We start from the raw sequence: 57,336 nt of genomic DNA, 5'->3' as shown, positions 1-57,336 counted from the left end.
GGTCTCCTCGCCGGCTATCGCGGCGGTTTTGTCGATGCGCTGATCAGCCGGATCACGGATGCGATGTTGGCCTGCCCGTTCCTGATCCTGGCGATTGCGCTGGCCGCCTTCCTCGGTCCCAGCCTCGGCAATGCCATGATCGCGATCGGCATCTCGGCGACGCCGATCTTCATCCGTCTGACGCGCGGTCAGGTCTTGAGCGTCAAGGCCGAAGACTATGTCGAGGCGGCGCGCGCGCTCGGCAATCCGCCCTGGCGGATCGCCTTCTCGCATATCCTGCCGAACATCCTTCCCGCGCTATTGGTGCAGGCGACGCTGTCGATCGCCGCCGCCATCATCGCCGAAGCCGCGCTGTCCTTCCTCGGCCTCGGCCAGCAGCCGCCGGCACCGTCCTGGGGCAGCATGCTCAACGCGGCGCAACGCTTCCTGACCCAGGCGCCGTGGATGGCGATCTGGCCAGGCCTTGCGATCTTCCTAGTGGTGCTGTCGCTGAACCTGCTCGGCGACGGCCTGCGCGACGCGCTCGACCCGCGCCAGCGCTAGATCACCGTCTCGCGCAGCACCCGTCGGCAATCCATCTCGTACTCAAGGTCGACCACTGGCGGACGGGCGAAATGCCAGGTCAGGCCGGAGCGCAGCGCGCCGTGGCGGACCAGCTCGTCGACCAGCGCGTGGTGGAAATCGTGCACGGAATAGGCCTGCACGCCGGTGGTGTCCTTCCAGCCAAAGCCGAAGGCCGTCATCCGGTTCTCCATCTGCGACGTCGTGGTGAACCGCACCTTCTCGCGGAGGCCCTCCGGACTGAGGTCGCGGTAGCGCACCGTGCGCTCGACATAGGTCCCGCCGCCCTCGCGCGCCTCGGCGCCACCGGCGATCACGAAGGACGGCGCCTTCGATGTCGTCGGACGCGTGAAGGAGAAGGCATAGAACGACGGTTCGGATGGCGGATCGAACTCCGGACAGACATTGCTGCGCGCCACCGGATTGGTGGTGCCGTCGAAGATGCCCCATTCCGACAGCGTCTTCACATAATGCAAATTGAATGCGCGAAAGCCTTCCTCGCTGAAGGCCGCCGGTGAGCGCAACTCGCAGGCACAGAACGCCGTCAGCGGCCGGCCTGCTTCCCGGATATACTTCGCCGCGAGCGCAAATCCCTCGGCCAGCGGCACCAGGCGGTCGAAGCGGACGCGCTCGATCTCGTAGCCGTCGTCAGCGGCAGCACCCGCCGAATACTGGAACACGGACGGAATGAAACGATAGTTGCCGGCGGAGAAATCACCAATCATGTCGAACTCCTATTCCAGTTTCATGCGGACACCCTTGGCGCCGTTGAGCAGGCGCTTCAGGTGAAAGCCGGCGAGGGAATCGTCGGCATGCATCCCGACCAGCGCGGCAAAGGCCGGCATGGCCGCGACGTCGCCGGCTTCCATCTTGGCAAAAGCCTCGAAATATTGCGCCGTCCTTGGCGCTTCGAATTTTTCCTGCGGCAACGGTTCGAACGCACGCAGCGGTTCGCTGCGTCCGCGCAGCATCAGATCACCCACGGGACGGCCTTGAAAATGCTCGGCCGCCTTGGCGACGCTGGCACTGGCGCAGATGCGTGTTCCCAGATGCTTGTTGGCGGCCTCCAGTCGCGCCGCGATGTTGATGGTGTCTCCATAGGCGGTGTAGTCGAAGAAGCGGTTGCCTCCGAAATTGCCGACCAGTGCCGGCCCGGCGTGAATGCCGATGCGGGTGGTGCCGAAATTCACGCCCACGGCCCTCTGGCGCGCGCAGAAATCCTGCGCCCAGGCATCGAGGTCATGGGCGCAGGCGACCGCGCGCGTCGCATAATCCGGCTGATCGCCGGGTGCATTGAAGAGCACCTGGATCGCATCGCCGATGATTTTTGCGACCGTCCCCTCATGCGCGAAGATGGTCTCGGTCATCCCGCCAACATATTCGTTGAGGAGCGCGCCCAGCGTCTCGGGCGGCGCGCTCTCGACCAGGGAGGTGAACCCGGTGATATCGGTGAAGATGGTCGCGACATCGCGCCACTGCACCTCGATCCCCTCACCCTCGCCGCCAGCCACCAGACGCTTGGCGAGCTCGGGCGAGAAATGGCGCGACAGCGCGGCATGGGCCCGCTCCGCCTCGATCTGACGGCGCCGCACCTCCCGCAGCATCTCGATATGGCGAATGGTCTTCTCGATCGTGGCTTCCAGGTCGGCGAAGTCGATCGGTTTGGTGAGGAAGTCGAACGCGCCGCGGTTCATGGCGGTGCGGATGTTGCTCATGTCGCCATAGGCCGAGACGATGATGGTCGACTTCTTGTCCTCGGCCTCCTGGAGCTTCGCCAGCAGCGACAGCCCATCCATGCGCGGCATGTTGATGTCGGAGACCACCATGTCGACATGCGGGTTCTGCTCGAGGGATTCCAGCGCCTCGACGCCGTCGCGTGCAAACATGATGTCGACGAGCCCGTCGCGGATCTGCCTGCGAAACTTTTGCAGGATCAGCGCCTCGAGGTCTGGCTCGTCATCGACGAAGAGGATGGTCGAAGTCATGCGGCTTGCTCGAGCCTCGTGTCGATCTCCTGCCGCAGCAGCGCAAAATCGATCGGCTTGGTGAGGAGCCCGATGGCGCCACGCTCGATCGCCTTCCGGCGCGTCTCGGCGTCACCATAGGCCGTGATCATGATGACGGGAACGTCCGGATGCTCGGCGCGCACCTTGGGCAGCATGTCGAGCCCGCTCATGCCGGGCATGTTGATGTCGGACAGGATCAGGATCAACGAGGGGTCGCGCACCTCGGAGGCGAGCCTGAGCGCATCGGACGCGGACGGCGCGAATTCCATCTGGAAGCGTCCGGCGCGCAGGTCGCGCCGGAACTGCTGCCGGAACAGCGCCTCGACGTCGGGCTCGTCATCGACGACCAGGATGTAAACGTTCAACTCTTGCCTCCGGGAGTGCCGCCTGCCGCCATCATGCGCGGCAGCGTGATGATGAATTCGGTGAATACACCGGGCTCGGTGTTCACGTCGATCGTGCCGCCGTGCTGTTTCACGACGATGTCATGACTCATGGACAGGCCAAGCCCGGTGCCCTCGCCGGCCGGCTTGGTCGTGAAGAACGGATTGAACAGTTTCGCCTTCACCTCGGGCGGAATCCCTGTGCCGTTGTCGCGGATCCGGATCTCGACCTTGTCGCCGAGGTTTTTGGTGGCCGCGTTCAAGGTGGGCTCGAAGCCGTCCGTCGCGCTCTCCTTGCGCTTGGCCGCAGCATAGAAGCCGTTCGAGATCAGATTGAGCAAGACGCGCGCGATCTCCTGCGGATAGACATCGACCATCCCGGCCCCGGGATCGAACTCGCGCTCGAGCGTGACGTTGAAGGCGGGCCGTTCCGCGCGCGCGCCGTGATAGGCGAGATTGAGGCTCTCCTCGACGATGGCATTGATATCGCTGGGACGATGCTCGCCGGAACCCGCGCGCGAATGCAGCAGCATGTTCCTGACGATGGAATCGGCGCGCTTGCCGTGCTGCACCACCTTTTCCAGATTGCTCCTGAGCATGCCGGTCAGCTCGTCGACCTCCTCCTTCGTCTTGCCGTCGAGCGAAGCCGATTGCAGGGCCTGGTTGAGTTCATCGATCAGCTCGGTCGAGACCGAGGAGAAATTGTTGACGAAATTGAGCGGGTTCTTGATCTCGTGGGCGATCCCCGCCGTGAGCTGGCCGAGGGAGGCGAGCTTCTCGGTCTGGATCAGGCGATCCTGCGCGGTACGCAGATTGTCGAGCGACTGCGACAGCTCCGTGGTACGCTCACGAAGCTGCTTGAGCAGTCGAGCGTTCTCGATCGCAATCACAGCCTGTTTGGTGAAATTCTCAACCAGTGCGATCTGCTTGTCGGCGAACGGACGGACCTCCTTGCGATAGACCGCGATCGTGCCAATCAGCTCGTTCTCCTTCAGCATCGGCACGATGACGATCGTACGGGCGCCGGCGACGTCTGAGATCGCGCGAACGGCAGGCCCACCAGCAAGATAGGCAGGTGTGTTTCGCACATCGTGAACGTGGACGACCTCACGTGTCCTGACGACCTCGGCGAGCGCGCTGTTCGGACGAGGTCGGATTTCCACATCTTTTCGCGAAGCAGCGAACGCAGCCGGCACATTGTAATCCGCCGCAATCGTGAAGCTTTCACTGTCCCAGAGATTCATGACGCCGAAACTTGCGCCACAGACCCGCGTCGCATTTTCGAGCATTTTGTAGAACACGGGAGCGAGTTCGCCCGGAGAGGAACTGATGACCTCCAACACCTCAGAAGTCGCCGTCTGTTGCTCGAGCGTTTCGGACAATTCAGCCGTCCGCCGCTCGACCTTGTTTTCCAAATCCGCATAGGATTCCTGCAACCGCGCGCCCATGTCGTTGAACTGGTCGGCGAGTCCTTCAAGCTCGTCGCCGGTCTTGATCGAGATGCGCTGTGAGAAATCGCCGCCGCCGATCCGCTCGGCGCCGCTGCGCAGGGCCTGGATCGGTCCGACCATGCGGCGTGCGAGAAAAATCCCGGCGAGCACCGCGAAGATCGACGCTGCGAGCAGCACAATCGCCAGCCGCTGCAGCGAGGCATAGAGCGCCGCATAGGCCTCCTCGACCGGCAACTCGACGAGCATGGTCCAATGCAGCGGCTCGATCGGGGCCGATGTGGTCAGCACCTTCTGCCCCTGGATATTGCGCGCTTCGGGGAGCGCGTCGGACAGGGTGCCGCCTCCAGCCTGCGCGGCGCGCACCTGCGCGAGGCCCGACATGTCGGTGTTGCGCAGCACCAGGCTGATGTCGGGATGCGCGATCAGGCGTCCCTCCGGGCCGATCACATAGGCGTGCCCGTGTTCGCCGACCTTGATCTGGGACACGACGTCCCAGATCAGCTTGAGATTGACCTCCGCGATGCTGACGCCGGCATCCTTGCGCGCGCCGGCCAGCGCGAGCGTCATGTAGGGCTCGGACTCCCTGCGGAAATAGACCGGGCCGTAATAGACCTTGTGCGCGACCGCCTCGGTGAACTTCGGGTCGGCCGACAGGTCGATCCCGCTGTCGATCGCGTCCATGGCCAGCCGCGAGACCCGCAAGCGCTCCTTGCCGGTCGCATCCACCTGGGCGAGCTCTGTGACCGCGGGCACCTGGCGCAGCAGCCGTTGCGCGTCGAACCGGCGCTGCTCGATCGAGCCCGCCGACCAGGGCAGCTGCGTGGTCCAGCCGAGCTGGCTCTCGATCTCCTTGACGAACTGGCCAATCTTGGCCGCCGCCGCCTCCGCCTGCTCATGCTGGACCCGGATCAGCGCGGCCTTGTGCTCGCGATAATAGAAGAAGACCTCGAACAGCCCGTTGGCCAGCAGCGCAATGGCGACGACGGCCACGAACAGCGCGACATATTTGGTGAATAGCCGGGTCCTGATCCCGCGCCCCGCCGCCTCGCCGGGCACGACGCCAGCCGCGGCCGCGCTCGGCGCTGTCCTGGCTTGCGGGGTGTCGGGGTGGAGGGAGATGCTCATCCCGGCGAATCTAGCAAGAAGGCCGGAACTTGTCTCTCGCCAACGCGGAAAGGACTCCCCCGTAAGCCTGACGGCCTACGCAGGCTGCGGGACAAAGGAAAAGGGCGGCAACGGATGCCGCTGCCGCCCTCTGGTTCGCTGACCTGCGGCTCAGGTCGGTCGCAGCGCCTTGGAATTGAGGTCGAGATCGTTGACCTCCTTGTTCCGCTCGGAATCGGCCGCCGCGCGGTGGTCGGTTGCCAGCACGACGTAGACCGCGGGCAGCACGAACAGCGTGAACAGCGTGCCGATCGACATGCCGGCGACCACCACGAGACCGATCGAGAAGCGGCTGGCCGCGCCCGCGCCGGACGCAGTCAGGAGCGGGATCAGGCCGGTCACCATCGCGGCCGTGGTCATCAGGATCGGCCGCAGACGAATGCGGGCCGACATCTCGATGGCCGAGCGGCGGTCGAGCCGCTCGTTGACCTGGAGCTCGTTGGCGAACTCCACCATCAGGATGCCGTGCTTGGTGATCAGGCCGACCAGGGTCAGCAGACCGACCTGGGTGTAGATGTTCATGGTCGCCATGCCGAAGAACAGCGGGATCAGCGCACCCACGATCGCCATCGGCACCGAGATCATGATCACGAACGGGTCACGCAGGCTCTCGAACTGCGCCGCCAGCACCAGGAAGATGATGATCAACGCAAAACCGAAGGTGATCGCAAGCTGGTTGCCCTCCTGCACGTATTGCCTGGAGTCCGCGAGATAATCGTGGCTGAAGCCGGCCGGCAGCTTCTTGGCCTCGCCTTCGAGGAAGTCGACCGCCGATCCGACCGTCACGCCGGGCATCGGCACAGCCGAGAACGTCGCCGAATTGAGCTGATTGTAATGCGTCAGCGAATTCGGATCAGTCTTGGTCCTGACCGAGACCACGGTCGACAGCGGGAGCTGCTGGCCCGTGTTGGTCGTCACATAATAGCCGCCGAGCGATTCCGGCGAGAGCCGGCTGCTGCGCGGCACCTGTGGGATCACCTGGTAGGACCGGCCCTCCAGATTGAAGCGGTTGATGTAGTTGCCACCGAGCAGCACCGCGAGCGTAGAGCCGAGGTTCTGCATGTTAACGCCGAGATCCTGCGCCTTGGTGCGGTCGATCGTGACCTCCACGTTCGGCTGGTTGTAGGCGAGGTCGCTGTCGGAGACGATGAACATGCCGCTCTTGCGCGCGGCGTCCTTCAGCTTCTCCATCTGCTCATAGACCGTCTGGAAGCCCGCGGTGGAATTGATCACCATCTGAACCGGCAGACCGCCGGGGCCACCCGGCAACGGCGGCAGGTTGAACGCGAAAGCCTGCACGCCCTCGATCTTGGAAAGCTCGGCCTGCACCAGCGGCTTCAACTGGATCGACGAGCGCTTGCGCTCGTCCCACGACTTCAGCAGCATGCCGGCGATGCCGCCCTGCGGGCCGTTGATGCCGTTCAGCACGAAGCGCAGATCGGTTTCGGGGAACTTCTGGAATTTCTCGTCGAGCTTCTCGCCGTAGAAATCGACATAGTCGATGTTGGCGTATTTCGGCGCCTTGGTCACCGCGAACACGATGCCCTGGTCCTCCTCAGGCGCCAGCTCCTTCGAGGTGTGCATGTAGAGGAAGCCGACCAGCCCGAGGATCGTCACCGCGAACAGACCGGTGATCGCCTTGTAATCGAGCGAGCGGTCGAGCCTGCGCCCATACCAGCGCGTCAAAGCGCCGAACACCTTGTTGACCAGCTTGGCGAAGCGGCCCTCTTCGGTATTCTTGAGCAGAATAGAGCACATCATCGGCGACAGCGTCAGCGCGATCACACCTGACACGATCACCGAGCCCGCGAGCGTAAAGGCGAATTCGCGGAACAGCGAACCGGTCAGGCCGCCGAGGAAGCCGATCGGCGCGTACACCGCCGCGAGCGTGATGGTCATGGAGATGACCGGCCCAACGATTTCGCGCGCGCCTTCCAGCGCCGACTGAACCGGCGTCTTCCCCTCCTCCAGATGGCGATGGATGTTCTCCACCACGACAATGGCGTCGTCGACCACGAGGCCGATCGCGAGCACCATCGCGAGCAGGGTCAGAAGGTTGAAGCTGAAACCCAACGCCAGCATCAAGGTGCAGACGCCGATCATCGACAGCGGAATGGTGACGACGGGAATGATGACCGAACGGAGCGAGGCCAGGAACAGGAAGATGACCACGATCACGATGATCACGGCTTCACCCAGCGTCTTCTCCACCTCGTCGATCGAAGACTGGATGAACTTGGTCGAGTCGTAGGCGACCTTCATCTTCATCGACGGCGGAAGATTGCGCTCGAGTTCGGGGAACAGTGCGCGCACGCCCTTGACCAGCGTCAGCGGGTTGCCCTGCGGCGTCGCGTTCACGCCAATGAAGATCGCATGCTCGCCATTGAAGGCGACGCTGGCATCCGTGCTTTGGGCGGCGAGTTCGACTGTGGCGATGTCCTCCATCCGCACAAAGCCGCCGTCCTTGGCCTTTACGATCATCTTCCTGAACTGGTTGACGTCAGTCAGGCTGGTGTTCGTCGAGATGTTGGAAACGATCAGATAGCCCTTGGTCTGCCCCGCTGCTGACTGGAAGTTGTTGGCGGCGATCGCGGCGGCGACATCGGCCGGCGACACGTTGCGGCCGGCCATCTTCATGGGATCGAGCCACAGCCGCATCGCAAAGGTCTGGCCGCCCAGAATGTCGGCCGAGGCCACGCCGTCGACCGTCGACAGCACCGGCTGCACCACACGCGTCAGATAGTCTGATATCGCCGAGCCCGACAGCTCCTCGGAGGAGAAGCCGAGATACATCACGGCCGTGGTCTGGCCGGTGGTCTTGGTGACGATCGGGTCGTTGGATTCCTTTGGAATCAGGTACTTGACCGAGTTGGTCTTGGCGAGCACCTCGGTGAGCGCCTGGTTCGGATCGAAGTTCAGCTTGATGTAGACCTGGATCGTCGAGGTGCCGAGCACCGAGGACGAGGTCATGTAGTCGACGCCTTCGGCCGAGGCGACCGCCTGCTCGATCGGCGTCGTGATGAAGCCCTGGATCAGGTCTGCGGACGCGCCGGGATAGACGGTCGTGATGTTGATGACCGTGTTCGACAGCTTCGGATATTGCCGGATCGGCAGCACCATCGCCGCGCGCAGGCCGATCAGCAGGATCAGCAGACTGACGACGACCGACAGGACCGGTCGCTTGATGAAAATATCGGTAAAGCGCATCGCGGCGATCTCGATTTCTTTGTCTCAAGAAAAGTGACCCGGCGAGGCCGGATCACCTGGATGTATTGGATCAGTAGCGCGGCGGCTGCGCCGGGATCTGCGGCGCCGGATCGGTCGAGATCGCAACTGGGGCGCCCGATTGCAGCTTGAGCTGGCCGACAGCGACGACCTTGTCGCCCACCTTCACGCCCTTGATGATTTCGACGCGACCGTCGACCCGGCTGCCGGTCTGCACGAACGTGCGCACTGCGGAGAGGCTGGTCTTGCCGTCCTCTTCCTTCTTCTCGGTGATCACGAACACGGAGTCGCCGTACAGCGTGTAATCGACCGCCGTTTCCGGCACGGTGATCACGGCCGGCTTCGCCGGCAGCACCACCGTCGTGGTCACGAACATGCCCGGCTTCAGGATCTTCTCCGGATTGGCGACCGTCGCCTGCACGCGGATGTTGCGGGTGTCGGCCGCGACCTGCGGCTCGATCGTGGTGATCTTGGCATCGAAGGTGCGGCCGGGGTAGGCGTCGACCTTGAGCCGGACCGGCTGGCCGACCTTGAGGTTGCCCGAGTCCTTTTCGGTCACCGTGAAGTTGGCCCACAGCTCCGACAGATCGGTCAGCGAGACGATCGCCGTGCCGGCCGTCAGGTACTGGCCGACTTCGACCTTGCGGACGCCGAGATCGCCGGAGAACGGCGCACGCACCAGCTTCTGCGAGATCACCGCCTCGGTCTTGGCGATGCCGGCCAGCGCCTGATCGTAGGCGGCCTGCGCGTTATCGACGGTCGCCTGCGGGCCGAACTGGCGCGATGCCAGCTGCTTGGCGCGGTCGAGCGAGAGCTGTGCGACGGTTGCCTGCGCCTTGTAGTTGGCGAGGTCGCCCTGCTCCGGCATGTCGAAGAACTGCACCAGCGGCGTGCCGGAATCGACATGCGTACCTGGCTCGAACTTGATCTCGGTGACGCGGCCGTTGACGTCGGCGCTGACGTCGACCTGGTGCACGGCGGCAAGGCCGCCGACTGCGGTGAGCAGGTTCGGGACCACCTCGGACTTCGCCTCGGCCGCGCTGACCGCGGTCGGCGGCGGCTTGTTGTTGGCGAAGAACTGCTTGATCATCTGGCCGCGGAAGTAATTGAACCAGACGAGGCCGCCAACGAGCACGCCCAAGAGCGTGCCGACGATGATGAACCACAGCACCGGCCTAACCGGACGCTTGGGAGCCTTGGTGTCGATCGGTTCGCCCGAAATCTTGTGTTCGGTTACGATGTTCATGTCATGCGCTTTCTGCAATCGCCGTCTTGCCCGCATCCGCGGCCTGATCGCGGCCCAAATGCGAAGCAATTGCGGCGTCGTTAAGTCCGATACCCCTCAGGAGAAACTCACAGAGCTGCCGCTCCAGATCGTTCGCCTTGCCGTAGACGAGGCAGGGCGTGGCCGGCAGCCTGGTCAGCGCAGCCATCATCACCGAATGATGCGCGAACCAGAACAGGTTGAGCGGATCACCGCTGAACGGCCGCGCGTCACCGCTGGCAACCGCGCGCTCGAGCGAGGCGAGGAAGACCGCCCCGATCAGCTTCTCGATCTTGGCATATAGCAGACGGGCGAATTCGCCGTCATCCAGATGGCTGGTGGCCATCAGTCGCAGGCGCTGCGCCTCTTCCTGATCAGGCCCGTCGGCGATGTGGAGGAAATGCTGGACCATGCCGCGGATCAACTCGACCAGCGTGGCCGTCGAGGGCTCCCGCTCGAGCAGGTCCGTCAGTGCCGGATCGGCTTCGCACTCGTCGCTGAGGATCTCGGCGTAGAGCGCCGCCTTGGACGGAAAATGCTTGAACAGCAGCGCCTCGGAAATGGCAGCGGCGGCCGCCACGCTCTTGGTCGTGGTGCCGGTATAGCCGTGTCGGGCAAAGCAGCGTTTTGCGGCACCGAGGATCAATTGACGCCTCAGGTCGCTCGTCATTCGCAGTGAGCTCATGTTAGTGAGTAAGCACTCACCCACGCAAAAGTCAAGCAGAATGCTGCGACGCAACCTACGTGGGTGCAAACTTGTTGGAAAATGGCCACACTTCCCCGCCCGGAGGGCCCGGAACGTTGCTCAGGACGGAGCCAAGCAGGGCTAGATCGGCTGGAAGCCGAGATCGCCACGGATCCGGTTGACGATGTAAGTCCCGTCCCGGACTGGGAGAATCCGGTCCAGGCTGGCGCTATCGATCTTCACATTGGCAAATCGCGGCCCCGCCGAGACGTTGTGGACGGCTTTGGCGAAGGCCTCGACCTCGGCCATGGTCGAGATCGCGCGGGCGTCCCCGATGCCGCAGGCCCTGGCGACGCCGACGAGGTCGGCAGCCGCGGAGGTGTGGCTGGTCTGGCCACCGGTCTCGCCATAGGCCTCGTTGTCGAGCACCACGATCGAGAGGTTGGACGGCTTCTGCAGGCCGATGGTGGCAAGGCTCCCCATCCCCATCAGCATCTCGCCGTCGCCGGTGATGACCAGTACCGGCAGTTTTGGTTGCGCCAGCGCCAGGCCAAGCCCGATCATCGCCGCGCCGCCCATGCCGCCCCAGAGGTAGAAGTTGCGCGCGTGGTCGCCGGCGGCACACATGTCGTTGGTGGAGGCCCCGAGGCCGCCGATCGCAACGACGTCCTTGCGGTTCGCAAGCAGGGTGGACACCACCTGGCGGCGGTCGAGGAGATTGGCCTTGCTCATTTGGTGAAAACCTTGGCGCCGATCAGGCGCTGCGACAGCAGGACGGCGGTGGGCGTGAGCGCGTTGTAGGCCTGCGCTGCGGCCGCCTCCATCACCGCCGGCACCTCGGCCGCATTGGACGCGCGCAGCACCTGGACGCCCGAGAGTTCGAACACGCCCTGCGTGGTCGATCCCATCGGCACCTGCCATGGATTGAACTCGCCCCACTCGCCGCGCATGGTCACGAGCGTGAGGAACGGAAAGCGCAGGATCGGGATCAGCGACAGCATGTTGATGCAATTGCCGACCCCGCTCGACTGCATCAGCAGCACGCCACGTTGTCCGCCCGTCCAGGCCCCGGCCAGGAGCGCGACACCCTCCTCCTCCGTCGTCAGCGGAATGCCGCGCATCGAGGATGAGGCCAGCACGCGCTGGATCAGCTTCGAATGACCGGCATCGGGCACGTAAGGCACCTGCCGGACGTCGAAGCGTTGCAATGTCGCGAAAATATCGTCGGGCCAATTCGGGGCCGTGTCAGCAGCGTCAGCGCGGGCGTGCATTTTCCTGTCCGGTCGGCTTGCAAATCACGACACGACTGTAGACGGTGAGCCGAGCCGCTCGAAAGAGCGAAAACAGCATATCGGTCTCAACCGGCGAGTATGGCGGCGATGAACGCAAGTGCGAAAGAACTGGCGGCCAATTTCGATCTGGAGAAGCTGACACCCGAATTCTACGACGATCCCTACCCGACTTATCGTGCACTGCGGGAAAACGAGCCGGTCAAGCGCCTCCCCAACGGCACTGTGTTCCTGACCCGCTATGACGATCTCGTCACCACCTACAAGAACACAAAGTCGTTCAGTTCGGACAAGAAGCGCGAGTTCGCGCCGAAATACGGCGACACCCCGCTCTACGAGCACCACACCACGAGCCTCGTCTTCAACGACCCGCCTGCCCACACCCGCGTGCGCCGCCTGATCATGGGCGCGCTGTCGCCGCGCGCGATCGCGGGGATGGAGCCTGATATCGTCAAGCTGGTCGACGGCCTGCTCGATGCCATCGCCGCCAAGGGGGCTTGCGAGCTGATCGACGACTTCGCCGCGTCGATCCCCATCGAAGTGATCGGCAATCTGCTCGACGTTCCCCACGACGAACGCGAGCCGCTGCGCGACTGGTCGCTTGCGATCCTCGGTGCGCTCGAGCCGGTGGTGTCGCCCGAAGTGGCTGCGCGCGGCAACAAGGCGGTGAAGGACTTCCTCGCCTATCTCGAAACCCTGGTCGCGCGCAGGCGTCAAAAGCCGGGCAATCCCGAGCGTGACGTGCTGACGCGCCTGATCCAGGGAGAAGGCAACGGCGAGGAAAACGGCGAGCGGCTGACGGAGAAGGAGCTGCTGCACAACTGCATCTTCCTGCTCAACGCTGGGCACGAGACCACCACCAATCTGATCGGCAACGGCCTCGTCGCGCTGCACCAGAATCCGGACCAGAAGCGGCGGCTGATCGAAAACTCCGACATGATCAAGACTGCCGTCGAGGAGATGCTGCGCTACGAGAGCTCGAACCAGCTCGGCAACCGCATGACGACAGAGAAGATCGAGCTCGGCGGCGTCATGCTCGACGCCGGCACGTCGGTGACGCTGTGCATCGGGGCGGCCAACCGCGATCCCGCCCAGTTTCCGGAGCCCGAACGCTTTGACATCGCACGCACGCCGAACCGGCATCTCGCCTTCGCCACCGGCGCGCATCAATGCGCCGGCATGGCGCTGGCGCGGCTCGAAGGCGCGATCGCGATCTCGCGCTTCCTGGCGCGCTTCCCGAACTATGCCGTGAGCGGCCATCCGGTGCGGGGCGGACGGGTGCGGTTCCGCGGCTTCCTGAGCGTGCCCTGCTCCATAGGTTGAGGCCCGCGGGCATCGTTTCGAACGAGCCACGCATTATCTGTTAGAATGCGTGAGACACGTGAGCTGGAGTGACGAATGAGTAGTCCGCCAGTCGCTGATTTCATCTCGAGGGAGGCGCGCTTCGGCGCCCGCAATTACGAGCCGCTTGGCGTTGTCCTGTCGCGCGGCGAAGGCGTTTTCGTTTGGGACACCCAGGGCAACCGATATCTGGATTGCCTCTCCGCCTATTCGGCGGTCAACCAGGGCCATTGCCACCCGAAAATCCTGGCCGCCATGGTCGAGCAGGCCGGCCGATTGACCCTGACCTCGCGCGCATTCCACAACGACCAGCTCGCTCCCTTCTACGAGGAGATCGCGGAACTCACCGGCTCTCACAAGGTGCTGCCGATGAATAGCGGAGCCGAAGCCGTTGAGAGCGCGATCAAGTCCGTGCGCAAATGGGGCTATGAGGTGAAGGGGGTGCCCGACGGGCAAGCCGAGATCATCGTGTGCGCCAACAATTTCCATGGACGCACGCTCGGCATCGTCGGTTTCTCGACCGACGCGGCCACGCGTGAACATTTTGGCCCCTTCGCGCCGGGCTTCAAAATCATTCCCTTCGGCGATCTCGCCGCGCTTGAAGAGGCCATCACGCCGAACACCGTCGCCTTCCTGGTCGAACCCATCCAGGGCGAAGCCGGAGTCATCATTCCACCGGCAGGCTATTTCACCGGGGTGCGCGAGCTCTGCACGGCGCACGACGTGATGCTGATCCTCGACGAGATCCAGACTGGACTCGGCCGCACCGGCAAGCTGCTTGCGGAACAGCACGAGGGTATCGAGGCTGATGTGACGCTGCTCGGCAAAGCCTTGTCCGGCGGTTTCTATCCCGTCTCGGCCGTGCTTTCCAACAACGAGGTCCTCGGCACGCTGAAACCAGGTCAGCATGGCTCAACATTCGGTGGCAATCCGCTCGCCTGCGCGGTGGCGCGCGCGGCGCTCCGCGTTCTCGTCGAGGAAGGGATGATCGAGAACGCTGCGGTGCAAGGTGAGCGCTTCCTGAAAGGCCTCCGAAGCATCCGCGCCAACACGGTGCGCGACGTGCGCGGACGCGGGCTGATGCTGGCGGTCGAGCTCAACCCTGAAGCCGGCCGTGCGCGCCGCTACTGTGAAGCTCTGCAGACCGAAGGCATCCTCGCCAAGGATACCCACGAGCACACGATCCGCTTCGCCCCGCCGCTGGTGATTACCAGTGACCAGGTTGATTGGGCCTTGGAGAGAATCGCTGCCACCCTGACGCAGGATTTCGCCTGAGCTCTGCCTGCGTCGGAAGACCGCAAGGCCGCTGGCAGTCAACAACGAACGATTTCGCCACCTGCGCGTTGAACGGTTCCGGGCGACTGGGACGAGCGTGGAGTTGCGATCATGCTTCCGCGTGCCGTGTGCCTTTCGGCGTTTTTGGTCGGTGCCTCGATGCTCGCGGCGAGCGTCGGTGCGTCCGCCCAGGACCATCATGGTCGGGGTGGACCACCGGGAGCGGCTGCCCGACCGGCAGCGCCGCCCGCGATGGCCCGACCGGCGGCGCCACCTGCGATGGCGCGTCCTGCCGCGCCGGCATTTCATCCCCCGGCCATGCCGCAGCGGCCGGCCATGGCGCCGAATCCGGCGCCTCGCATGGCCTCCCCGCCGCCGCGCCCGGCCCCGCACTTCGCGGCACCGCCGCAGCGAGCTGCCCCGCACGTGGCGGCACCGCGACCTGAATTCCACCGCGCTCCGGCAGCACCGCAACGTCCGGCGATGGCACCGCCGCCGACGCCGCATATTGCCGCCCCCTCACACCCCGGCGCGCCGCCGACCGTGAGCGAGCGGCGGGAACAGCCGCGCGAGACGCTGTCGCGCCAAGCCTCGGAACGCCAGGGCCGCATCGACCACTTGCAGCAGCGTGTGCAAACATTGCAGTCGCAAAAGCCGGAAGGCGCAAGAGCGCAACGCGAGCAGCAGCGGTTGCTGCAGTCGCAGAACAGGCTGCTGGAGCGCGAGCAGCGCGTCCAACAGCGTGAGCAGCACGTCGAGCAGCGACAGCGCGAGGTGCTGTCGCGCCAGACCACGGAGCGCCAGCCCCGCATCGATCGCCTCCAGCAGCGTGTGCAGACCCTGCAGTCGCAAAAACCGGAAGGCGCACGCGCGCAACGCACACAAGAACGCGCACTGCAGGCGCAGAACCGTCTGCTGCAGCACGAGCAACGGGCGCAGCAAATCGATCTGGCGCGCCAGCAGAGGCTGGGACCGCAGGCCCCCGCTGCAACAGCCGCAGCGGCTGCCGCCGCGCGCGGGCGGTTTGCCGCGCACTTCCGCGAGCGGGCGACTGCGCAAACCCAGGCGGCCCTCGTCGCCCGCCACAGCGGCTGGGCTCCCCGGAAGGCCTGGCGACACCGCCATCCCGCGGTGTTCGTGGCATGGCTTGGGCCCGTGTTCTGGCCTTACGCCTATTCCGACATTTTTGACTACACGTTCTGGTCCTATGCCTACGAGCCCGGCTATTGGGCGTACGCGTATGACAACTTCGTCGACACCGTGTTCTGGGGCGATGACAGTCCCTATTCCGCCTATGCCAGCACCAACCCGAATGACTATCCGCAAGCCGGCGGCGGCACCCGCGCGCGCCAGCGCGCCAGCGTGAGCCCGCAAACGCTGCAGCAATTATGCGGCACACCGGACAAGGGCGTCACCGCTTGGCCGCTTGACGATATCACGCGGGCGGTGCGGCCGACGGCGGAGCAACGTGCGCTGCTCGAGGCGTTGAAGACCGCGGCCGCCAACGCCGCCGGTGTGTTCAAGGACTCCTGTGCGGAGACTTATGCACTGACGCCGCCTGGCCGCTTGCGGGCGATGATGAACCGCGTCAGCGCGACACTGGATGCGGTCAAGATCGTGCGACCGGCACTGGAGACTTTCTACAACTCGCTCAGTGACGAGCAGCAGGCCCGCTTCAACGCGCTCGGCCCCAACATCGGCGACCGCTCGCCTCGGCAGCAGGAAGCCAATGCCCAGGAAGCCAGTGCCGAAGGCTGCGGCGATCCGAAGTCCGGCCTGACCCAGTTGCCGATCCAGAGGATCGAGGCTGTGCTCCACCCCGCGGGCAAGCAGAAGGAAGCGCTCGACCGCCTCGGCGAAGCGACGGCGAAGGGCGTTGAGGGCCTACAGGCGGCCTGTCCGAACGATGTACCGCTGACGCCGGTCGGACGGCTGGGGGCGATGCAGCACCGGCTCGAGGCCATGCTTCAGGCCGCCAAGCTGGTCGAGCCCGCCCTGGACGAGTTCTATGCCACGCTGAGCAGCGAGCAGAAGGCGCGCTTCAACACGCTGCAACAGCTCGCAGGCCCGTGACGGCAGCGTCGCATTCTCTCGTTGCAATTCGAGCAGCGGCCGAGCGACGCGGGGTGCCATCATCGCCCTGCTCCACAGTTCGACCAGAACATGCGTGTCCGGGCCGCTTCTCTCTGCGAGAAGTGCGGTGGCACGGAATGCAAACAACCGCCTCGTCTTGACCTCACGCGACGGAAATCGTCTTCGGTCCAGCTTCATTCGCGGTTGGGATCGCTTGAGGCGGCTCTTTCTCATCCGAGCTGATGGCGTTGCATTGCTGGGAGTGAGCAGACAACTCAAGATCGGCCAGGTGGTCCCAGTATTCTGCTTCTGCGAGCAGCTTCCATTTGTTCATGCTGTTGTACGCGGCCTGTTGGCGGCACAGCGAACCCATCGCACGCAAGCGCTGCACTCTCTCCACTGCCTCCACTGCGAACCTCCCTTCGCGCCAGCTTGTTTACAAGCGCATTTATGTTGTCACAATTTCGCAGATTGAATTGACGAGTGATAGTCCGGTGTTTGACGGTCAATCGATGATAGCGCAATCGTCTGACTTTTCACCGACGTGAGCAGCTCCAACCCTGAGAGCTAGTCGAGCTCTCAGCGCCGCAGCCCCTTCGGCCAGCGCTGTACGCAGGCACGCACCAAGACTCGCCTCGGACGACGGGTTCCTAAGTCGCAGGTGCATTCCATTTCAGGACTGAAATCTTAATTGTCAGCGGCCTTCCCGCGATAGTGGTTAGCTGGCGATCAGACTGGGCCGGACAAGGTTTGATCCCGAAACTATTTTGGCCCGGCACATTGGACTGCAAGACCGCCTTCGGGCGGTCTCTCCTTATCGCCGTAATAGAATGGCCTGGGGCTGGAACACGCCGGGGCCTCCGGCAAAAGTCGCTAGCGTTGCCCCGCCGATCACAACAATGGCCCCGACGATTGCGCGTCGGGGCCATCCAAGATCATCAGGCGTGGGTACATCCGCCGTGCCTGCCGATCGTTGATGCCACTCATTACCGCATCCGATCTGGCGCAGACCGTGGCGAGGCTGCGGCATCGGGATGATATCATTCTGCCTGAAAGCTGACGGCTGTCCACCTCTCGTTGGTGGTACTCCAACCGGCTCGCTGAATTCGCTCGAGCCCACCGCTTCGGTGCCGTCAAGCGGAAGGCGTGCTTCAACACGCGGCAACAAGTCGCAAGCCCGTGAGAACAGCGCGCGCGTGGGAGCTAGACCACCGTCCTGTGCCGCGTAATGCACGTGCGCAGCACCTCGTCCATCGGCTTGCTCCACCAGTCGTTGGAGAAGATCTCGATCTCCGAATAGCCGGCAAAACCCTGCGCCTCGACCGCGGCGCGCGCCGATTGGATGTCGATGACGCCGTCGCCCATCATGCCGCGGTCGTTGAGGATGTCCCTGGTCGGCACCAGCCAGTCGCAGACATGGAACGCGAGCAGGCGATCCTTGCCGGCGCGGGCGATCTGGGCCATCAGCTCCGGATCCCACCAGATGTGGTAGACGTCGAGCGCGACGCCAAGCATGCCGCTGCGGCCGGGGTCGAGCCGATCGCAGATGTCGAGCGCCTGTTTCGTCGTGTTCACGCAAGCGCGGTCGGCTGCATAGGCCGGATGGAGCGGCTCGATCGCCAGCGGCAGTTTTGCCTGTTTGGCGTAGTCGAGCATGTCGGCAAGCGCTTCCTCGACCTGCCCGCGCGCTCCCGCGATATCCTTCGACGCCTCGCTGCCCGGCCGCGAATATTGCGGCAGGCCGCCAACGACGAGAACGATGCAGGGCGCGCCCAGCGCCTTGGCTTCGTCGACACAGCGGCGGTTGTCGTCGCGCACTTCGCCGCGACGCGATGCGTCCGAGGTGAACATGCCGCCACGGCAATAGCCCGACAGCTCGAGGCCGGCCTCGCGCACCGCGCGCGCGGCGCGATCGAGACCGACGGAAGCGACCTGGTCGCGCCAGGGATCGATGGCGCGGATGCCGTGCTTCGCACAGGCGTCGATGATCTCGACGAGGTCACCCTGCTTGCGGACCGTCGCCGTGTTGAGGGACAGCCAGCGATGGTCGGACGAGAAATCGCGCATCAGGAGTCCAGTCCGTGCGAGGCCAGCACGGTCTTCATCCGCTGTGTCGCCAGTTCCGGATTAGCGAGCAGGCCGGCCTGATCGGCAAGACGGAACAGCTCGGCCAGATGCAGCATCGAGCGCGCGCTCTCCTGGCCCCCGACCATGGTGAAATGATCCTGGTGGCCGTTGAGATACGCCATGAAGACGACGCCGGTCTTGTAGAAGCGCGTCGGCGCCTTGAAGATGTGGCGTGACAGCGGCACGGTCGGCCCCAGCACGTCGTGGAAGCCGGCCTCGTCGCCTGCCGCGAGGCGTGACAACGCATAAGAGGCAGCCGGCGCGATCGCGTCGAAGATGCCGAGCAGCGCGTGCGAAAAGCCCTGGTCGTCGCCGGCGATCAGCTCCGCGTAGTTGAAATCGTCGCCGGTGTACATCTTGATGCGCTTGTCCAGGCGCCTGCGCATGTCGATCTCACGCTGCTTGTCGAGCAGCGAGACCTTGACGCCATCAACCTTGGCAGCGTTGTTGTTGATGATGGCCACCGCAACGTCCATCGCCTTGTCGAGGTCCTTGGTGCCCCAATATCCGGTCAGAGCGGGATCGAACATATCGCCGAGCCAGTGGATGATCACGGGCTCGCGGACCTGCGACAGCACGCGGTTGTAGACCTTGGCGTAATCGTCGGCGCTGCGGCCGAGTTTTGCGAGAGCACGCGACGCCATCAGGATGATGCGGCCGCCGACCTTCTCGACGGCCGAGAGCTGCTCCTCATAGGCGCGAATGACGTCGTCGAGGCTCTTGGCATCCTCGACCGCAAGATGATCCGTACCCGCGCCGGAGAACACCAGCGCGTTGCGCCGCTTGGCGGCGCCGACCGAGCGGGTGATCAGCTCCAGCGAAGTCGGCCAGTCCAACCCCATGCCGCGCTGCGCGGTGTCCATGGCTTCGGCGACGCCGAGGCCGAGGTCCCAGACGTGCTCGCGGAAGGCGATGGTCTTGTCCCAGTCGACTGCGGCGGAGAGCCAGGGATCGTTGTCCGCAAAGGGATCGACAACCGTGTGCACGGCCGAGAACGCGATGCGGTTCAAAGGTCCTTCGAGCTTCGCGGGGAACGTTCGCGACGCCGCGAGCCGGTAGGTCTCGATCGAACGATCTGCCTTCGGCAACTTCAGCGACAATGACGACATCGGCTGGACGGGCTTGTTCATGTGTCCCTCCTCAGGCCTTGATCGGGGCGACGTCGATCCAGCGCCGCTCCTTCCAGCTCTTCAGCGCGCATTCGGCGAGCTGCACGCCCTTGACGCCTTCGAGCAGCGTGAACTTGTAGGGCGCGTCCTCGTAGACGTGCCGGATGAACATCTCCCACTGCTCCTTGAAGCCGTTGTCGTAGGTGACGTTGTCAGGCAGCTTCTGCCAGTCGCCGTAGAAGTCGTGCAGCCGCTTCTCGTCGGGATTCCACACCGGCCGGGGCGTTGCCTGCCGCGCCTGGATCATGCAATCTGATAGGCCCGCGACCGCCGAGCCGTGTGTGCCGTCGACCTGGAAGGTGACGAGATCGTCGCGATAGACGCGCGTCACCCAGGACATGTTGATGTGGGCGATGACGCCACCCTCGAGCTGGAAGGTCGCGTAGGCGGAATCATCCGCGGTCGCCTTGTACTTCTTGCCCTGCTCGTCAAAACGCTCGGGGATATCCGTGTTGCCGATGCAGACCACGCTCTGGACGTTGCCGAACAGGTTGTCGAGCACGTAGCGCCAGTGGCAGACCATGTCGAGGATGATGCCGCCGCCGTCCTCGTCGCGATAGTTCCAGGACGGCCGCTGCGCCTCCTGCCAGCCGCCTTCGAACACCCAATAGCCGAATTCGCCGCGCACCGAGAGGATGCGGCCGAAGAAGCCGGAATCGCGCAGGAAGGCGATCTTCTTCAGGCCGGGCAGGAACAGCTTGTCCTGCACCGTGCCGTGTTTGACGCCCTTGGCATTGGCGAGCTTGACGACCTCGAGCGCCTCCTCGAAATTCGTCGCGATCGGCTTCTCGCAATAGACGTGCTTGCCGGCGTTGATGGCCTGGGTCAGAAGACCGGGCCGCGCCTGCGTGGTCGCGGCGTCGAAGAACATGGTGTCGTTCTTGTCGGCGAGCGCAGCATCGAGATCGGTGGTCCAGCGCGTGATGTTGTAGCGCTTGGCGAGGGCTTCGACCTTGTCGGCGCTGCGGCCGACCAGGATCGGATCGGGCATCACGCGGTCGCCGTTCTTCAGCCGGACGCCGCCCTGCTCGCGAATCGCGACGATCGAGCGGATCAGATGCTGGTTGAGACCCATGCGGCCGGTAACGCCGTTCATGATGAGGCCGAGGCGTTGGGTGGTCATGCCAATTACTCCCAAGGTGATTTTGGCTGTTCGAGCGGGCGGAGCGCCGACCAGTCCGGATGGACCGACGTCGCAAAGCCCGTTGCATGAAGCGATCCCGTCAGGAGATCGCCGTTTTGAATGGAGAGGCGGATGCCCTGCCCGGCATCGGCGTAGAGATCGGGATGCGCGGCGGCGAAGGCCGCAGCTTCAGCGGCGGGCGTATCGCCGAAGCCGTCGACATAGTGATGGCCGTTACGTTCGGCATGGGTCACGCCGATGAAGGCACCGAGCGCGAGATCCTGCTGAACGGCAAGGCCCGCCTGGCAGGTCAGGTCCTCGCCGGTCACGAAGAACCGCGCACCGCCCGCGCTCCATTTCGCCGCGCGCGTCGCGTTGACGATGGACTTGTAGAGGCCCTTGCAGGACTTCGAGGAAATGCCGCAATAGCCGAGCGCACGCGCCGCCGGGAAGGCATCGTAGGAATCGTCAGCCTCGTCGATGATGAAGCCGTGCGCGGCGAGCGAGCCGAGCGGGCATTGCCGGGTGATGTCTCGCGGCATCGGCTGTTCGACATAGAGCAGCCGTGACGCGATCGACCGCAGCGCTGCATCGTGGTCGAGCCGGTCGGTCAGCGCATGCAGTGCGGTGAGATCGGCATACTGTTCGTTGGCGTCAAGCGTCACCTTGTAGTCACGCCCCAGCGTATCGAGCTCCTTGCCAATACGCGTCAACCGGGCTGCATCAGCCGCGAAATCCCCTGACAGCTTCAGCTTGAAGTAATTGGCACCGGCGTTCTCGCGTGCATCGGCAACACCGCCCTCACCTTCGACGGTATCGTCGAGGCCCACGGTGTGCCTGATGGCAACGCGCGGCAGCGGCTTTCGGCCCGCAAGAAACTGCGCGATATCCGTTTCCTTCAGGTCAGGAGAAAGTCGCGCATCGATGCCCGCGACGTTGCCGGCCATCCCGTCGAAGAAGCTGGTCTCCATGGCACGCAGCAGTGCGTCGAGGATCGCCTTGTCGATCTCTGCCGGGCCATAGGCCGCCGCAAGCGCCGGAATATTCTTTTTCGCACAAGTCGCGACCTGCGCACCGATGCACGAGGCATGCAGATCGAACGCCGTCAAGAATCCAGTCCGCGCAAGATAAAGGCCCCGCGCAATCTCCAGCGAGCGCCGCAGGCCGTCGACCGTCTGCGCCGGCGATAGCTCCGGCCGCTTGTCAAACCATTTTGGCACCAGCAGCTCGGCGCTGGCACCGACCGCATTTCCCCTGCCCTCGACCTCGATCTCGACCCGCACGAACAGCTGCGGCGTCGCGTTGATGGTGATCGCGCCAAAGCGGAACGGCCGCGCGAAATGCACGGGACGTTCAAAGAACGCGATATCTCGCAACTTCAGGCGCGGCGCCATGACTTTAATCCAGCGAACCTTGCGAGAAAAAATGCTTGCGGATGCGTTGCACGAGCTCGGTGAAGACAGGATCGGCCATTACATCGAGCGAGCGCGGGCGCGGCAGCGGCACGTCGTAGATCGCAGCGATCGCACCGGGCCGCTCGGTCATGACCAGCACGCGGTCGGCGAGGAACACGGCCTCCGGAATCGAATGCGTGATCAGGAGCACCGTCTTCTTCGTCTCGCGCTGGATCCGCATCAGCTCGACATTCATGCGCTCGCGCGTCAACGCGTCGAGTGCGCCGAACGGCTCGTCCATCAGCATGATCTTGGGATCGTGCACCAGCGCACGGCAGATCGAGGCGCGCTGCTGCATGCCGCCCGAGAGCTGCCAGGGCAGCTTCTTCTCGAAACCTTCGAGGCCGACCAACCTCAAGAGCGCCTTGGCGCGATCGAGATATTGTTGTCGCGGCAGCCGCTTCATGTCGATCGGCAGCATCACGTTCGCGAGGATGTTGCGCCAGGGCAGCAGCAGCGCGTTCTGGAAGACGATGCCGACATTGCCGTGCGGCTTCGTCACCTTCTCACCCTCGACCAGGACCTCGCCTGATGTCGGCGGCAGCAACCCCGAGATCAGCTTGAGCAGCGTGGACTTGCCGCAGCCGCTTGGGCCGACCACGACGAAGAACTCGCCGTCGTTGATGTGGAAATCGAGCGGACGCAGCGACGGCACGTCGCCGTCGCGCGTCCGGTAGGTCTTCGACACGCCGGACAGCTTGATGCCCGACGCATCGCCTGCAGCCCGGTCGCTCACCAGTCTCAGATGCGCGGCCTGCTGCACGGTTTCGCTCACGACTGCGGCTTGCTTCACGATCCGCTCTTCGGCAGATAATCGTTGGTGTAGAAGGCCTTCGGGTTCGCCTTGGCCTTGGCATCCAGTCCGCCATATTCGACCATCAGATTGACGGAGTCCGTCATGTTCTGGTCGGTGACCTGGAACGGCCGCTTGCTCTTGGTCTCAGCGGTCCGGTAGAGCGGAATGGTCAGCTCAAATCCCTGCGTCAGCGTGTCGATCTTGCCGCCCTTGGGGTTGGCATCGAGGATCGACTGCGCCGCAGCCTTCGGCTCTTTCTCGGCGGCCTCGACCGCCTTGGTCGTCGCCGACATGAAGCGGCGGACGAGATCGGCATTGACCTTCACATAGTCGGAGTTGGCGATGATGCCCGAGGAAACCATGTTGATGCCGTAGTCTGCGAACTTGATCGGATAGACATCCTTGCCGGTGGCGTCCTTGATCTTCATCGATTGATCCATGACGTAGCCGAGCAGGAGATCAGCCTGGCCGTTGATGACGGCATTGAGCTTGGTCTGGCCGTCGCCGGCGACCGTCTGGAAATCGCTCTCCTTCAGGCCGGTCTTCTTCAGGAACAGCGGCCAGATCTGGGTCATGGAGTCGGCCGGCGTGATCGCGACCGTCTTGCCCTTGATGTCTTCCGGTTTCTTGATGTTCTTGTCGGCGAAGCCCATGGCGGACATCGGGCTGGTCTGCAGCAGGACGCCAGTCGCAACCACGGGGGCGCCCTTGATCGCGGCGCGCATCATGGTGGGAACGTCGACGTAGCCGAAATCGGCGGTCTTGGCGGCGACGGCCTGCGTGGTCGCAGCCGAACCGCGGCCTTCCTGAATTTCGAGGTCAATGCCCTCGGCCGCATAGATGCCCTTGGCCTTGCCGTAATAGAACGGCGCGTGCTCGCCATAGACGTACCAGTTCAGCATCAGCACGACCTTGTCGGCTGCCTGTGCGGGCAGCGCCGCAAACACCATCAGCGCAGCCGAGACAGCTCCTATCCACCGCTTCATCGTTTCTCTCCCTTGCCCTTGTTGCGTCGGCCGTTGATGGCCGTTCGTTGCCATAGTTTTTGTTACGAGGCGAAAATCACGTCTTCGCGCTGGCTGACATGCCAGGGAATGACCAGCTTCTCGATCCGGTCCACGATCCAGAACAGGATCACCCCGAGCAGCGCCAGGATCACCAGCGCCGCGAACATCGTCGGCAGATCGAACGTGCCGATCGAGCGCTGCATCACGTAGCCGATGCCGGAATTGGAGCCGACGAACTCGCCGACTACGGCGCCGACTACGGCAAGCGTCACCGACACTTTGAGGCCGGAGAAGATCGCCGGCAGCGCATGCGGCAGATTCACCGCGAGGAAAACCCGGAACCGGCTGCCCTGCATGGCGCGCGCGAGATCGACCATGTCAGGGTCGACCGACTTGAAGCCCTGCACAGCCGAGACCACCACCGGGAAAAAGCCGAGCAGGAACGCCGAAATCACTTTTGGAATGATGCCGAAGCCAAACCACACCACGAACAGCGGCGCGATCGCGATCTTCGGCACGGATTGCGAGAACACCAGCAGCGGATAGACATAGCTCTCCACTGTCTTCGAGCCCGCGATCAGCATCGCGACGGGGATGCCGAACAGCGCCGACAGCAGGAAGCCGCAGACGGTGGCATAGGTGGTCGGCCAGGACTGGCGCAGCAGTTCCGGCCATTCGGTGCGCAGCACCGCGACGACGTCGGCCGGCGCCGGGATCTGATAGGCGGGAATTTTGAACAGCCGGATTGCGWGGTCCCAGGCCACGACGATGAAGACCAGGAACAAAAACGGCCGGACCCAGGCCGCATTCAGCATCTTGGATACCGCACTTTGCGGCTTCAACTCAGCCACGTCTCACTCCCGGCATTCTTCTTCGTTCGGGGGAGAAATTAACTCGTTGGATAAATACTGTCCAGAGCTTTCCCTGTGACGTTTTGTGCCGATTCCTGGCCTCCTGTCGTGTCCCGGACGCGCTGCTGCGCTACGTCCGGGGCACGAGACCGCCTCACCCTCGGTGTCATTCCCCGCGAAGGCGGGGAATCCAGTACGCCGCGGCTTCTCGGTTCAATCTCAACCGTCTCTGGAATACTGGATTGCCCGCCTTCGCGGGCAATGACGGCGGAGATTGAGGAAACGACGGACGATTGGTCCACCAACGCGCGGACTGGGCCGCTAAACCGTCTGCGCCACCGCGCTGCGCGACTTCGGCGCCTTGGCGATCTCGAACAGCGCGGTCGATCGCCCCGTCAGCGCGGCCAGCACGAGGCCGACCATGTGCGAAAGCCGCTCGTCCTTGGCGTCCTTGGCCAGCAGATCGCGGCCGAAGATCACGCTCAACGTGGCCGAATTGGAGAGATAGAAGAAGCAGAGCCCCGCGATCGAGATATAGAGCTGCACCGGATCGACTGCGACCTGGAAATCGCCGCTGTCGACGCCACGCAGCACCACGGTGCGGATCATCTCGACGAAGGGCGAGTGCATCGACTTGACCTTGGTCGAGCGCTTGAGGTGCTTTGCGCGCGCGAGGTTCTCGGTCTGGAGCAACGACAGGAATTCCGGGTTGCGCAGGAAGTAGCTCCAGGTGAACTCGATCAGGCGCCGGATCGCTTCGGGCGGATCGAGATGCTCGAGATCCAGCCCCCGCTCCTCGCTGCGGATCTTGTCATAAGCGCCTTCGAGCACCGCGAGATAGAGCTCGTCCTTGTTGCCGACGTGATAATAGAGCATGCGCTTGTTGGCGCCGGCCTTGGCCGCGATGCGGTCGACACGCGCGCCCGCGAGCCCGTGGGTGGAGAATTCCTGCTTGGCGGCTTCGAGAATGCGCAGCCGCATCCCCTCGGGGTCGCGCTGCCATTTCAGAGTTCGCTTTGCCGTTGCTTTCGCCAAACCGGGTGCCCGCTGGGTGATCGTCCAGATCGCATTTATCATGCGCGAGGCCCGCCGCATAGTTTCGTCATTGCGAGCGCAGCGAAGCAATCCAGACTGCCACCGCGGAGACAGCCTGGATTGCTTCGTCGCAAGAGCTCCTCGCAATGACGAACGGGGAGGCCGCCCCTTCAATCCGCCGGCTTCGGCGAGCGCTCCAGCAGCACCGTCTGGATCCCGCAGGTGCCGTTCCGCACCGTCATGATCCGCGTACCCGGCTTGCGGCCGTTGCGCACCTCGGTGACGTCGAGGCCGGCGGAGATCAGGCGGGCGCGGGTGGCGTCGATGTCGGCGACCCGCCAGCTCAGGCCCCAGAGACGGTCATGCAGGGAATCCCCACCCGCCACGGGGCGGCGCACCACTTCGACGATGAGGTCGCCGCAGCGGAAGAACATCAGCTGGCCCCAATCCTGGTGCGAGCGGTCCAGTGCGAGATCAAGGCCGAGCCGCGCGCCATAGAGCGCGGCGGCGCGATCGGAATCCTCGGTGGTGACCACGACGTGGTCGAGTCCATCGATCGGCGCGATGTCGGTCGCAGTCGACAGCGGCCGCTCCTCGGCGAGCTCGAGGAAGAACATGCGCACGCCGCGCGTCAATTCGGTTGCGGCACGCGTGCGTTTCCAGTGCAGGACCGCGCCGCTCGCGACGTCGCTGCTTTCGACCTCGGCGACCGGATCAGGCCTCAAAGCCACCCGCTCCAGCCGCCGGTGCATCTTGCTCATGTCTGCGACACGAAAGCACAGGCTGGCGAGCACGCCCTCGCGGTCGTCGAGCAGCGCGCGGATCCGGTCCGCCGCGACGTTAAAGCCGCTCGGCGCAATCAGCTCGATCGTCATGTTCGCAAGCGTGAACAGCACGCGGTCGGCGCCCTCGCCGGAATTCTGCCAGGCCGGCGCGCGCCCGAGCAGCGTCTGATACGCCGCCTTGGCCGCACCGATATCCCTCACCAGGGCAACGACGTGATCGAGGCCGGTGATCATCATTCCCCCCTTGATCGACCTGGAACCATGTTCCGAAGGACGGCGTTTGTCCGGGCTTGGCATGGACCGGTGATGGTCGTATTCCGGCCACATGCCGACCTCAAGCGCTCGGGCGGCAGATTTGCGAATAATTTCAGCGTCCCCAGAGCGGAACCGGTGTTAGAGTAAGCCCGCCGGCCGGGACCACCCAGCGCATCACGGACAACCAATGCAGGCTCTCTTTATCGGTCAGACCTATATCGACGTCGTCTTCATCACCGACCACATGCCGACCGGCGACGAAAAGCACGTGGCAACGGACTACGCGGTCTCCTTCGGCGGCAACGCGGTCACGGCGGCGTTCTGCTGCGCCAAGCTCGGCATCGTGCCCGACCTCATCGCCACGGCGGCCAACGACTGGCTGGGGCGGATGTTCCAGGACATGTGCGCGAAATACGCGATCTCGCTGCACGGGCGGAAAGTGAACCAGTCCTCGCTGTCCTTCATCATGCCCAAGGACGGTAAGCGCGCCATCGTCCGCTGCCGCGACGACGAGCACATCCATCCGTTCCCGATGCTCAATCTCGGCGGCTGCCGCGCCCTGCACATCGACGGCCATCAGCCCGATGCCGCGATCCACTATGCAAAGGTCTGCCGCGAGGCCGGAATCCTGACCTCGCTCGACGGCGGCGGCCTGCGCACCAACACGCATGAGCTGCTCGCATTCATCGACGTCGCCATCGTCGCCGAACGCCTGTGTGAGCAGATGGACCTGACGCCCGAGAAGATGCTCGACTACCTCAAGAGCCGCGGCTGCAAGATCGGCGGCGTCACCATGGGTGAGAAGGGCCTGCTCTGGTACAATGAGACGGGTGCGGTCGAGGTCATGCCGGCGATGCCGATCCCGCGCGAGCGCGTGATCGACACCAATGGCGCCGGCGACGTCTTCCACGGCGCCTATGTCTATTCCTACCTCGCCCACCCCGGCAAAAGCTGGCGCGAGCATTTTGATTTTGCCCGCGCCGCCTCGACCTTCAAGATCCAGCGCCTCGGCAACGAGGCCGGGCTGCCGACCCTTGTGGACATCGCCAAAGTCAGGCACGAGTTTGAAGTCAGGGTCTAGGGTTTTGTAAGGGCATATCATGGGGCGCGTCTTTATCGCCGGCAGCATCAACATGGATGTGGTGGCGACCGCCGATCGCCACCCAAAAGTCGGCGAGACCGTCGCCGGCCGGCAGGTGCTGTATTTTCCCGGCGGAAAGGGCGCGAACCAGGCCGTCGCGGCGTCACGGCTCGGTACGAAGACCACGCTGATCGGCCGGCTTGGCAAGGATTCATTTGGCGCTGAGTTGCGGACGTTCCTCGGTGCGCAGGGCATCGAGCTCGGCTCTGTTCGGGACGCCGACACGCATAGCGGCACCGCGATCATCACGGTGGCAGCCTCCGACAACACCATCGTCGTCATCCCCGGCAGCAATGCGCTGGTCGGCGCCGACGATGTCGCGGACGTTCCGCTGGCGAAGGGCGATGTGGCCGTCAGCCAGTTCGAGATTCCGCTGCCGACGATTGCCGCCTTCTTCCAGCGCGCCCGCAGCACCGGCGCCACGACGCTGCTCAACCCGGCACCGGCGCAAAAGATGTCCGCCGAGCTGCTGGCGCTCGTCGACATCCTCGTGCTGAACGAGACCGAGCTCGGCTTCCTCGCAGGCGTGGAGCTCTCCGATGGCGACGAGGCCGCAACAATCATCGACGTCGCGCGGCAACTTCAGGCGCGCGAGGACCAGACCATCTGCGTGACGCTCGGCAAGCGGGGCGTGCTCGCGCTCGCCGGCCGCGAGGAATTCGCGGTGTCCGGCCGCGCGGTGAAGGCGGTCGACACCACGGGCGCCGGCGATTGCTTCGTCGGCGCACTTGCAGCGCAGCTGGCGGAGGGCGTGTCCCTGCGTACAGCGCTCGCCTTCGCCAACGCGGCCGCCTCGATCAGCGTGCAGCGGATGGGCGCAGGTCCCTCGATGCCCACGGCCGCGGAAGTCGCCGCGGTCTTGTAGAGCGCGGCGCTTTCTTCACCTCGCCCCGAGAGCAGGCCGAGGGGGAAGATCAGGCCAGCGCGCTCTTCAGGTCGAAGCCTTCATCCGCGGCCTGCTCCGGCGTGATCGAGCGCTCCAGTCCGAACAGGCGTCGGCCGAACATGTGGTCGCCGGCACGGTTGACCGACTCGATGCCGAGCAGTCTGTCGCCCTTGTAGCAGAACGCCGAGAACGCTCTCTTCGCGGGATCGCCGCGCAGCACGACGCGGTCGTAGCCGGTGGTCAGCCCCGCCATCTGGAGCTTGTCGTCGCCCTGGTCGCTCCAGAACCAGGGATGGCTGTCGTAGGCCTTGCGGTCGCCGGTCAGCCGAGCCGCGAGGCAGCGGGCGTGATCGGTGGCGTTCTGCACCGATTCCAGCCGCTGCGATCCGCCGAAGCGCGGACTGGCGAACAGCGCGCAGTCGCCGATCGCGGAGATGTCAGGATCGGACGTCGAGAGATATTCGTCGACGATGATGCCGGCGGCGACGGCAAGCCCCGCCTCCGCCGCAAGCTCGATGTTCGGCAGCACGCCGACACCGACCACGACGAGGTCGGCCGGCAGATGCCTTCCGTCGCTCAAGGAAACGCCGGTGACCTTGCCGCCCTCAGCCTCGATCGAGGTTGCCTGCACACCGAGGTGAATGCGGATGCCGGCCTCGCGATGCCGCGCCTGAAAATACTCCGAGACCTCCGTCGTCACCGCGCGCGCCATCACGCGCGGGGCGAGTTCGAGCACGTCCACCTCGAGGCCCTTGATCCGCGCGGTGGCCGCGAATTCGAGGCCGATGAAGCCGGCGCCGATCACCACGACACGCGACTTCGACGGCATGATCTGTCGCAGCGCCTCGCTGTCGTCGAGGATGCGCAGATATTTCACGTCGGGCAAATTCGCATTCGGCAAATCAAGCAGCCGGTTGCGCGCGCCCGTGGCCAGCACGAGGTGGCCGTAAGGCAGCGTCTCGCCGGATGCGAGATGCACCTTGTGGCCGGCGCGATCGATCGACACTGCGCGGCCTGCGATCAGCTCGATCTTCTGATCCTGGTAGAATTTCTCCGGCCGGAACATCAGGCTCTCCGGCCCGGCCGAGCCCTTGATATAGGCCTTGGACAGCGGCGGCCGCTGATAGGGCAGATGCGCCTCGTCGTTGAGCAGGCAGACGCGATCGGAAAAGCCCGCCTGGCGCAGGGATGCCGCGACCTGGTAGCCGCCATGGCCGGCACCGACAATGATCACCGGACCACCCGTCATTGGAACAGCCCATTTCCGGAGACACGAGCGTCACCCATGTCGTCTCCTCTCTCGCTGATATTGGCTTGGCTTGCCCAGGAGGAGCCGGCGCTCGTGTCCGTTCCTAAACGAAGGCGGCCCATTTGAGCCCATCATTCCGTCCCGCGCAAGAGCGGCATGCGGGGATTGTCACCCCCGACCTTCTGCGATTTAGTTGCAGCAACGACCTCATGCCGGGGATATTCCAGATGCCAGCTCCCGTCTCCAAACCCGACGATCCCGCCTTGCTGCGGATCGACGGCCCGATCGCAACCATCACGCTCAACCGCCCCGCCGCGTTCAACTCGGTCAACCTTGCAATCGCACAGAAGCTCGAACAGCTCGCGGCCTATCTCGAAGGCGCCGACGACATCAGGGTCGTCGTGCTCGAAGGAGAAGGCCGCGCCTTCTCGGCCGGCGGCGATCTGCAGACGATCGGCGCTGCGGCCGAAACCGGCACGGTCACGCCGGTCGTCGGCGAGCTGCTGAAGCACTATCACGCCTTCATCGAGATGATCCGGCGCATGCCGAAGATTTCGCTGTCCAGCGTGCACGGCTCGGCGGCCGGCGCCGGCATGGGCCTCGCCTTCGTCACCGATCTCTGCATCGCCGCGGAGGATGCCAAGTTCACGCCGGCCTATGCCAAGATCGGGGTGTCGCCGGACGGCGGCTCGACGGTCGGGATCGTCGGTACGGTCGGATCGCGACTTGCGCTCCAGATCTTCCTGTCGGAGGACAATTTTACCGCGCAGCAGGCCTATGAATGGGGCCTGGTTGCGAAGGTCGTCCCCGCCGCAGAGTTGAAGGCGGCCACGCGAAAACTCGCCGAGCGCCTTGCGCAGAATCCGCCGGCGGCGATCGCCGGCACCAAGTCGCTGGTCTACCAGGCCGCGACCACGCCGGTGAAGCAGCAGCTCGATGCCGAGGAGCACAAGATCATCATGGCGATGAACACGGAGGATTTCCGCGTCGCCGTGAAAAAATTCACGAGCAAGGGCAAGTGAGCGTGCCGGCACCGGCGCGCTCGTTCTGCGGCCTGCGCCACGGCGCGACCGACTGGAATAGGCAGGGGCTATTTCAGGGACGAACCGACAACCCGCTGAACGCGGACGGCCTTGCGCAGGCGCACGAGGCCGCGGACATGTTGCGCGGTACCGGCATCAGCCGAATTGTCGCGAGCCCGCTGGCGCGCGCGGCCCGAACGGCCGAGATCATCGCAGACGCCATCTCGGTGCCGCTCTCGATCGATGACGGCGTCATCGAGTTCGATTTCGGAAGCTTTGAGGGCCTCCCTGTCCGCGACCTCATGATCAAGCACGGCGTCAATTCGGCGACGGGCCTCGTCTCGATCCTGCCCGCCGACGGCGAAAACTGGGACGCCATGACCGAACGGTCGCTGGCTTGCGTCTCCGCATGGCTCGACCGTCATCCTGACGACGACTTCCTGTTCGTCTGCCACGACGCGGTGATGCAGGGAATGGCGAAATCGCTCGCCGGCAGCTATTTCAAGAACAGCCACGGCACGCCGTTTCGCTACCTCCGTGAAGGCGAGCAATGGCGCGTCGAGCAGCTCGTCACTTAGGGCAGATGTAGCCTGTCCCCGCCGGCGACTTGAAGCAGCCGACCGATTCCGGCAGCACTTTCTGCGGCAGCCACAGCACCACGCTCGGGAAATAGATCGCGAACGCGATCGTGGCCAGGAACACCACATAGATCGGCAAGGCGGCGCGTAAGGCCTTGGCAAAACTGATGCCGACGAATTTCGAGGCCATCAGCAGCACCAGGCCGTATGGCGGCGTGATCAGGCCAAAGGCGAGCGTGGCGATCAGCACCACGCCCATGTGCACGGCGTTGATGTCGCCGGCCTCGGTCAGCGCGTTGACCAGCGGCATGAAGATGATGATGGTCGGCACCGGCTCGATGAAGTCACCGACCACGGTGAAGAGCAGCACCATCAGCAGCATGATCAGATGCGGATCGTTGCCAGCAATCGAGGTGATCATGTCGGCGATGTAACTCGCACCGCGTAAGTAAGCGAGCATCCAGCCGAAGGCATTGGCGGCGCCGATCGTGATCAGCGGCAGCGAGAAGATCAGGCCTGCAAGGCAGAAATCGTATGGGATCTTTTTGATATGCCCGCGGTTCAGCGCGGGGATCACGATGACGACAATCCAGACCACCGCAACGACGCCGGCTTCCGTCGGCGTGAACCAGCCGGTGAGGATGCCGCCGAGCAAAATGACAGGGATCATCAGCGGCAGGGCGGCGTCACCCGCGGCGAACACCACCTGCCGCAGCGGCGCGCGCGGCTTGCGCAGGCCGGAGGGGCCGAAGAAGTAGCAATAGATCATCAACCCGAAGCCGATCATCAGCCCGGGCACCACCCCCGCCATGAACAGGCCGGCGATCGAGACGTTGCCGACCGCGCCATAGACCACCGCCGTGATGCTCGGCGGCACCAGTGCGGCGATGGTCGAAGCGGACGCGATGATCGCCGCAATGAAGGCGGGCTCGTAGCCCTCGCGTTTCATCGGGCCGCCCAGCGCACGGCTCATCACGGCGACGTCGGCAGTGGTCGAGCCCGACATTTCCGAGAAGAACATGCTGAAGACAACGACGACCTGCGACAGCCCGCCCCTGATGTGTCCGACCAGCGATACTGACAGGTTGGCTATTCGTACCACCACGTTGGCCGAGCTCATGAGCTCGCCGACCAGCAGGAAGAACGGGATCGCCAGCAACGCTTCGGAATCGACGCCGTCGAAGATCTTCTGGATGATCGCGGCCAGCGAGACATCGGAGAGGAGCGCACCAATGAACACGCCGGCCATCAGCGAGAACGGCACGGGCACGCCGAGATAGCCGAACGACAGGAAGCAGATCGACATCAACGCCAGGACAACGGGTGCGCTCACAGCTGCGCCCTCATCTGCACGTCCGTGATGACGGGCGCTCCGTCCTCTTCGGGCGGCTCGTGATGGTCAAAGCCGTTGCGCAAGCCGTTGACGAGCTGCTCGATGGTGAACAGGCCGATCAGCACGCCGGACAGCGGGATGATCGCATAGAGCGAGGCGATCGGAGTGCCCGACGGCAAGCGAAAGCTGCCGAAGCCGCGAAGATAGTTCTGATAGCCGTACCAGATCAGGCAGAAGGCGACGCCGAGCACGACGAGACGAATGATCACTTCGACGATCAGCCGCGCCGTGCCGTGCATCGCTTCGGAGATCGCGGTGAGATAGAGGTGATCGTTGCGCCGGGTCGCGACCGCGGTCCCGACGAAGATCGCATAGATGAACAGCGTCGAGGTGACTTCCTGGAGCCACAGCCAGGGGTGGCCGATGGTGCGTGTGACGATGTCGGCGGTGACCGACAGCGAGAAGCCGAAGCAGAGCACGCCGCAGAGGACCATCAGCGCAAGCTCGAGCCAGTCGAGCCAGCGCCATTTCAGGTGGCGTTGCCGTTGCACCAGCAGTTTGTCGGCGATGGACATTGTTGCTCCCGGCTGCAGCTTTCCGTCATGGCCGGGCTTGTCCCGGTCATCCACGCACTTGGTGCGGGCTCGAAGGAAGAACGTGGATGCCCGGGACATTTGGCGCGAAGGCGCGCTTCGCGCTTCTGCCCGGGCATGACGACTTTGCTGTAACTAGTTCACCGACCGGATCAAATTCTTGATCTTCTCGGCATGCGGGCCGAGCTCCTTGGCGAGCTTGTCGAGATAGGGATCGGCGATCACCGTGAAGCTCTTCTTGTCGACGTTGTCGACGATCTTCACGCCCATCTTCTTCAGCTTGTCGGCCGCGGTGCGCTCGAGGTCGAACGCCTTCTGCGGCTCTTTCGTGCTGACCTCGTTGGCCGCCGCCTGCACCCACCCCTTCTGCTCCGCCGATAGGCTCTGCCAGAGCTTGTCGGAGACGAACACCAGCGCGTTGTTGGCCTCGTGCTCGGTGATGTTGAGGACCGGGGCGACTTCGTAGTGCTTGTTGACGAGGTAGACGTTGATGCTGTTCTCGGCGACGTCGACGACGCCGGTTTGCAAGCTGGTGTAGACGCTGCCGAATGGCATGTGCACAGTCTGGGCACCGTAGGCCGGGAACATCATGTCCTCGGTCGCGGTCGCCTGGACGCGGATCTTCAGCCCCTTGATGTCGCCGACATTGTGGATCTCCTTCTTGGAGTACATGTGGCGCACACCCTGCGAACCGGTCGCAATCACGTGCAGGCCCTGCGTGGTCTCGTCGATCATGGTCTTGAGCGCTTCGAACACGCGGGGATCGGCCAGCCCCTTGACCACGTGGTTCTCGTCGCGGAACAGGAAGTGCAGCGACATCACGCCGGCCTGCGGGGAGATCGTCGCGGTGTTGGCCGAGGAGATGATGGCGAATTCGATGTCGCCGGCCTTCACGAGCTGGAGCACCTGCGGCTCCTGCCCGAGTTGCGCGCCCGGATACTGGTCGATGATCATGGTGCCCTTGCTCAATTCCTTGAGCTTATCGGCAAAGAGGTCGCCCGCGATGGAATAGCCGGTGTTGCGCGGCTGATCGTAGGCAAAGCGATAATGCTTCACCTCCTGTGCCCCGGCCCCGGTGACGAAAAGTACGGCGGCCATGGCCACCAACCCACGCATGGATCGTGCAATCATCGTTTCCCCCTGTTTTATCGCCCGCCGCTTGTGCGGTCTGAGCGCTCGTTCGGGTGGTTCGTCACCCCTTCTCAGTCTGCTTCCCAGTCCTCTGCATGAAATCGAAGTCGCAGCCCTCGTCGGCCTGCATGATGGTCTCGTTGAACAGCCAGGCGTAGCCGCGCCGCGCCTCATCGGGTGCTGCGGCCGGCTTCAATGCGGCGCGCCGACGCTCCAGCTCGGCGGCATCGACCAGCAGCTCGATGCTGCGCTTGGCAACATCCAGCCGGATCATGTCGCCGTTCTTTACCAGCGCGAGCGGTCCGCCGACAGCGGATTCCGGCGTGATGTGAAGCACGATGGTGCCGAACGCGGTGCCGCTCATGCGCGCATCCGAAATGCGCACCATATCCTTGGTGCCGCCGCGCGCGAGCTTCTTCGGGATCGGCAGATAACCCGCCTCGGGCATGCCGGGCGCGCCCTTGGGGCCGGCGTTGCGCAACACCAGCACGTCGTCGGAGTTCACGTCGAGATCGGGATGGTCGACCCGCAAGGTCATGTCCTCGACGGATTCGAACACCACCGCACGCCCGGTGTGCTGCAACAGCTTGGGGCTCGCGGCCGACTGCTTGATGACGGCACCGCGCGGGGCGAGATTGCCGTGCAGGACGGCAAGGCCGCCTTCCTTCTTGATCGGATTGTCGCGCGGACGGATCGCATCCTGGCCCGGCACGTCCTCCGCATTCGCGACGACATCGCGCAGCGTCTGGCCGCTGATGGTTTTCGCGTCGAGATCGACGAGATCGCCGAGCTGCGCCAGCAATTTCGGCACGCCACCGGCGTGGTGGAAATGCTCCATGTAGTGTTCGCCCGACGGCTTGAGGTCGACCAGCACCGGCACTTCGCGGCCAATCTGGTCGAACACTTCGAGATCGAGGCGGTGGGGCGAGCGATGCGCCATTGCCGTCAAATGGATCAGGCCGTTGGTCGAGCCGCCGATCGCCTGGAGCACGACCTGCGCATTCTTGAAAGACGCCGGCGTCAGCAATTCGCTTGGCTTCGGCCCCTTGGTCTTGGCCATCTCGGCGGCAACCCTGCCGCTCGCTTCGGCCAGGCGAAAGCGTTCGGCGTGCGGCGCGGGAATCGTCGCGCTCATCGGCAACGACAGGCCCATGGCTTCAATCATGCAGGCCATGGTCGAGGCCGTGCCCATCACCATGCAGGTGCCGACCGATGGCGCGAGGCGCCCGTTCACCGCCTCGATCTCGGCGTCGTCGATTTCACCGGCGCGATACTTGCCCCACAACCGGCGGCAGTCGGTGCAGGCCCCTAACACCTCGCCCTTGTGATGGCCGACCACCATGGGACCGACGGGAATGACCACGGTCGGCAAATCGGCGCTGATCGCGGCCATGACCTGCGCGGGAAGGGTCTTGTCGCAGCCGCCGATCACGATCACCGAATCCATCGGCTGGGCCCGGATCATCTCCTCGGTGTCCATCGCCATCAGATTGCGCAGATACATCGAGGTCGGATGCGCAAAGCTCTCGGCGATCGAGATGGTCGGAAACACGAACGGCATCGCGCCCGACAGCATCACGCCGCGCTTGGTGGCCTCGATGATCTGCGGGACGTTGCCGTGGCAGGGATTGTAGTCGCTATAGGTGTTGGTGATGCCGACGATCGGGCGCTCCAGCGCGTCGTCGGAATAGCCCATGGCCTTGATGAACGCCTTGCGCAGGAACAGCGAGAAGCCGGCATCGCCATAGCTCGTCAGCCCTTTGCGCAAACCACTCGTCATCATACCGCTCCTTCTCGCTTCCCATTGTGCTACAGCCTGCCCCCTGATTGTCAATAAGATTGGGCCAGATCGTCGCGCTTTCTGCCCCAGACACCGCCTTCCGACACAAATTATTGACAATCTGGGTTCTCCCTGCTCCACAAGGCGGACCGGCATGAGCCGGAGGCTGAGGGCATGTCCGACATCCGCACCGCAGACACCATGCCGGTCCGGCGCGACGATCCGGACGATGTCGTCGCGCGGCTGGAAGAGGACATCATCTTCGGCCGCCTGCCGCCGGGCGCGCGCCTGACCGAAGACGCGCTGATGTCGCGCTACGGCACCTCCCGGCACTTCGTGCGCCAGGCGCTGGTCGATGCCGAACGCCGCGGCATCGTCCGCCGCGAGAAGAACGTCGGCGCCACCGTGCGGTTCTACTCGGCCGAGGAAGTCCGGCAGATCTACGAGGTCCGCGAGATGCTGACCCGGCAGGCCGCGCTGATGATCCCCCTGCCCGCACAGCAAGCCCTGATCGACGAGCTGACCGGGCTGCAACGGCAATATTGCGCGAAGGCAGATGTGCAGGATTTGCGCGGCATTCACGAGGCCAACGACGCCTTTCACCTCGCGCTGTTCTCGGCCTGCGGCAATCCCTATCTCGTCCGCTCGCTCCAGGACTACATGAGCCTGACGCTGCCGATGCGCGCCAAGAACCTCGCCGACCGCGAGGGACTTGCGCAATCGCGGCGCCAGCATGAGTTGATGATCGAGCTGTTGAAGGGCCGCGACAGCTGGGCGCTGGCGCAGCTGTGCGTGGATCACATGCAGTTCAGCAAGTCGGATTATCTGGCAAGGATTGCGGGGGAAGAGGCGCGGCGGTAGGGCTTCGCTTCGACGTCTCAGGAACTCGCGATCGGCCGGCGCGCGACGAGGACTGTGCCGATGCATTGCAGCACGATTTCACGCTTTTGATTGCGGAGATGAATCTGGTTGCGGACGACACCCCTGTCGGAATGCGACTTGGTTTCGCGCTTCTCTAGGATCGTCACCTCAAGACCAAGCTCGTCTCCCGGGCGCACCGGCGCGGGCAACCTGAGTTCATCAAAACCGAGCCCGGCCAGGACACGAAGCGAAAAGGGCTGTGTCTTGCTCAACAACGAAATGAGGATCGCGAAGGTGTGAGCACTTGATGCCGTCAGCCCCGCAAAGACCGAGCGCGCGGCAGCTTCCTCATCGACATGAAAGGGCTGCGGGTCGAACTTCCTGGCAAATTCGATGATTTCGTCCCTCGATACCTGATACGGGCCCGCTGTCCGCAATTTGCCGACCTCAGCCTCGTCGAAATACAGGATGACCATCAACGTTTCCCAAGTGCCGGCTGGATGTGATGAAACCTTAGCCGCCCTGCCGCTCAAAGTCAGCGGATCGACGCTGCCGCTCTGCTTTGGTCGGACGTGAGATGAACCCGTAGGATGGGCAGAACTCTTGCGAAACCCATCGCCTCAGTCTTTCTCTTTCGGGTTCAACTGCCGAGTAGCCCTCGAATGTTCAGTATCGCTTCAGCAGGCCGCGATCCACGCTGGCATCACCATAGTCGGCGCAAGCCCCTTTAGGATCCTTGATCAATTCCGCCAGGACGCGTTTGATCGTCTTGCTGGCCGCCTCGAACACCTCGGGACGAAACTTGCCGGGATCGTAGCTCTCGCCATCGTGGGCCTTTATCGCCGCGGAAAAGGCGTCGATCATGGCCATCGCCGCCTCAGGACTACCGAGCAGCCGGGCGCCGAGCTGAACGCCCCCGGCGCCATCGACCTCGTAACCGTCGCATCGCTGCTCCAGCACCACGGATGCGGTGACGAGCTGGTCGAGGAACGTCGCCTCGGCGTCGCTGAGCGCTCCGGCTCGCGCCGGCTCTGAGACGATCATCGCGAGCATCGCGACGGCTGATAGCGTGATTTTCAAGCGCGCCCCTGACGACCCATGACAAGGCCGTACAGGAAGAGGAGGATGATGGCTCCGACCACGCTGCCGATGAAGCCGGCGGCCTCTCCGAAATGATACCAGCCCACGGCTTGACCGAGCCAGGTCGCGACGAACGCGCCGACGATTCCCAAGACCGTCGTCAGGATGAACCCCGTGGGCTCGGACTTGTCGCCGGGCATGATGAATTTCGCGACCACGCCGACGATAAATCCAATGATGATCGTCCAAAGGATACCCATGTCCATCGCTCCATTCGGTCGGTTTGCACATCAACGTCTGAAGGAATGCGTGATCGCTTGATGGGCCAGACGATCCCGGGAACGACGTTGATCTAGATCAATGGGTGGAAGCGGCCGGGCCGAAAGCTGGCGCCTGCTCTCTCTTGCGCGGGAAGGCGCTCAATGCGCTCCGCAACGCGAAGCGGATCAATGCATGGCGATCATTGGCGAGATCACGCACACCACGACCTACCGCTATGCAAAGCCGGTGACGTTCGGCACGCACCGGGCGATGTTCCTGCCGCGGCGCGGCGCCGCGACCCGGCTGCTTCGCTGGTCCGCTGCTACCAGCCTGCCGTCAAAGGTGCATTGGGTCACCGACTCCCGCTCCAATGCCGTCACGGTGATGGACTTCAGCGAACCCGGCAGCGAGCTGACATTCACGTTTAGGGTTCGTGGAGTCTATTTCGGCATCAAGGGTCTGGCGACATTTCCGCTGGAGCCCCGGGCCGAGGAGGTCCCCGTGCAGTACACCCCGGACGAATGGACCGACCTTGCCGGTTACCTGCGCCCGCATGCCGACGATGCAGACGGCAGTCATGCGGCGTGGACCAAGAGCTTCGTTGCCGGCGATCAGGATCGGACCGCCGACGTGCTGCGCCGAATGCTCGGCAGGTTTCGGAGCGACTTCAGCTATCGCGGCAGAGATGCCGAAGGCACACAGTCACCCGGCGAAACGCTGCGCACGAAATCGGGCACCTGCCGGGACTTCGCCTGGCTGATGATCGAGACGTTGCGCCGGCTCGGCTTTGCCGCACGCTTCGTCAGCGGTTATCTCTATGATGCGGCGCTCGATGGCGGCGCCGTGGGCATGACCGGCTCCGGCGCGACCCACGCATGGGTGCAGGTATTCCTGCCCGGCGCCGGCTGGCTGGATTACGATCCAACCAACAGTTTGAGCGCCGGCTTCGACCTCATTCCGGTGGCCATTGCGCGGCATCCGGGCCAGGCCGTGCCGTTGGCTGGCTCGTGGTTCGGCGATCCCGGCGACTATTTGGGCATGTCGATCAATGTCGCCGTCAACAAGATCGGCGAAATGCTCGATCCTTCGGAAGCGTAGGCTACCGGGATAGGCGCGGCGGTCGCTGACCATGGCATTTTATCGCAACAGTACGAAGGGACATGGGCCGCTCGACGCCATCGCCGTCCCATTTGAGGCCCTGAAGGGCAGGATCCGGCAACTTTACGAAGGCGACACGTTCGGCTGCATAAAATTCCGATACGCCCTGCTCGCGCTGGACGTCGTCACTGTTCTGTTCATCATCGCGACCTCGTTCCTGCCTCGCAACAGGGCCGTCGAGTCGCTCGATGTGGTGTTCGGCGTGCTGATCCTTGCGGATTTCGCCGCACGGATGATCATCAGCCGTCAGCCGCTGCATGACCTGGCGCGGCTTTCGACCTGGACCGACATCGTCGTCATCATCTCGTTCCTTGCGCCGCTCGCCGGAGAGGCCGGCGGCTTCCTGCGCGCATTTCGAACACTGAGGCTGCTGCGCGACTACCAGATGGTGGCGCGCCTCCGGGTCGACAGCCCCTTCTTCCGGCGAAACGAGGAAGTCGTTTTTGCCGTCGTGAACCTCGGCGTGTTCATTTTCGTGATGACCGGGATCGTCTACGAGACGCAGAAGTCTCACAATCACCAGATCGCCAACTATGCCGACGCGCTCTACTTCACGGTCACCGCACTGACCACAACCGGCTTCGGCGACATCACCTTGCCCGGGACCGTCGGCCGCCTGATCACCGTCGTCATCATGATCTTTGGCGTGACCCTTTTCCTGAATCTCGCCAAGGCACTGCTCGCGCCCTCCAAGGTACGCTTCCCCTGTCCGGTTTGCGCCCTGCAGCGCCACGATGTCGACGCGGTGCATTGCAAAGCTTGTGGCACCGTATTGAACATTCCCGATGAAGGCATGGACTAGGCTGCATGCCGGCGCGAGTGCCGCGGAGAGGCCCCCTCACCTCATGACTGTAGAGAGGGGGCATGGCATTTCAGCGCTTACTCCAATCAATGATCCGGTTCGCATCGCCGTCGAACTCGTTGCTGCAGAACGCGCCGCCCTGGTAGTGGTCGCCGACCGGATCCGGCTTCAGCTTGGCCTGCTCGGCCATGGCGTGCTCGCGGAAATCCTCGGCGCGCCCCGTCGGGCGATAGCCGAATTCGTAGGCGCGGTGGTTGTCCCACCAGGCGCGCTCGTTGAGGGAGGCGCCGTAGAAGACCTCGAAATGGATGTCGGGATGTTCGAGCCCGATGCGGCAGAGCTGCACGAGGTCGTCGGGCTTCAGCCAGATCGAGAGCCGGCGCTGGTCGAGCGGCATGTCGCCGAAATTGCCGATGCGCAGGCAGGTCACCTTCAGGCCATGCTTGTCGGCGTAGAGCGCACCGACCGCCTCGCCGAACACCTTGCTGACGCCATAACGGCCGTCGGGGCGCGGGGTGACGTCGGTCCCGATCTTGTGGTGGCGGGGATAGAAGCCGACGGCGTGGTTGGACGAGGCGAACACCACGCGCTTGACGCCCTTGCGGTACGCGGCCTCGAACAGATTGTAGCCGCCGATGATATTGGCCTGGAGGATTTGGTCCCAGCTGCCTTCGACCGAATAGCCGCCGAAATGGATGATGCCGTCGACGCCCTCGCAGATCGCCTCGCACTGCGCAAGATCGGCGAGATCCGCCGCCTTGAATTTTTCGTTCGCGCCGAGATCGGCGGGCGGCTTGATGTCGGAGAGCAGGAGATCCGGATAGATCGGCGGCAGCAATTTTCGCAGGCTCGTGCCGATTCCGCCCGAAGCTCCCGTCATCAAAATACGCGGCATGTCTTCCCTCGCCTGTGGTGACCGATTTGCGGCCGTAGATAACTGATGCTAGCAGATTTGGACAGAGGGAACGCAACAACGAGAATTGCACATGAACGATGCATCGTCCCACGCTCAAGGCTGGCGGCCGGCGACCTATTACCCCGATCCGGCGATAAAAGCACTGGACCCCCGCTTCGAAAAATACTGGCTGAAGCTGTCGGCGGTGGAGCGGCTGGCGACCGGCCTGCGCTGGGCCGAGGGTCCCGTGTGGTTCGGCGACGGCCGCTATCTCCTGTGCAGCGACATCCCGAACCAGCGCATCATCAAATGGGAGGAGGAGACCGGAACCGTCTCGGTCTTCCGAAAGCCCTCGAATTTCGCCAACGGCAACACCAGGGATCGTCAGGGCCGGCTCGTCACCTGCGAGCATGGCGGCCGCCGCGTGGTGCGCACCGAATATGACGGAAGCATCACCGTGCTGATGGATTCGTTCGGCGGCAAGCCGCTGAACTCGCCGAACGACGTCGTGGTGAAGTCCGACGGCTCGATCTGGTTCACCGATCCGACCTTCGGCCTGCTCGGCAATTACGAGGGCTACAAGGCGGAGCCCGAGATCGAGCCGAACGTCTATCGGCTCGATCCCGCGACCGGCAAAGCGACCATCGTTGCCGAGGGCGTGCTCGGTCCGAACGGGCTGTGCTTCTCGCCCGACGAGAAGATCCTGTATGTCGTGGAATCGCGCGGCGTGCCGAACCGAAAGATCCTCGCCTATGACGTCTCGCTTGACGGCACCACGATCTCCAACAAGCGCGTCCACATCGATGCCGGCCCGGGCACACCGGACGGCATGCGCTGCGACATCGACGGCAATCTCTGGTGCGGCTGGGGCATGGGCGATCCCGAGCTCGACGGCGTCGTCGTATTCGCGCCCGACGGCGTCATGATCGGCCGCATCGCGCTGCCCGAGCGCTGCGCCAATCTCTGCTTCGGCGGCGTCAAGCGCAACCGCCTGTTCATGGCGGCAAGCCAGTCGATCTACGCGCTGTATGTGAACACGCAAGGCGCGGTCGGGGGATAGGCGTTCCGCAGCGACGGTCTCGTAGGGTGGGCAAAGCGAAAGCGTGCCCACCGCTTCTTGTTCGTCGCGGAATGGTGGGCACGTCGCTTCGCTCCTTTGCCCACCCTACGAGATCTCTCCTCCGTCATTGCGAGCGAAGCGAAGCAATCCAGAGTCTTTCCGTGGAGACAGTCTGGATTGCTTCGTCGCTGCGCTCCTCGCAATGACGACGGAGCAAAACAAAACGCCGGAGCGGTTTCCCGCTCCGGCGTCATGTTGGTTCTCGACGTAAGCTTACGCCGCGTTGAAGCCCGCAACGGCCTTCACTTCGAGGAAGTCCTCGAGGCCGTACTTGCCCCACTCGCGGCCGTTGCCCGACTGCTTGTAGCCGCCGAACGGCGCGGTGCGGTCGTTGGGCACGCCCTGGAGATTGACGTTGCCGGCGCGGATCTGGCGACCCACGCGCTTGGCGTCCTCAACCGAAGCGCCCGAGACGTAGCCGGCAAGGCCATACGGCGTGTCGTTGGCGATGTGCACGGCCTCAGACTCGTCCTTGGCGCCGATGATGGTCAGCACCGGTCCGAAGATCTCTTCACGGGCGATCGTCATGTCGGGAGTGACGTCGGCGAAGATGGTAGGACGGACGTAGAAGCCCTTGTTGACGCCCTCAGGCAGGCCCGGGCCGCCGGCGACGAGCGTTGCGCCCTCGTCGATGCCCTTCTTGATGAGGCCCTGGATCTTGTCCCACTGGCCGCGGTTGACGACCGGACCAATGGTAGTGCCTTCAGCGCGGGGATCACCGGCCTTGGTCTTGTCGGCGACAGCCTTCGCGATCGCAGCGACTTCCTTCATCTTCGACAGCGGCACGATCATGCGCGAGGGTGCGTTGCAGGACTGGCCGGAGTTGTTGAACATGTGCATCACGCCGCCGGTCACCGCCTTCTGCAGGTCGGCACCTTCGAGGATGACGTTCGGCGACTTGCCGCCGAGCTCCTGGCTGACGCGCTTCACGGTCGGCGCGGCGCGCTTGGCCACGTCGATGCCGGCGCGGGTCGAGCCGGTGAACGAGATCATGTCGATATCAGGATGCTCGCTCATGGCGGCGCCGACCTCGGGGCCGAGGCCGTTGACGAGGTTGAACACGCCCTTCGGCACACCCGCTTCGTGGAGGATTTCCGCGAAGATCAAAGCCGAGGTCGGGGTGAACTCCGACGGCTTCAGGATCATGGTGCAGCCGGCGGCGAGCGCAGGCGCGACCTTGCAAGCGATCTGGTTGAGCGGCCAGTTCCAGGGCGTGATCATGCCGACCACGCCGACCGGCTCGCGCAGCACCATGGCGGTGCCGACCGGTTCCTCGAAATGATAGTTCTTGAGCACGTCGAGCGTGGTCATGAGGTGGCCGAGGCCGGCGCCGGCCTGGAGCTTCTCCGCCATCGGCAGCGGCGCGCCCATCTCGTCGGAGACGGCGGCGCCGATCTCCTTGAGCCGGCCCTTGTAGACCTCGATGACTCTCGTGAGCAGCGCGACGCGCTCCTCGCGGCTGGTCTGGGAGAAAGTTGCAAAGGCGCGCTTGGCAGCAGTGACGGCCTTGTCGACGTCAGCCTTGGAGCCCAGCGCAACCTCGTACATCGCCTCTTCCGTCGCGGGATTGACCACGGCGGTGGACTTCTTGACGGCGGGATCGACCCAGGCGCCGTCGATGTAGAATTGCATGCGATTGACCATCGTTAACCTCTTCTTGGGGGCTTGGAGGGGGCGTTTCGGCAGGCATCCTTGCACGAAAGCGCCGGCAATTGAACCCGCCATATGCGGGGCCAGCGTTGCGGCGGACGGAGGATATATGAGCCGATGGCGGGAACGAGGCAAGGCTCCCTCAGGTGTCATTCCGGGACGCGGCACTTGGCGCGGGCCCGGAATCCATAACCACGATCGGGAGTATGGATTTCGGGCTCGACGCTACGCGTCGCCCCGGAATGACACGGCAGTTACCTCAACTACACCGCCATCTTCCGGTGCAGCACCGGTGCGCCGGTGGTGAGGCTTTCGGCCGCATCGATGATCGCATTCGCATCGATGCCGTAATGGCGGTAGAGGTCCGCGATCGTGCCGGTCTGGCCGAACTGCTCGACGCCGAGCGCCTCGACGCGATGACCGCGGACGCTGCCGAGCCAACCGAGCGCGGAGGGATGGCCGTCGATCACGGTCACGATGCCGCAGTCGCGCGGCAGCGGCGCGAGCAGCTTTTCGATGTGGCTGAGATGCTGCACGCCACGCCGATCGCGCCGCAATTTCCGCGCCGCGGTCCAACCCGCATGCAGGCGATCCGCCGAGGTGATCGCGAGCAGGCCGATGTCGCGCCGGCTTTCGCCGATGAAACCGGTCGCCTCGATCGCTTCGGGCGCGACCGCGCCGGTATAGGCGATCACGAGTTCGGCATTGGGTCCCGGCTTGCGCAGCCAGTAGGCGCCGTCGGTGATGCCCTGCGCAAGCTCCGGTGTCATGATCCGCTGCGCCTGCTCGATGCTGCGCGTCGAGAGCCGCAGATAGACGGAACCGCCCTCGCCCGGATCGCGCTGCATGTGATTGAAGCCCCAAGCCATGATCACGGCGAGCTCGTCGACGAAAGCCGGCTCGAACGAGGCGAGCCCGTCCTGCGCCATGCCGATCAACGGCGTCGCGATCGACTGGTGCGCGCCGCCTTCAGGCGCCAGCGTGATGCCCGAGGGCGTCGCCGCCACCATGAAGCGCGCATCCTGGTAGCAGGCGTAGTTCAATGCATCGAGGCCGCGCTCGATGAAGGGATCGTAGAGGGTGCCGACCGGCAGCAGCCGCTCGCCATTGATCTGGTGCGACAGGCCCAGCGCCGAGAGCATGATGAACAGGTTCATCTCGGCGATGCCGAGCTCGAGATGCTGGCCCTTGGGCGAGAAGTCCCAATTGAACGTGGAGGGAATTTTCTCGCTGCGGAATAAGTCCGCCTTCTCGCCGCGCGCGAACAGGCCGCGCCGGTTCACCCACGGACCGAGATTGGTCGAGACCGTGACGTCGGGCGAGGTCGTGACAATGCGCCTCGCCAGCTCGCTGTCGTCGCGCGCGATCTCGTTCAGCACGAGGCCAAAGCCTTGCTGGGTCGACATCTGCGGCGACGGCTTGAACGCGAGTTGCTGGGGCACCTCGACCACGGGCGCGGTCAGCCGGCGGCCGTCCTGGTTGAACGGCACGCGCGCGAGGAAGGCGTCGAGCTCGGCGGCGTCCTGCGCGAGGCCCTCGTACTTGTCCCATTCGTGGCCCGGACGGATGTTCTGGCTCTCGCGATATTTCTCCATCTGCGTGACCGTCATCAGGCCGGCGTGGTTGTCCTTGTGGCCCTGGAACGGCAGGCCGACGCCCTTGATGGTGTAGGCGATGAAGCAGACCGGGCGATCGTGGTCGATGGACTCGAACGCCTCCAGCATGCTCGCCATGTCGTGGCCGCCGAGGTTCGACATCAGCGCCAGCAGCTGCTCGTCGCTGCGCCTGTCGATCAGCTTGGTGATCGGGCCCTGATCGCCGATCTCGTCGTGCAGATGCTTGCGGAAGGCAGCACCGCCCTGGAAGCACAGCGCCGCGTAGAGCGCGTTCGGGCAATTGTCGATCCAGCGCTTCAGCGCCTCACCGCCTGGCTCGGCAAAGGCCTCGCGCATCAGGCGGCCATATTTCACGATCACCACGTCCCAGCCGAAATTGCGGAACATGGTCTCGAACTTTTCCCAGAGCCCCTCCCGCACGACGGCGTCGAGCGACTGCCTGTTATAGTCGACCACCCACCAGGTGTTGCGCAAGCCGTGCTTCCAGCCTTCGGCGAGCGCCTCGAAAATGTTGCCCTCGTCCATCTCGGCATCACCGACCAGGGCAATCATTCGCCCTTCGCGACGATCCTTCATCCAGCCATGCGCCTTGACGTAGTCCTGCACCAGCGAGGCAAACAGCGTCTGCGCGACGCCGAGGCCGACGGAGCCGGTGGAGAAATCGACGTCGTCGACATCCTTGGTGCGCGAGGGATAGGACTGCGCGCCCTTGAACCCGCGAAAGTTCTCCAGCTTCTCGCGGGTCTGCCGGCCGAACAGGTACTGGATGGCGTGGAACACCGGGCTCGCATGCGGCTTCACCGCGACGCGATCCTCAGGGCGCAGGACGCCAAAATACAGCGCCGACATGATGGTCGCGAGCGAGGCGGACGAGGCCTGGTGTCCCCCGACCTTGAGCCCGTCCGCGTTGGCGCGGATGTGGTTGGCGTGATGGATGGTCCATGACGACAGCCACAGCGCCTTGCGGGCCAGCGCGGTCAACGTGTCCAGACGGGCGGTATCAACGGGCATGACGATGGCTCCCGGAAACAGGTCGGACGATGATACGCCTGCGGGCGGCGCCAAACTTCTCAATTTTTCGCGCCATACCACCAAATATTGGGATACCTTACCAATGGAACGCCACTTCAGACAGGTTTCATCCCAATGCCAGACCTCGACGCCATCGACCGGAAAATCCTCGCTTTGCTCCAGAACGACAGCCGGCTGACCATGCAGGAACTGGCCGACAAGGTCGGGCTCTCGGTGTCGCCCTGCCATCGCCGGGTCAAGCTGCTGGAGGAGCGCGGGGTCATCAGCCGCTACATTGCGACCGTCGACCAGAAGGCGCTGGGGCTGCATGTCAGCGTCTTCATCTCGATCAAGCTGGCGCGGCAGAAGGAGGAGGATCTGAATCGCTTCGCGCGCGCGATCTCGAAATGGGACGAGGTGCTGGAGTGCTATCTGATGACCGGCAACCGCGACTATCTCCTGCGCGTGGTGGCGGTCGACCTCGCCTCCTACGAGACCTTTCTCAAGACCAAGCTGACCCGGCTCGACGGCATTGCCTCGATCGAGTCGAGCTTCGCGCTCAGCCAGGTCAAATATTCGATCGCCCTGCCGGTCTGACGGCCCCGCCGGGCTATTTCGGAACCGGTGTCACATGGGCGCAATAAACCCCGCCGATGGTCACGGGCGACAGGCACCCTGCCGAAAGAAGGACCCATGACCGCATCCGACCGCACCCCTGAAATGGCCAAACGCGAGCGCATCATCCGGGAAATGACCGACGATCTCGACGAAGAGCTGGAGATGGAGCTCGATGACAGCAGGCTCGACGAGTTGCTGGACGAGACGGACGCGCTCCGCCCGACGGTGGATCGCAGGCTCTATTTCCGGGAATTGCTCCGCCTCCAGGGCGAACTGGTCAAGCTGCAGGACTGGGTGCAGAGCGAGAAGAAGAAGGTCGTGGTGCTGTTCGAGGGCCGCGATTCCGCGGGCAAGGGCGGCGTCATCAAGCGCATCACCCAGCGCCTCAATCCCCGCATCTGCCGCGTCGCGGCGCTCCCCGCCCCGAGCGAGCGCGAGCGCACGCAATGGTATTTCCAGCGCTACGTGTCGCATCTGCCGGCCGGCGGCGAAATGGTGCTGTTCGACCGCAGCTGGTACAACCGCGCCGGCGTCGAGCGCGTGATGGGCTTCTGCACCGACGAGCAATACCAAGAATTCTTCAAGACGGTGCCCGAGTTCGAGCGGATGCTGATCCGCTCCGGCATCATCCTGGTCAAATACTGGTTCTCGATCACCGACGACGAACAGCAGTTCCGCTTCAGCATGCGCATCAGGGATCCGCTGAAGCAGTGGAAGCTGAGCCCGATGGACGTCGAGGCGCGCAGCCGCTGGGAGGCGTATACCAAGGCCAAGGAGACGATGCTGGAGCACACGCATCTTCCGGACTCACCGTGGTGGATCGTCGACGCAGTCGACAAGAAGCGCGCGCGGCTCAACTGCATCGCGCATCTTCTCAGTCAGATGCCGTACCAGGAGGTCGCCCGCGTGCCCGTGGTGCTGCCGCCGCGCGTGCGCAACCCCGACTATCACCGCGGCCCGATTCCGCCGGAGATGTACGTGCCTTCGAAATACTGACGGCACCCGCCGCGCCTGCCGTCGGGCGAGCTTGCCGATGAGGAAAGCGAGATGCCCGTGCCGAGCGATCTGAGCTTGAGGAGAGACGCGTCGTCTCGCCGCCGCAATCGCTTTGGCCCGTGGCTCGCGCTCGCAAGCGTGCTCTCGGTGCTCACGGTCGCTCTTGCCCTCGCCTATTGGGTCTGGCAGCCGGCGACGCTACGCATCGCGGTCGGGCCAGCCGGCAGTGACGACCAGGCGCTGATTGCGGCCGTGGCGAAGGCGTTCGACGCCAGGGGTGGCGCGGTGCGGCTCGTCCCGATCGAGACCGACGGCACACTGCAAAGCCTCAATCTGCTCGGCGCCGGCAAGGCCGAGCTTGCGGTGGCTCGCGGCGACTTCGCCATGCCGGCCGACACCAATTCGGTGGCGATCCTGCGGCGGAATTTCGTGGTGTTGTGGGCGCCAGCGGCGCGCAAGGGCGCCGCCAGGCCGAAGATCATGGAGATCGCCTCCCTCACGGGGCGCCGCATCGGGGTCGTCGGCCTTGGCGATGCCAATCTCAATCTGCTCCGCGTCATCCTCGCCGAGTCAGGCGTCAATCCGCAGAAGGTCACGATCGCACAGTTCGGTATCGACCGCATCTCCGAGATGGCCCAGGACTCAACGCTCGACGCCTTCATGATGGTGGGCGCACTCGACGACAAGGCGATCGCAAGCACGATCGCCACCACCGCGCGCCTGCGCGGCGAGCCCAAGTTCCTGTCCGTCGACGTCTCCGACGCTATCGCCGAGCGGCATCCGCTCTACGAATCCGAGGAAATTCCCGCGAGTGCATTTTCCACAACGCCGCAGCGGCCGGACGACAAGGTCGACACCATCGCCGTCAATCATCTGATCGTCGCGCCCGCTTCATTGTCCGAGGACACGGTCGCTGCCTTCACCCGCGAGCTGTTTACGGTCCGTCAGTCGCTCGTGAAGGACTTGCCCGGCGCCAGTCACATCCAGAAGCCTGACACCGACAAAGACGCCGCGCTGCCGGCGCATCCGGGAGCCGCCGCCTTTATCGACGGCAACGAACGCAGCTTCATGGACAAATACAGCGACTACATCTGGGGCGTGGTGCTGCTGCTCTCCGGCCTCGGCTCGGTCGCCGCATGGCTGCGGCATTATCTGCGGCGCGAGGAGCGCAGCGAGAACGCGCTGCATCGCGACCGCCTGCTCAACGCGATCTCCAGCGTGCGCGAGGCAACCTCGCTCGACGATCTCGCCGCCATGCAGAGCGCGGCCGATGACATTTTGCGCGAAACGCTGGCCTGTCACGAAGACGGCGCTATCGAGGACGGCGATCTCGCCGCCTTCGGCCTCGTGCTGGCGCAATTCCATCAGGCGATCGTCGACCGCCGGGCCGTGATCGCCCAGGTGAGCGATGCCGACGTCGCGGCGAAACCCGACGGCGGCGTGCTTCAGCCGTTCCCTATTTCCACGGCTGCACGATGATCTTGGTGTGCGCCTCAGGGTTGGCGAGGTCGGCGAATGCTTTTGCGACGCCGTCGAGGCCGACCTCGGCGGTCACCATCGCCGCCGCATCCACCTGCCCTTCCGCGATCAGGCGCAGTGACGCTGCGAACTCATCCGGCGTGTAGCCGAGCACATATTGGACGTTGAGCTCCTTCATGATGCCGAGCATGGGTTCGCTCCTGTCGGTCTCCATGCAGACGCCGACCACCACGATGCGCGCATCACGCGGGGCGCCCTCGAACACCTGCTGTAACAGGCCGGGCACGCCGACGCATTCGAAGATGATTGCGGGCTTCAGTGCCGGCAGCATGGCCTGCAATGGCGGCCGCGCCGCCTTCTCGGCCTCCGACATCTGCGCGTGCTCGGCCCAGGTCGCATAGGGCTGCGACACCTTGGGATCGACGACGATATCGGCGCCGAGCCTTGCCGCGAGCGCACGCCGCGCCGGCGAATAGTCGGCCGCGACGATCGGATGCAGGCCCTTGATCCTCAGCGCGGCGATCACCGCGAGGCCGACCGGGCCGCAGCCGATCACGAGCGGCACCTCGCCGCCCCGGATGTTGGCTTTCGCCACGGCGTGGACGCCGACCGCGAGCGGCTCGGTCAGCGCGGCATGTTCGGGCGCGAGACCGTTGGGCACTTCGAGCAGCAGCGGCTCGCTGAGCAGCATCGCCTCGGCATAGCCGCCGATATTGTCGTTGGAATAGCCGATGCCCTCGATGCCCTGCGGCGTCACGAGCGCCGGGAGCGAACAGACGCGGGTGCCGGGCTTGAGCTTGCGCGCGGTTCCGGGACCGTAATCGACGATCTCACAGCAGAACTCATGGCCGAACACGACGTCGCGGGCGAGGTCCATCGGCTTGCGGCCGGTCTTCTTCGCCATCTCCACCATGCGGGGAGCATGCTGGCGAGCATGAAGGTCGGAGCCGCAGATGCCGCAGGCAAGCGTCCTGACCAGCACCTGACCGTTACCGGGCTTTGGCTCGGCCATCCGGTCGACGACAATCTCACCGTTCCTGAAAATCGCAGCGCGCATCCGGCTCCTCCCGTGTTGGTGGAACCGTTGATAGCACGAAGCGGGACACGCGAACTTGCGTCAGGGGTTCGGGGAACGCTCTTCCAGCACCAGCAGCTGGGCGCGGCGGATGCGCTCGCGATGGGCGATGTAAAGACCGCTGGCGACGATGAAGGCAGCACCAGTGACGGTCCAGACGTCAGGCACTTCGCCGAACAGGAAGAAGCCCAGAATGCTGACCCACAGCAACTGCGTGTACGAGAACGGCGCCAGCACCGAGGCATCGCCGTAGCGATAGGCCAGCACGATGATCCATTGGCCCACGGTCGACGCGACGCCGATCACGATGCCGAGCCCGATCGCGGTCCAGCTCGGCGTCACCCAGACGAACGGCACCATCAGGCTGAGGATCGCAACGCCCGTGAGCGCCGAATAGGCCATGGTGGTGAGGACGGCTTCGCGCCCGCTCATCATGCGCGTCAGGATCAGCGCAGCGGCCCAGCAGAATGCCGAGATGATCGGGAAGAACGCGGCGGCGTGAAACGCATTGGAGCCCGGACGCAGGATGATCATCACGCCGATGAGACCGATCGCAGTCGCGATCCAGCGGCGCATGCCGACCTTCTCGCTCAGGAAGATGATCGACAGCGCGGTGACGAACAGCGGTGAGACGAAGCCGGTGGCCGAGGCTTCCGCGATGGGGAGGAAACGGAGACCGGTGATGAAGAACAGCGAGGAGCCGAGCAGCGCGACGCCGCGCATCAATTGCAGGCCGAGGCGATCGGTGCGCATCGCATGCAGCGGCGAGCCCGGCAGCATCACCGGCGTGAACATCAGCGCGAACGTGACGAAGCGGATCCAGGTGATCTCGATCGACGGCAGGCTCGTCGACAGATACTTTGCGGTGACGTCGGAGCAGCCGAGGAATACCGTCGACAGCAGCACCAGCGCGATGCCCTTGAAGGGATGATCGACGCGCGCAGGCGCGCGGCGAGCCTCCTGCTTCTTCTCCGGCACGGGCATGGGAATACTGTCGAGCCTTGCGGCTACGGCGGGCGGCGGTGTCACGGCTGGAACCTGGGAAAACTACGATTCGGGAACGATCGTAAAAAACGACAAATGCGCCGCTTTCACAACTTCCGAAAACAGGATGCCGATATGCGCTGACGACCCCGCGCGTCAATACTCCATTAATAATAGGCGTTTGTGCACTACAACATGGGCAGACTGCGCGGCTTCGGACCGCGCGGAAACGCCGCATCGAGCGCCGAAATCTCATCCTTCGTCAGCACGAGATCGCCGGCCGCCGCATTCTCGCCGGCATGTTCCGCGGACGAGGCCTTCGGGATCGCGAACACCGTAGTTGCACGGGTGAGGAAGCTCAGCGCGACCTGCCGCGGTGTCACACGACGCGCCTCCGCGATGCGTGCCAGCACCGCGCCTCCCTTGCTGTTGCTTGCGGGAAATTCGTCGTGGCCGAACGGAGAGTATGCGACGACAGCAACGCCACGCTTCTCGCACCACGGGATGACCGCATGCTCGATCGCGCGCTCCTTCAGATGATAGAGCACCTGATTGCACGCGATGCGGCCTTCGCCGGAGACGTCGAGAATTTCGTCGAGATCGTCGGCGTCGAAATTGGAGACGCCCCAGGATTTGATCTTGCCGGCCTTCACCAACTCCTCGAACGCGGCGACCGTGTCCTCGAGCGGATAGGAACCGCGCCAGTGCAGCAGATAGCAGTCGAGACGATCGGTCTTCAGCCGCTTCAGCGAGCGTTCGCACGCCGTGATGGTGCCGCCGCGCGAGGCGTTGCTCGGCAGCACCTTTGAAACCAGGAACACCTCATCGCGGCGGCCTGCGATCGCATCCGCGATGACGAGCTCGGCATCGCCGTACATCTCGGCGGTGTCGATGTGGGTCATGTCGAGATCGAGCCCGCGCTGAAGCGCCGCGATCGCGCGCTTGCGGTCGCCATGGTCGAGATACCAGGTGCCCTGCCCGATGACGGAGACGTTCGCGCCGGTCTTGCCGAAGGGTTTTGTGTTCATGTTCGTTCCTTCAGATGCTCTACAGGCCACTGATATCCGCGACCAGCACGCTGCCTGTCGCCGACTCCGTGATATAGAGCCGATCTTTCTTGACGCCACCGATGGCGACATTGGTGCAGCTCGGTCCGGCGCACGACTTGATCCGCGCGATCAGCTCTCCGTTCGGCGCGAACACGAAGACGTGGCCGAGCGAGGCGTGGCCGACGAACAGGCGACCAGCCGCGTCCATGGTCATGCCATCAGGACCGCTGGTGCCGAACAGCGAGCAGAAGCGACCGACCTTCGACACGCTGCCGTCCTTCATGAACGGCAACCGCCACACCGCATTGTCGCGGGTCATGGCGACGAACAGCACGGTTTCGCTGGGGTCGAGCACCAGGCCGTTCGGGCTGATGCCGGTGTCAACAAGGCAATCGAGCCGGCCGCTCGACGTCAGGCGATAGACGCGGCCGCTTGCGTCGTGCAGGCCGGTCTGGCCCTGATCGGTGAACAAGATGTCGCCGTTGGAGGCGAGATGCAGATCGTTGCAGCCACGGAACGATTCCGAGTTGCGGGTGGTCAGGATGGGCCTGATGCGCCCTGCCCCGGCGTCGAGCTCCATGATACCGTGCATGTAGTCGGCCACGAGGATGCGGCCGTCGGCGGCGATCTTCAATCCGTTCGGCCAGCCCTCATATTCGATCACGAGCGACCACGCGCCATCAGGCGCGATGCGGAAGATGCGGCCGAAGGGAATGTCGACGATGTAGAGGTTGCCGTCCTTGTCGAACGACGGCCCTTCGATGAAGCTGTCGGTCGGCACACCCGGCCGGTTGGCATCGGCCCAATCGGTCCGCACGCCCTTGCGGCGGAATTGGTCCGGCATGGTGGAGAAGATCTTGGTTTCGATCAGGCGCGGCGGCGTTTCCAGGTACATCATTGTTGTTTTTGTGCATGTGGAGGGGGATCGCGGCAACATAGGGCACAATCGCGGGCGCGTCGATTGGGCGAAGGACATGGCTGCGTCCACGTCACTCTCGTGTCCCGGACGCGCTGCAGCGTGAAACGCTGCTGCGCAGAGCCGGGACCCAGCAAGGCCAAACACTCTGCTGTTAGATGGGCCCCGGCTCTGCAGCGCATCACTTCGTGCTGCGCAGCGTCCGGGGCACGAGACCGTCTCCCAGTCTGGAGAGATCCCCTACCCCGCAGCCGCCGCGACCTTCGCCTGCTTCGCCGGCGCCACTTCCGTCGTCGCGATCAGCCGCTTCAGCTCAGGGATACATGACCCGCAATTGGTGCCGGCCCTGAGCTTGGCGCCGATCTCGGCCGCCGTGCGCGCGCCGCTCGCGATGGTGTCGCAGATGGTGCCGCGGCCGACGCCGAAGCAGGCGCAGACGATGGGGCCGGTCGAGGCCGCGCCCTCCGTCGATTTGCCTGACAGCAGCATGCGGCGCTGCTCGTCGGTGACGTGATCGGCCACGAACAGGCTCTTCACCACCTCCCAGTCGCCGGCATCATGCGCGGGGCCGACGAACAGGCAGGTCTCGATGCGGTCGCCCGCGAACGAGGCCGCGCGATAAACGCCGCCGCCGAAGTCGCGATAGTCGGCGACGTCCTCGCCGGCGACGCCGTCGAGCCAGGCCGGCCAGCGCGACAGATCCGCATTGTCGGCGAAGAGATAGCCGAAGCCGCCCGTAACCGTGACACGGGTCCACATCAGGTTCGGCGGCAGATCGAGCTGCTTGCGCGACAGCGCAAAGCCGCGGAAGACGTATTCATAAGGCGCGATCGCCGCCGGCGTGGCTTTCGACTCCGGCTGGCCCGAGAACGGATCGGTGAAGGACTGCACGAGCGCCCCGACGCGGCCGTGCGAGGCGTTCATCGCGCTCCAGTGGATCGGCGCGAACAGGGTGCCGCGCTGCTGACGATCGCTGACGACGACCTTCAGGATGCACTGGCCGTAATCGGTGGTGATGCGGGCGTAGCCGTCATGCGCGATGCCGTGTTTGCTGGCATCATCCGGGTGGATCTCGACGAACGGCTCCGGCAGATGCGCGCCGAGACGCTGGCTGAGACCCGTGCGCGTCATGGTGTGCCACTGGTCGCGGATACGTCCGGTGTTGAGCCGCAGCGGACGCGACGGTCCGGTCTCGCCGCGCAGTGACGGCACCTCCGGCGCGACGAAGCGGCCTTTGCCGTCATTGGTGAAGAAGCCGCCGTTCGCGAAGAAGCGCTCGCCGGCCGCCTCGCCTTCGCGCGCCGGCCACTGCACCGGCTTCAAGGCGTCGAAGGCCTCGTCCGAGAGCGCGGTCAGCGCGCCGATGTCGAAATCGCGGCTGCCATCGTTCTCAAACGCCGAAAGCGCCGCGTGCTCGCGGAAAATATCGGCGGCGGATTTGTAGTTGAAGCTGTCGCCGAAGCCGAGCCGCTTTGCGGTCTCGCTCAGAATCCACCAGTCCGGCCGCGCCTCGCCCGGCGCCGGCAGGAACGAGCGCTGGCGCGATATGCGGCGTTCGGAGTTGGTCACCGTGCCCGACTTCTCGCCCCAGGCGAGCGCGGGCAGCAGCACGTGCGGCCCCGCCTCGACCGTGTCGTTGGAGAGCACGTTCTCGGAGACCACGAACAGCTCGAGCTTCTTCAGCGCCTCACGCACGACGTCCGCGTCCGGCAATGACACCGCCGGGTTGGTGCCCATCACCCACAGCGCCTTGACCTCGCCGCGGTTGATCGCCTCGAACAGCTGTACCGCCTTCAACCCTTCATGGGTGGCGATGCGCGGCGCCTTCCAGAATCGCCGCACGCGGTCGATGTCGGGCGGGGTGAAGTTCATATGCGCGGCGAGCTGGTTGGCGAGACCGCCGACCTCGCGGCCGCCCATCGCGTTGGGCTGGCCGGTGAGCGAGAACGGCGAGGCGCCCGGCTTGCCAATGCGCCCCGTGGCAAGATGGCAGTTCAGGATCGCGTTGACCTTGTCGGTGCCCTGCGCCGACTGGTTGACGCCCTGCGAATAGAGCGTGACGACGCGCTCGGTGTCGCGGAACATCTTGAAGAAGGCGGCGACGTCCTGTTCGGACAGACCCGTCGCCAGTGCGGTCGCGGTGACACTGCCGGCGATGTTGCGCGCGCGCGCCAGCGCGTCATCGAAGCCAGACGTGTTCTGCGCGATGTAATCCTGGTCGAGCGCGCCATTGTCGGCGAGATGGACGAGCAGGCCGGAGAACAGCGCAGTGTCGGTGCCGGGCTTGAGGCCGAGGAACAGATCGACGTCGCTGGCCGTGTCGGTACGGCGCGGATCGATCACGATCATGCGCGCGCCGCGTTCCTGCCGGTTCTTCAGCATGCGCTGGAACAGCACGGGATGGCACCAGGCGGCATTTGAGCCGACGAACACGAGCAAATCAGCCTGGTCGAGATCCTCGTAGCAGCCGGGCACGGTGTCGGCACCGAAGGCGCGGCGGTGGCCGGCGACCGAGGACGACATGCAGAGCCGCGAATTGGTGTCGACATTGGCGGTGCCGACAAAACCCTTCATCAGCTTGTTGGCGACGTAATAGTCCTCGGTCAGAAGCTGGCCGGAGAGATAGAACGCGACCGCGTCGGCGCCATCGCGCGCGACGATGTGCTGCATGCGGTGGGCAACGTGGTCGAGCGCATCGCTCCAGGCGACGCGTTCGAGCACGCCCTTGCAGCG

50 protein-coding genes (2 of these 50 cut by a window edge) are annotated in these 57,336 nt (G+C 64.4%); 15 read left to right on the top strand and 35 right to left on the bottom strand.

Going from position 1 to position 57,336, the window contains the following annotated elements; all coding sequences use genetic code 11:
* Positions 1–543: the 3' portion of an ABC transporter permease gene (locus tag AC1DW2_RS17560; protein WP_477006739.1), read on the top strand. Its footprint begins 345 nt before the window's first position; the window shows 543 of its 888 coding nt (coding positions 346–888); the start codon falls outside the window, past its left edge; its stop codon occupies positions 541–543.
* Here the strand turns inward: AC1DW2_RS17560 and cnbZ are convergent.
* The 9 genes from cnbZ to AC1DW2_RS17515 form a co-directional block, all read right to left on the bottom strand.
* A complete protein-coding gene (cnbZ, locus tag AC1DW2_RS17555; RefSeq protein ID WP_354119744.1) occupies positions 540–1,286 on the bottom strand; it encodes a 2-amino-5-chloromuconate deaminase CnbZ in 747 nt (248 codons plus the stop codon). The two genes, AC1DW2_RS17560 and cnbZ, sit on opposite strands and share 4 nt — an antisense overlap.
* A gap of 9 nt (positions 1,287–1,295) precedes the next feature.
* Positions 1,296–2,546: an adenylate/guanylate cyclase domain-containing protein gene (locus tag AC1DW2_RS17550; protein WP_477006738.1), complete on the bottom strand. Its 1,251-nt coding sequence runs from the start codon at positions 2,544–2,546 to the stop codon at positions 1,296–1,298.
* Positions 2,543–2,932 carry a response regulator gene (locus AC1DW2_RS17545; RefSeq protein ID WP_014496960.1) on the bottom strand — a complete coding sequence of 130 codons (390 nt, stop codon included), beginning with the start codon at positions 2,930–2,932 and terminating at the stop codon, positions 2,543–2,545. Before AC1DW2_RS17545 ends, AC1DW2_RS17550 begins: the two co-directional genes overlap by 4 nt.
* The gene (locus AC1DW2_RS17540) at positions 2,929–5,526 is read right to left on the bottom strand and encodes a sensor histidine kinase (protein WP_477006737.1); all 2,598 of its coding nucleotides are present in this window, start codon (positions 5,524–5,526) and stop codon (positions 2,929–2,931) included. The genes AC1DW2_RS17545 and AC1DW2_RS17540 overlap by 4 nt, the downstream gene beginning before the upstream one ends.
* Before the next feature lie 150 nt (positions 5,527–5,676).
* Positions 5,677–8,772, bottom strand: a complete 3,096-nt coding sequence (locus AC1DW2_RS17535) for a MexW/MexI family multidrug efflux RND transporter permease subunit (protein WP_071915899.1) — start codon at positions 8,770–8,772, stop codon at positions 5,677–5,679.
* A 70-nt stretch (positions 8,773–8,842) separates the two neighbouring features.
* Entirely contained in the window at positions 8,843–10,036 is a 1,194-nt protein-coding gene (locus AC1DW2_RS17530) for an efflux RND transporter periplasmic adaptor subunit (protein WP_085404398.1), read from the bottom strand.
* 1 nt (position 10,037) lies between these two features.
* Positions 10,038–10,739: a TetR/AcrR family transcriptional regulator gene (locus AC1DW2_RS17525; RefSeq protein WP_085404399.1), complete on the bottom strand. Its 702-nt coding sequence runs from the start codon at positions 10,737–10,739 to the stop codon at positions 10,038–10,040.
* A gap of 141 nt (positions 10,740–10,880) precedes the next feature.
* On the bottom strand, positions 10,881–11,471 hold the full coding sequence (locus AC1DW2_RS17520; RefSeq protein ID WP_354238224.1) for a thiamine pyrophosphate-dependent enzyme: 591 nt from the start codon (positions 11,469–11,471) through the stop codon (positions 10,881–10,883).
* Positions 11,468–12,010 carry a phosphonopyruvate decarboxylase gene (locus tag AC1DW2_RS17515; RefSeq protein WP_477006736.1) on the bottom strand — a complete coding sequence of 181 codons (543 nt, stop codon included), beginning with the start codon at positions 12,008–12,010 and terminating at the stop codon, positions 11,468–11,470. Before AC1DW2_RS17515 ends, AC1DW2_RS17520 begins: the two co-directional genes overlap by 4 nt.
* Before the next feature lie 108 nt (positions 12,011–12,118).
* On the opposite strand from AC1DW2_RS17515, the gene AC1DW2_RS17510 reads away from it, so the two are divergent.
* The 3 genes from AC1DW2_RS17510 to AC1DW2_RS17500 all read left to right on the top strand — a co-directional run bounded on the left by AC1DW2_RS17510 (position 12,119) and on the right by AC1DW2_RS17500 (position 16,717).
* Complete coding sequence (locus tag AC1DW2_RS17510; RefSeq protein ID WP_477006735.1) at positions 12,119–13,351, top strand: cytochrome P450; 1,233 nt, start codon at positions 12,119–12,121, stop codon at positions 13,349–13,351.
* A gap of 75 nt (positions 13,352–13,426) precedes the next feature.
* A complete protein-coding gene (gene rocD, locus AC1DW2_RS17505) occupies positions 13,427–14,644 on the top strand; it encodes an ornithine--oxo-acid transaminase (protein ID WP_166350836.1) in 1,218 nt (405 codons plus the stop codon).
* Positions 14,645–15,127: 483 nt separating this feature from the next.
* The gene (locus AC1DW2_RS17500; protein WP_477006734.1) at positions 15,128–16,717 is read left to right on the top strand and encodes a Spy/CpxP family protein refolding chaperone; all 1,590 of its coding nucleotides are present in this window, start codon (positions 15,128–15,130) and stop codon (positions 16,715–16,717) included.
* Positions 16,718–16,880: 163 nt separating this feature from the next.
* Here the strand turns inward: AC1DW2_RS17500 and AC1DW2_RS17495 are convergent, their stop codons facing one another.
* The 10 genes from AC1DW2_RS17495 to AC1DW2_RS17450 form a co-directional block, all read right to left on the bottom strand.
* The gene (locus AC1DW2_RS17495; protein ID WP_477006733.1) at positions 16,881–17,126 is read right to left on the bottom strand and encodes a hypothetical protein; all 246 of its coding nucleotides are present in this window, start codon (positions 17,124–17,126) and stop codon (positions 16,881–16,883) included.
* 794 nt (positions 17,127–17,920) lie between these two features.
* Positions 17,921–18,784, bottom strand: coding sequence for a sugar phosphate isomerase/epimerase family protein (locus tag AC1DW2_RS17490; protein WP_477006732.1), 864 nt, complete (start codon positions 18,782–18,784; stop codon positions 17,921–17,923).
* Positions 18,784–19,974, bottom strand: a complete 1,191-nt coding sequence (locus AC1DW2_RS17485; protein WP_477006731.1) for a dihydrodipicolinate synthase family protein — start codon at positions 19,972–19,974, stop codon at positions 18,784–18,786. The genes AC1DW2_RS17490 and AC1DW2_RS17485 overlap by 1 nt, the downstream gene beginning before the upstream one ends.
* A gap of 10 nt (positions 19,975–19,984) precedes the next feature.
* Positions 19,985–21,136: a Gfo/Idh/MocA family protein gene (locus AC1DW2_RS17480; RefSeq protein ID WP_354238218.1), complete on the bottom strand. Its 1,152-nt coding sequence runs from the start codon at positions 21,134–21,136 to the stop codon at positions 19,985–19,987.
* A gap of 5 nt (positions 21,137–21,141) precedes the next feature.
* Positions 21,142–22,530: a hypothetical protein gene (locus tag AC1DW2_RS17475; protein WP_477006730.1), complete on the bottom strand. Its 1,389-nt coding sequence runs from the start codon at positions 22,528–22,530 to the stop codon at positions 21,142–21,144.
* A gap of 4 nt (positions 22,531–22,534) precedes the next feature.
* Positions 22,535–23,383: an ABC transporter ATP-binding protein gene (locus tag AC1DW2_RS17470; protein WP_477006729.1), complete on the bottom strand. Its 849-nt coding sequence runs from the start codon at positions 23,381–23,383 to the stop codon at positions 22,535–22,537.
* Positions 23,380–24,372, bottom strand: a complete 993-nt coding sequence (locus AC1DW2_RS17465; protein WP_477006728.1) for an ABC transporter substrate-binding protein — start codon at positions 24,370–24,372, stop codon at positions 23,380–23,382. Before AC1DW2_RS17465 ends, AC1DW2_RS17470 begins: the two co-directional genes overlap by 4 nt.
* Before the next feature lie 62 nt (positions 24,373–24,434).
* A complete protein-coding gene (locus AC1DW2_RS17460; RefSeq protein ID WP_477006727.1) occupies positions 24,435–25,244 on the bottom strand; it encodes an ABC transporter permease in 810 nt (269 codons plus the stop codon).
* Positions 25,245–25,565: 321 nt separating this feature from the next.
* Positions 25,566–26,321 carry a TetR/AcrR family transcriptional regulator gene (locus AC1DW2_RS17455; RefSeq protein ID WP_477006726.1) on the bottom strand — a complete coding sequence of 252 codons (756 nt, stop codon included), beginning with the start codon at positions 26,319–26,321 and terminating at the stop codon, positions 25,566–25,568.
* A gap of 128 nt (positions 26,322–26,449) precedes the next feature.
* On the bottom strand, positions 26,450–27,298 hold the full coding sequence (locus AC1DW2_RS17450) for a VOC family protein (RefSeq protein ID WP_477006788.1): 849 nt from the start codon (positions 27,296–27,298) through the stop codon (positions 26,450–26,452).
* 208 nt (positions 27,299–27,506) lie between these two features.
* Here AC1DW2_RS17450 and AC1DW2_RS17445 point away from each other — a divergent pair, with 208 nt between their 5' ends.
* The gene (locus AC1DW2_RS17445; protein WP_014496984.1) at positions 27,507–28,400 is read left to right on the top strand and encodes a sugar kinase; all 894 of its coding nucleotides are present in this window, start codon (positions 27,507–27,509) and stop codon (positions 28,398–28,400) included.
* Between the two features lie 19 nt (positions 28,401–28,419).
* Complete coding sequence (locus AC1DW2_RS17440; protein ID WP_477006725.1) at positions 28,420–29,325, top strand: ribokinase; 906 nt, start codon at positions 28,420–28,422, stop codon at positions 29,323–29,325.
* Positions 29,326–29,374: 49 nt separating this feature from the next.
* On the opposite strand, the gene AC1DW2_RS17435 is transcribed toward AC1DW2_RS17440, so the two are convergent.
* Entirely contained in the window at positions 29,375–30,595 is a 1,221-nt protein-coding gene (locus AC1DW2_RS17435; protein ID WP_477006724.1) for an NAD(P)/FAD-dependent oxidoreductase, read from the bottom strand.
* Between the two features lie 227 nt (positions 30,596–30,822).
* On the opposite strand from AC1DW2_RS17435, the gene AC1DW2_RS17430 reads away from it, so the two are divergent.
* Both AC1DW2_RS17430 and AC1DW2_RS17425 read left to right on the top strand, forming a co-directional pair.
* Positions 30,823–31,617, top strand: coding sequence for an enoyl-CoA hydratase/isomerase family protein (locus AC1DW2_RS17430; protein WP_477006723.1), 795 nt, complete (start codon positions 30,823–30,825; stop codon positions 31,615–31,617).
* Positions 31,614–32,195: a histidine phosphatase family protein gene (locus tag AC1DW2_RS17425; protein ID WP_477006722.1), complete on the top strand. Its 582-nt coding sequence runs from the start codon at positions 31,614–31,616 to the stop codon at positions 32,193–32,195. Before AC1DW2_RS17430 ends, AC1DW2_RS17425 begins: the two co-directional genes overlap by 4 nt.
* On the opposite strand, the gene AC1DW2_RS17420 is transcribed toward AC1DW2_RS17425, so the two are convergent.
* From AC1DW2_RS17420 to AC1DW2_RS17405, 4 genes are all read right to left on the bottom strand, one after another.
* Positions 32,188–33,528 (bottom strand): TRAP transporter large permease, encoded by a 1,341-nt coding sequence (locus AC1DW2_RS17420; protein ID WP_477006721.1) that lies wholly within the window; start codon positions 33,526–33,528, stop codon positions 32,188–32,190. The two genes, AC1DW2_RS17425 and AC1DW2_RS17420, sit on opposite strands and share 8 nt — an antisense overlap.
* Positions 33,525–34,103: a TRAP transporter small permease gene (locus AC1DW2_RS17415; protein WP_477006720.1), complete on the bottom strand. Its 579-nt coding sequence runs from the start codon at positions 34,101–34,103 to the stop codon at positions 33,525–33,527. Before AC1DW2_RS17415 ends, AC1DW2_RS17420 begins: the two co-directional genes overlap by 4 nt.
* A gap of 153 nt (positions 34,104–34,256) precedes the next feature.
* The gene (locus AC1DW2_RS17410; protein WP_063984777.1) at positions 34,257–35,252 is read right to left on the bottom strand and encodes a TRAP transporter substrate-binding protein; all 996 of its coding nucleotides are present in this window, start codon (positions 35,250–35,252) and stop codon (positions 34,257–34,259) included.
* 61 nt (positions 35,253–35,313) lie between these two features.
* Entirely contained in the window at positions 35,314–37,032 is a 1,719-nt protein-coding gene (locus tag AC1DW2_RS17405; RefSeq protein WP_477006719.1) for an IlvD/Edd family dehydratase, read from the bottom strand.
* A 174-nt stretch (positions 37,033–37,206) separates the two neighbouring features.
* On the opposite strand from AC1DW2_RS17405, the gene AC1DW2_RS17400 reads away from it, so the two are divergent.
* Positions 37,207–37,893 carry a GntR family transcriptional regulator gene (locus tag AC1DW2_RS17400; RefSeq protein ID WP_477006718.1) on the top strand — a complete coding sequence of 229 codons (687 nt, stop codon included), beginning with the start codon at positions 37,207–37,209 and terminating at the stop codon, positions 37,891–37,893.
* Between the two features lie 17 nt (positions 37,894–37,910).
* Here AC1DW2_RS17400 and AC1DW2_RS17395 read toward each other — a convergent pair whose 3' ends face one another.
* The 3 genes from AC1DW2_RS17395 to AC1DW2_RS17385 form a co-directional block, all read right to left on the bottom strand.
* Positions 37,911–38,369 carry a MaoC/PaaZ C-terminal domain-containing protein gene (locus tag AC1DW2_RS17395; protein ID WP_477006717.1) on the bottom strand — a complete coding sequence of 153 codons (459 nt, stop codon included), beginning with the start codon at positions 38,367–38,369 and terminating at the stop codon, positions 37,911–37,913.
* A 190-nt stretch (positions 38,370–38,559) separates the two neighbouring features.
* The gene (locus AC1DW2_RS17390) at positions 38,560–38,973 is read right to left on the bottom strand and encodes a hypothetical protein (protein WP_477006716.1); all 414 of its coding nucleotides are present in this window, start codon (positions 38,971–38,973) and stop codon (positions 38,560–38,562) included.
* Entirely contained in the window at positions 38,970–39,233 is a 264-nt protein-coding gene (locus AC1DW2_RS17385) for a GlsB/YeaQ/YmgE family stress response membrane protein (RefSeq protein ID WP_063986569.1), read from the bottom strand. The genes AC1DW2_RS17390 and AC1DW2_RS17385 overlap by 4 nt, the downstream gene beginning before the upstream one ends.
* Before the next feature lie 193 nt (positions 39,234–39,426).
* Between AC1DW2_RS17385 and AC1DW2_RS17380 the strand changes: the two genes are divergently transcribed.
* Both AC1DW2_RS17380 and AC1DW2_RS17375 read left to right on the top strand, forming a co-directional pair.
* Complete coding sequence (locus tag AC1DW2_RS17380) at positions 39,427–40,332, top strand: transglutaminase family protein (RefSeq protein WP_477006715.1); 906 nt, start codon at positions 39,427–39,429, stop codon at positions 40,330–40,332.
* Between the two features lie 31 nt (positions 40,333–40,363).
* Positions 40,364–41,194: a potassium channel family protein gene (locus AC1DW2_RS17375; protein WP_477006714.1), complete on the top strand. Its 831-nt coding sequence runs from the start codon at positions 40,364–40,366 to the stop codon at positions 41,192–41,194.
* Between the two features lie 70 nt (positions 41,195–41,264).
* Here the strand turns inward: AC1DW2_RS17375 and AC1DW2_RS17370 are convergent, their stop codons facing one another.
* On the bottom strand, positions 41,265–42,089 hold the full coding sequence (locus AC1DW2_RS17370) for an NAD-dependent epimerase/dehydratase family protein (protein ID WP_477006713.1): 825 nt from the start codon (positions 42,087–42,089) through the stop codon (positions 41,265–41,267).
* A 91-nt stretch (positions 42,090–42,180) separates the two neighbouring features.
* Here AC1DW2_RS17370 and AC1DW2_RS17365 point away from each other — a divergent pair, with 91 nt between their 5' ends.
* Positions 42,181–43,149, top strand: a complete 969-nt coding sequence (locus AC1DW2_RS17365; RefSeq protein ID WP_477006712.1) for an SMP-30/gluconolactonase/LRE family protein — start codon at positions 42,181–42,183, stop codon at positions 43,147–43,149.
* A gap of 273 nt (positions 43,150–43,422) precedes the next feature.
* Here the strand turns inward: AC1DW2_RS17365 and AC1DW2_RS17360 are convergent, their stop codons facing one another.
* Positions 43,423–44,853 (bottom strand): aldehyde dehydrogenase family protein, encoded by a 1,431-nt coding sequence (locus tag AC1DW2_RS17360; protein WP_477006711.1) that lies wholly within the window; start codon positions 44,851–44,853, stop codon positions 43,423–43,425.
* A gap of 269 nt (positions 44,854–45,122) precedes the next feature.
* Positions 45,123–47,486 (bottom strand): transketolase, encoded by a 2,364-nt coding sequence (locus AC1DW2_RS17355; RefSeq protein WP_477006710.1) that lies wholly within the window; start codon positions 47,484–47,486, stop codon positions 45,123–45,125.
* Positions 47,487–47,621: 135 nt separating this feature from the next.
* Between AC1DW2_RS17355 and AC1DW2_RS17350 the strand changes: the two genes are divergently transcribed.
* The 3 genes from AC1DW2_RS17350 to AC1DW2_RS17340 all read left to right on the top strand — a co-directional run bounded on the left by AC1DW2_RS17350 (position 47,622) and on the right by AC1DW2_RS17340 (position 50,579).
* A complete protein-coding gene (locus AC1DW2_RS17350; protein ID WP_477006709.1) occupies positions 47,622–48,083 on the top strand; it encodes an Lrp/AsnC family transcriptional regulator in 462 nt (153 codons plus the stop codon).
* Between the two features lie 96 nt (positions 48,084–48,179).
* Complete coding sequence (gene ppk2 / locus AC1DW2_RS17345) at positions 48,180–49,100, top strand: polyphosphate kinase 2 (protein WP_477006708.1); 921 nt, start codon at positions 48,180–48,182, stop codon at positions 49,098–49,100.
* A 51-nt stretch (positions 49,101–49,151) separates the two neighbouring features.
* The gene (locus AC1DW2_RS17340) at positions 49,152–50,579 is read left to right on the top strand and encodes a TAXI family TRAP transporter solute-binding subunit (protein WP_477006707.1); all 1,428 of its coding nucleotides are present in this window, start codon (positions 49,152–49,154) and stop codon (positions 50,577–50,579) included.
* Here AC1DW2_RS17340 and AC1DW2_RS17335 read toward each other — a convergent pair.
* The 5 genes from AC1DW2_RS17335 to AC1DW2_RS17315 form a co-directional block, all read right to left on the bottom strand.
* Positions 50,557–51,636, bottom strand: a complete 1,080-nt coding sequence (locus AC1DW2_RS17335) for a zinc-binding dehydrogenase (RefSeq protein WP_477006706.1) — start codon at positions 51,634–51,636, stop codon at positions 50,557–50,559. The genes AC1DW2_RS17340 and AC1DW2_RS17335 overlap by 23 nt on opposite strands.
* A 60-nt stretch (positions 51,637–51,696) precedes the next feature.
* On the bottom strand, positions 51,697–52,638 hold the full coding sequence (locus AC1DW2_RS17330) for a DMT family transporter (protein WP_175618334.1): 942 nt from the start codon (positions 52,636–52,638) through the stop codon (positions 51,697–51,699).
* Between the two features lie 188 nt (positions 52,639–52,826).
* Complete coding sequence (locus AC1DW2_RS17325; protein ID WP_477006705.1) at positions 52,827–53,666, bottom strand: aldo/keto reductase; 840 nt, start codon at positions 53,664–53,666, stop codon at positions 52,827–52,829.
* A gap of 19 nt (positions 53,667–53,685) precedes the next feature.
* The gene (locus AC1DW2_RS17320) at positions 53,686–54,582 is read right to left on the bottom strand and encodes an SMP-30/gluconolactonase/LRE family protein (protein WP_477006787.1); all 897 of its coding nucleotides are present in this window, start codon (positions 54,580–54,582) and stop codon (positions 53,686–53,688) included.
* Between the two features lie 261 nt (positions 54,583–54,843).
* A protein-coding gene (locus AC1DW2_RS17315) for a nitrate reductase (RefSeq protein ID WP_477006704.1) crosses the window boundary here: on the bottom strand, positions 54,844–57,336 show its 3' portion. Its footprint extends 213 nt past the window's final position; only the last 2,493 of its 2,706 coding nucleotides appear in the window; its start codon lies beyond the right edge, outside the window — the gene reads right to left on this strand; it ends in the stop codon at positions 54,844–54,846.

The sequence above is a fragment of the Bradyrhizobium sp. P3_C3 genome, assembly GCF_056402655.1.
The sequence above is the reverse complement of the archived record's forward strand: the minus strand, read 5'-3'. Positions and strand labels throughout refer to the sequence as shown.

Excerpts from the sequence above, each read along its gene's own strand:
- cnbZ (WP_354119744.1), bottom strand. The coding sequence starts at position 1,286 with ATGATTGGTGATTTCTCCGCCGGCAACTATCGTTTCATTCCGTCCGTG.
- AC1DW2_RS17550 (WP_477006738.1), bottom strand. The coding sequence starts at position 2,546 with ATGACTTCGACCATCCTCTTCGTCGATGACGAGCCAGACCTCGAGGCG.
- AC1DW2_RS17540 (WP_477006737.1), bottom strand. The coding sequence starts at position 5,526 with ATGAGCATCTCCCTCCACCCCGACACCCCGCAAGCCAGGACAGCGCCG.
- AC1DW2_RS17535 (WP_071915899.1), bottom strand. The coding sequence starts at position 8,772 with ATGCGCTTTACCGATATTTTCATCAAGCGACCGGTCCTGTCGGTCGTC.
- AC1DW2_RS17530 (WP_085404398.1), bottom strand. The coding sequence starts at position 10,036 with ATGAACATCGTAACCGAACACAAGATTTCGGGCGAACCGATCGACACC.
- AC1DW2_RS17525 (WP_085404399.1), bottom strand. The coding sequence starts at position 10,739 with ATGAGCTCACTGCGAATGACGAGCGACCTGAGGCGTCAATTGATCCTC.
- AC1DW2_RS17520 (WP_354238224.1), bottom strand. The coding sequence starts at position 11,471 with ATGAGCAAGGCCAATCTCCTCGACCGCCGCCAGGTGGTGTCCACCCTG.
- AC1DW2_RS17515 (WP_477006736.1), bottom strand. The coding sequence starts at position 12,010 with ATGCACGCCCGCGCTGACGCTGCTGACACGGCCCCGAATTGGCCCGAC.
- AC1DW2_RS17510 (WP_477006735.1), top strand. The coding sequence starts at position 12,119 with ATGAACGCAAGTGCGAAAGAACTGGCGGCCAATTTCGATCTGGAGAAG.
- rocD (WP_166350836.1), top strand. The coding sequence starts at position 13,427 with ATGAGTAGTCCGCCAGTCGCTGATTTCATCTCGAGGGAGGCGCGCTTC.
- AC1DW2_RS17500 (WP_477006734.1), top strand. The coding sequence starts at position 15,128 with ATGGCACCGCCGCCGACGCCGCATATTGCCGCCCCCTCACACCCCGGC.
- AC1DW2_RS17490 (WP_477006732.1), bottom strand. The coding sequence starts at position 18,784 with ATGCGCGATTTCTCGTCCGACCATCGCTGGCTGTCCCTCAACACGGCG.
- AC1DW2_RS17485 (WP_477006731.1), bottom strand. The coding sequence starts at position 19,974 with ATGAACAAGCCCGTCCAGCCGATGTCGTCATTGTCGCTGAAGTTGCCG.
- AC1DW2_RS17480 (WP_354238218.1), bottom strand. The coding sequence starts at position 21,136 with ATGACCACCCAACGCCTCGGCCTCATCATGAACGGCGTTACCGGCCGC.
- AC1DW2_RS17475 (WP_477006730.1), bottom strand. The coding sequence starts at position 22,530 with ATGGCGCCGCGCCTGAAGTTGCGAGATATCGCGTTCTTTGAACGTCCC.
- AC1DW2_RS17465 (WP_477006728.1), bottom strand. The coding sequence starts at position 24,372 with ATGAAGCGGTGGATAGGAGCTGTCTCGGCTGCGCTGATGGTGTTTGCG.
- AC1DW2_RS17455 (WP_477006726.1), bottom strand. The coding sequence starts at position 26,321 with ATGATAAATGCGATCTGGACGATCACCCAGCGGGCACCCGGTTTGGCG.
- AC1DW2_RS17450 (WP_477006788.1), bottom strand. The coding sequence starts at position 27,298 with ATGATCACCGGCCTCGATCACGTCGTTGCCCTGGTGAGGGATATCGGT.
- AC1DW2_RS17445 (WP_014496984.1), top strand. The coding sequence starts at position 27,507 with ATGCAGGCTCTCTTTATCGGTCAGACCTATATCGACGTCGTCTTCATC.
- AC1DW2_RS17440 (WP_477006725.1), top strand. The coding sequence starts at position 28,420 with ATGGGGCGCGTCTTTATCGCCGGCAGCATCAACATGGATGTGGTGGCG.
- AC1DW2_RS17435 (WP_477006724.1), bottom strand. The coding sequence starts at position 30,595 with ATGACGGGTGGTCCGGTGATCATTGTCGGTGCCGGCCATGGCGGCTAC.
- AC1DW2_RS17430 (WP_477006723.1), top strand. The coding sequence starts at position 30,823 with ATGCCAGCTCCCGTCTCCAAACCCGACGATCCCGCCTTGCTGCGGATC.
- AC1DW2_RS17415 (WP_477006720.1), bottom strand. The coding sequence starts at position 34,103 with ATGTCCATCGCCGACAAACTGCTGGTGCAACGGCAACGCCACCTGAAA.
- AC1DW2_RS17410 (WP_063984777.1), bottom strand. The coding sequence starts at position 35,252 with ATGATTGCACGATCCATGCGTGGGTTGGTGGCCATGGCCGCCGTACTT.
- AC1DW2_RS17405 (WP_477006719.1), bottom strand. The coding sequence starts at position 37,032 with ATGACGAGTGGTTTGCGCAAAGGGCTGACGAGCTATGGCGATGCCGGC.
- AC1DW2_RS17400 (WP_477006718.1), top strand. The coding sequence starts at position 37,207 with ATGTCCGACATCCGCACCGCAGACACCATGCCGGTCCGGCGCGACGAT.
- AC1DW2_RS17395 (WP_477006717.1), bottom strand. The coding sequence starts at position 38,369 with ATGGTCATCCTGTATTTCGACGAGGCTGAGGTCGGCAAATTGCGGACA.
- AC1DW2_RS17385 (WP_063986569.1), bottom strand. The coding sequence starts at position 39,233 with ATGGGTATCCTTTGGACGATCATCATTGGATTTATCGTCGGCGTGGTC.
- AC1DW2_RS17380 (WP_477006715.1), top strand. The coding sequence starts at position 39,427 with ATGGCGATCATTGGCGAGATCACGCACACCACGACCTACCGCTATGCA.
- AC1DW2_RS17375 (WP_477006714.1), top strand. The coding sequence starts at position 40,364 with ATGGCATTTTATCGCAACAGTACGAAGGGACATGGGCCGCTCGACGCC.
- AC1DW2_RS17370 (WP_477006713.1), bottom strand. The coding sequence starts at position 42,089 with ATGCCGCGTATTTTGATGACGGGAGCTTCGGGCGGAATCGGCACGAGC.
- AC1DW2_RS17365 (WP_477006712.1), top strand. The coding sequence starts at position 42,181 with ATGAACGATGCATCGTCCCACGCTCAAGGCTGGCGGCCGGCGACCTAT.
- AC1DW2_RS17360 (WP_477006711.1), bottom strand. The coding sequence starts at position 44,853 with ATGGTCAATCGCATGCAATTCTACATCGACGGCGCCTGGGTCGATCCC.
- AC1DW2_RS17355 (WP_477006710.1), bottom strand. The coding sequence starts at position 47,486 with ATGCCCGTTGATACCGCCCGTCTGGACACGTTGACCGCGCTGGCCCGC.
- AC1DW2_RS17350 (WP_477006709.1), top strand. The coding sequence starts at position 47,622 with ATGCCAGACCTCGACGCCATCGACCGGAAAATCCTCGCTTTGCTCCAG.
- ppk2 (WP_477006708.1), top strand. The coding sequence starts at position 48,180 with ATGACCGCATCCGACCGCACCCCTGAAATGGCCAAACGCGAGCGCATC.
- AC1DW2_RS17340 (WP_477006707.1), top strand. The coding sequence starts at position 49,152 with ATGCCCGTGCCGAGCGATCTGAGCTTGAGGAGAGACGCGTCGTCTCGC.
- AC1DW2_RS17335 (WP_477006706.1), bottom strand. The coding sequence starts at position 51,636 with ATGCGCGCTGCGATTTTCAGGAACGGTGAGATTGTCGTCGACCGGATG.
- AC1DW2_RS17330 (WP_175618334.1), bottom strand. The coding sequence starts at position 52,638 with ATGCCCGTGCCGGAGAAGAAGCAGGAGGCTCGCCGCGCGCCTGCGCGC.
- AC1DW2_RS17325 (WP_477006705.1), bottom strand. The coding sequence starts at position 53,666 with ATGAACACAAAACCCTTCGGCAAGACCGGCGCGAACGTCTCCGTCATC.
- AC1DW2_RS17320 (WP_477006787.1), bottom strand. The coding sequence starts at position 54,582 with ATGTACCTGGAAACGCCGCCGCGCCTGATCGAAACCAAGATCTTCTCC.